The 56,811-nt window shown below is 70.1% G+C and carries 54 protein-coding genes and 1 pseudogene (2 of these 55 only partly in view); 32 read left to right on the top strand and 23 right to left on the bottom strand.

Annotation, left to right across the window (positions count from 1 at the left end):
- The 3 genes from glyA to OG349_RS13640 form a co-directional block, all read left to right on the top strand.
- Positions 1 to 692, top strand: partial view of a serine hydroxymethyltransferase gene (gene glyA, locus OG349_RS13650; RefSeq protein ID WP_327234873.1) — the 3' portion only. Its footprint begins 577 nt before the window's first position; 692 of the gene's 1,269 nt are visible here — the last part of the coding sequence; its start codon lies off the left edge, out of view; the stop codon is at positions 690 to 692.
- 132 nt (positions 693 to 824) lie between these two features.
- Positions 825 to 1,838: a tryptophan--tRNA ligase gene (gene trpS, locus OG349_RS13645; RefSeq protein WP_327234872.1), complete on the top strand. Its 1,014-nt coding sequence runs from the start codon at positions 825 to 827 to the stop codon at positions 1,836 to 1,838.
- A 208-nt stretch (positions 1,839 to 2,046) separates the two neighbouring features.
- Entirely contained in the window at positions 2,047 to 2,640 is a 594-nt protein-coding gene (locus OG349_RS13640) for a 2'-5' RNA ligase family protein (RefSeq protein WP_161310161.1), read from the top strand.
- A gap of 68 nt (positions 2,641 to 2,708) precedes the next feature.
- On the opposite strand, the gene OG349_RS13635 is transcribed toward OG349_RS13640, so the two are convergent.
- A complete protein-coding gene (locus OG349_RS13635) occupies positions 2,709 to 3,464 on the bottom strand; it encodes a decaprenylphospho-beta-D-erythro-pentofuranosid-2-ulose 2-reductase (protein WP_327234871.1) in 756 nt (251 codons plus the stop codon).
- Positions 3,465 to 3,520: 56 nt separating this feature from the next.
- Complete coding sequence (locus OG349_RS13630) at positions 3,521 to 4,879, bottom strand: FAD-binding oxidoreductase (RefSeq protein WP_327234870.1); 1,359 nt, start codon at positions 4,877 to 4,879, stop codon at positions 3,521 to 3,523.
- Between the two features lie 182 nt (positions 4,880 to 5,061).
- Between OG349_RS13630 and OG349_RS13625 the strand changes: the two genes are divergently transcribed.
- Complete coding sequence (locus OG349_RS13625) at positions 5,062 to 6,015, top strand: YihY/virulence factor BrkB family protein (RefSeq protein WP_327234869.1); 954 nt, start codon at positions 5,062 to 5,064, stop codon at positions 6,013 to 6,015.
- Here OG349_RS13625 and OG349_RS13620 read toward each other — a convergent pair.
- Positions 5,972 to 7,258 (bottom strand): D-alanyl-D-alanine carboxypeptidase family protein, encoded by a 1,287-nt coding sequence (locus OG349_RS13620; RefSeq protein WP_327238567.1) that lies wholly within the window; start codon positions 7,256 to 7,258, stop codon positions 5,972 to 5,974. The genes OG349_RS13625 and OG349_RS13620 overlap by 44 nt on opposite strands.
- 166 nt (positions 7,259 to 7,424) lie before the next feature.
- Between OG349_RS13620 and OG349_RS13615 the strand changes: the two genes are divergently transcribed.
- Together OG349_RS13615 and OG349_RS13610 are read left to right on the top strand one after the other, a co-directional pair.
- Positions 7,425 to 7,700, top strand: a complete 276-nt coding sequence (locus tag OG349_RS13615) for an SCO4848 family membrane protein (protein WP_161310156.1) — start codon at positions 7,425 to 7,427, stop codon at positions 7,698 to 7,700.
- Positions 7,701 to 7,879: 179 nt separating this feature from the next.
- Positions 7,880 to 9,217, top strand: a complete 1,338-nt coding sequence (locus OG349_RS13610; RefSeq protein WP_327234868.1) for a metallophosphoesterase — start codon at positions 7,880 to 7,882, stop codon at positions 9,215 to 9,217.
- A gap of 53 nt (positions 9,218 to 9,270) precedes the next feature.
- Here the strand turns inward: OG349_RS13610 and OG349_RS13605 are convergent, their stop codons facing one another.
- Genes OG349_RS13605 through OG349_RS13595 form a run of 3 tightly spaced genes read right to left on the bottom strand, consistent with a single transcriptional unit; the run spans position 9,271 to position 10,895 of the window.
- Complete coding sequence (locus tag OG349_RS13605) at positions 9,271 to 10,008, bottom strand: TetR/AcrR family transcriptional regulator (RefSeq protein ID WP_327234867.1); 738 nt, start codon at positions 10,006 to 10,008, stop codon at positions 9,271 to 9,273.
- Between the two features lie 11 nt (positions 10,009 to 10,019).
- On the bottom strand, positions 10,020 to 10,439 hold the full coding sequence (locus tag OG349_RS13600) for a thiol-disulfide oxidoreductase DCC family protein (RefSeq protein WP_327234866.1): 420 nt from the start codon (positions 10,437 to 10,439) through the stop codon (positions 10,020 to 10,022).
- Positions 10,440 to 10,445: 6 nt separating this feature from the next.
- Positions 10,446 to 10,895 (bottom strand): hypothetical protein, encoded by a 450-nt coding sequence (locus tag OG349_RS13595; protein WP_327234865.1) that lies wholly within the window; start codon positions 10,893 to 10,895, stop codon positions 10,446 to 10,448.
- 213 nt (positions 10,896 to 11,108) lie between these two features.
- Between OG349_RS13595 and OG349_RS13590 the strand changes: the two are divergent.
- Positions 11,109 to 11,843, top strand: a pseudogene (locus tag OG349_RS13590) (vWA domain-containing protein); the annotation flags it as partial.
- Between the two features lie 44 nt (positions 11,844 to 11,887).
- On the opposite strand, the gene OG349_RS13585 reads toward OG349_RS13590, so the two are convergent.
- The 6 genes from OG349_RS13585 to OG349_RS13560 all read right to left on the bottom strand — a co-directional run bounded on the left by OG349_RS13585 (position 11,888) and on the right by OG349_RS13560 (position 16,750).
- A complete protein-coding gene (locus OG349_RS13585) occupies positions 11,888 to 12,451 on the bottom strand; it encodes a hypothetical protein (RefSeq protein WP_327234864.1) in 564 nt (187 codons plus the stop codon).
- Positions 12,452 to 12,607: 156 nt separating this feature from the next.
- Positions 12,608 to 13,384, bottom strand: coding sequence for a succinate dehydrogenase iron-sulfur subunit (locus OG349_RS13580; protein ID WP_327234863.1), 777 nt, complete (start codon positions 13,382 to 13,384; stop codon positions 12,608 to 12,610).
- On the bottom strand, positions 13,384 to 15,138 hold the full coding sequence (gene sdhA / locus OG349_RS13575; protein WP_327234862.1) for a succinate dehydrogenase flavoprotein subunit: 1,755 nt from the start codon (positions 15,136 to 15,138) through the stop codon (positions 13,384 to 13,386). Before sdhA ends, OG349_RS13580 begins: the two co-directional genes overlap by 1 nt.
- Positions 15,139 to 15,159: 21 nt before the next feature.
- Complete coding sequence (locus tag OG349_RS13570; protein WP_327234861.1) at positions 15,160 to 15,636, bottom strand: succinate dehydrogenase hydrophobic membrane anchor subunit; 477 nt, start codon at positions 15,634 to 15,636, stop codon at positions 15,160 to 15,162.
- Positions 15,626 to 16,021, bottom strand: a complete 396-nt coding sequence (gene sdhC, locus OG349_RS13565) for a succinate dehydrogenase, cytochrome b556 subunit (RefSeq protein WP_161310142.1) — start codon at positions 16,019 to 16,021, stop codon at positions 15,626 to 15,628. The genes OG349_RS13570 and sdhC overlap by 11 nt, the downstream gene beginning before the upstream one ends.
- Positions 16,022 to 16,189: 168 nt before the next feature.
- The gene (locus OG349_RS13560; RefSeq protein ID WP_327238566.1) at positions 16,190 to 16,750 is read right to left on the bottom strand and encodes a 2-oxo-4-hydroxy-4-carboxy-5-ureidoimidazoline decarboxylase; all 561 of its coding nucleotides are present in this window, start codon (positions 16,748 to 16,750) and stop codon (positions 16,190 to 16,192) included.
- Between the two features lie 330 nt (positions 16,751 to 17,080).
- Between OG349_RS13560 and OG349_RS13555 the strand changes: the two genes are divergently transcribed.
- From OG349_RS13555 to OG349_RS13540, 4 genes are all read left to right on the top strand, one after another.
- Positions 17,081 to 18,751, top strand: a complete 1,671-nt coding sequence (locus OG349_RS13555) for a beta-N-acetylhexosaminidase (RefSeq protein WP_327234860.1) — start codon at positions 17,081 to 17,083, stop codon at positions 18,749 to 18,751.
- A 218-nt stretch (positions 18,752 to 18,969) separates the two neighbouring features.
- Complete coding sequence (locus OG349_RS13550) at positions 18,970 to 19,581, top strand: hypothetical protein (RefSeq protein WP_327234859.1); 612 nt, start codon at positions 18,970 to 18,972, stop codon at positions 19,579 to 19,581.
- Between the two features lie 325 nt (positions 19,582 to 19,906).
- A complete protein-coding gene (locus OG349_RS13545) occupies positions 19,907 to 20,767 on the top strand; it encodes an RNA polymerase sigma factor (protein WP_327238565.1) in 861 nt (286 codons plus the stop codon).
- Positions 20,767 to 22,017: a hypothetical protein gene (locus OG349_RS13540; RefSeq protein ID WP_327234858.1), complete on the top strand. Its 1,251-nt coding sequence runs from the start codon at positions 20,767 to 20,769 to the stop codon at positions 22,015 to 22,017. The genes OG349_RS13545 and OG349_RS13540 overlap by 1 nt, the downstream gene beginning before the upstream one ends.
- Before the next feature lie 294 nt (positions 22,018 to 22,311).
- Here OG349_RS13540 and OG349_RS13535 read toward each other — a convergent pair whose 3' ends face one another.
- Positions 22,312 to 23,280, bottom strand: coding sequence for a L,D-transpeptidase family protein (locus OG349_RS13535; RefSeq protein ID WP_327234857.1), 969 nt, complete (start codon positions 23,278 to 23,280; stop codon positions 22,312 to 22,314).
- 186 nt (positions 23,281 to 23,466) lie between these two features.
- Between OG349_RS13535 and OG349_RS13530 the strand changes: the two genes are divergently transcribed.
- Positions 23,467 to 25,068, top strand: a complete 1,602-nt coding sequence (locus OG349_RS13530) for an acyl-CoA mutase large subunit family protein (protein WP_327234856.1) — start codon at positions 23,467 to 23,469, stop codon at positions 25,066 to 25,068.
- 66 nt (positions 25,069 to 25,134) lie between these two features.
- Complete coding sequence (leuE, locus tag OG349_RS13525; protein WP_327234855.1) at positions 25,135 to 25,806, top strand: leucine efflux protein LeuE; 672 nt, start codon at positions 25,135 to 25,137, stop codon at positions 25,804 to 25,806.
- 9 nt (positions 25,807 to 25,815) lie between these two features.
- Here leuE and OG349_RS13520 read toward each other — a convergent pair whose 3' ends face one another.
- Positions 25,816 to 26,403 carry an HAAS signaling domain-containing protein gene (locus OG349_RS13520; RefSeq protein WP_327234854.1) on the bottom strand — a complete coding sequence of 196 codons (588 nt, stop codon included), beginning with the start codon at positions 26,401 to 26,403 and terminating at the stop codon, positions 25,816 to 25,818.
- Complete coding sequence (locus OG349_RS13515; protein ID WP_327234853.1) at positions 26,400 to 26,756, bottom strand: PadR family transcriptional regulator; 357 nt, start codon at positions 26,754 to 26,756, stop codon at positions 26,400 to 26,402. Before OG349_RS13515 ends, OG349_RS13520 begins: the two co-directional genes overlap by 4 nt.
- A gap of 206 nt (positions 26,757 to 26,962) precedes the next feature.
- On the opposite strand from OG349_RS13515, the gene OG349_RS13510 reads away from it, so the two are divergent.
- Together OG349_RS13510 and OG349_RS13505 are read left to right on the top strand one after the other, a co-directional pair.
- Positions 26,963 to 28,489 (top strand): hypothetical protein, encoded by a 1,527-nt coding sequence (locus OG349_RS13510; protein WP_327234852.1) that lies wholly within the window; start codon positions 26,963 to 26,965, stop codon positions 28,487 to 28,489.
- Positions 28,486 to 30,810, top strand: coding sequence for a glycosyltransferase (locus OG349_RS13505; RefSeq protein ID WP_327234851.1), 2,325 nt, complete (start codon positions 28,486 to 28,488; stop codon positions 30,808 to 30,810). Before OG349_RS13510 ends, OG349_RS13505 begins: the two co-directional genes overlap by 4 nt.
- A gap of 72 nt (positions 30,811 to 30,882) precedes the next feature.
- Here OG349_RS13505 and OG349_RS13500 read toward each other — a convergent pair whose 3' ends face one another.
- Complete coding sequence (locus OG349_RS13500; protein WP_327234850.1) at positions 30,883 to 32,241, bottom strand: polysialyltransferase family glycosyltransferase; 1,359 nt, start codon at positions 32,239 to 32,241, stop codon at positions 30,883 to 30,885.
- Complete coding sequence (locus OG349_RS13495; RefSeq protein ID WP_327234849.1) at positions 32,241 to 33,221, bottom strand: glycosyltransferase family 2 protein; 981 nt, start codon at positions 33,219 to 33,221, stop codon at positions 32,241 to 32,243. The genes OG349_RS13500 and OG349_RS13495 overlap by 1 nt, the downstream gene beginning before the upstream one ends.
- A gap of 187 nt (positions 33,222 to 33,408) precedes the next feature.
- Here OG349_RS13495 and OG349_RS13490 point away from each other — a divergent pair, with 187 nt between their 5' ends.
- The 4 genes from OG349_RS13490 to OG349_RS13475 all read left to right on the top strand — a co-directional run bounded on the left by OG349_RS13490 (position 33,409) and on the right by OG349_RS13475 (position 38,182).
- On the top strand, positions 33,409 to 34,731 hold the full coding sequence (locus tag OG349_RS13490) for a DUF6716 putative glycosyltransferase (protein WP_327234848.1): 1,323 nt from the start codon (positions 33,409 to 33,411) through the stop codon (positions 34,729 to 34,731).
- Between the two features lie 122 nt (positions 34,732 to 34,853).
- On the top strand, positions 34,854 to 36,119 hold the full coding sequence (locus OG349_RS13485; protein ID WP_327234847.1) for an acylneuraminate cytidylyltransferase: 1,266 nt from the start codon (positions 34,854 to 34,856) through the stop codon (positions 36,117 to 36,119).
- A 9-nt stretch (positions 36,120 to 36,128) separates the two neighbouring features.
- Entirely contained in the window at positions 36,129 to 37,055 is a 927-nt protein-coding gene (locus OG349_RS13480; RefSeq protein WP_327234846.1) for an N-acetylneuraminate synthase family protein, read from the top strand.
- A gap of 5 nt (positions 37,056 to 37,060) precedes the next feature.
- Complete coding sequence (locus OG349_RS13475; protein ID WP_327234845.1) at positions 37,061 to 38,182, top strand: hypothetical protein; 1,122 nt, start codon at positions 37,061 to 37,063, stop codon at positions 38,180 to 38,182.
- 282 nt (positions 38,183 to 38,464) lie between these two features.
- On the opposite strand, the gene OG349_RS13470 is transcribed toward OG349_RS13475, so the two are convergent.
- Positions 38,465 to 38,899 (bottom strand): hypothetical protein, encoded by a 435-nt coding sequence (locus OG349_RS13470; RefSeq protein WP_327234844.1) that lies wholly within the window; start codon positions 38,897 to 38,899, stop codon positions 38,465 to 38,467.
- Between the two features lie 280 nt (positions 38,900 to 39,179).
- Positions 39,180 to 39,812 (bottom strand): hypothetical protein, encoded by a 633-nt coding sequence (locus tag OG349_RS13465; protein ID WP_327234843.1) that lies wholly within the window; start codon positions 39,810 to 39,812, stop codon positions 39,180 to 39,182.
- Between the two features lie 161 nt (positions 39,813 to 39,973).
- Here OG349_RS13465 and OG349_RS13460 point away from each other — a divergent pair, with 161 nt between their 5' ends.
- From OG349_RS13460 to OG349_RS13445, 4 genes are all read left to right on the top strand, one after another.
- Positions 39,974 to 40,834, top strand: a complete 861-nt coding sequence (locus OG349_RS13460; RefSeq protein WP_327234842.1) for a helix-turn-helix domain-containing protein — start codon at positions 39,974 to 39,976, stop codon at positions 40,832 to 40,834.
- Between the two features lie 6 nt (positions 40,835 to 40,840).
- Positions 40,841 to 41,053: a DUF397 domain-containing protein gene (locus OG349_RS13455; RefSeq protein WP_327234841.1), complete on the top strand. Its 213-nt coding sequence runs from the start codon at positions 40,841 to 40,843 to the stop codon at positions 41,051 to 41,053.
- Between the two features lie 572 nt (positions 41,054 to 41,625).
- Positions 41,626 to 41,763: a hypothetical protein gene (locus OG349_RS13450; protein ID WP_327234840.1), complete on the top strand. Its 138-nt coding sequence runs from the start codon at positions 41,626 to 41,628 to the stop codon at positions 41,761 to 41,763.
- Positions 41,764 to 41,777: 14 nt separating this feature from the next.
- Complete coding sequence (locus tag OG349_RS13445; protein ID WP_327234839.1) at positions 41,778 to 42,110, top strand: hypothetical protein; 333 nt, start codon at positions 41,778 to 41,780, stop codon at positions 42,108 to 42,110.
- Positions 42,111 to 42,487: 377 nt separating this feature from the next.
- On the opposite strand, the gene OG349_RS13440 is transcribed toward OG349_RS13445, so the two are convergent.
- Positions 42,488 to 43,867: an IS1380 family transposase gene (locus OG349_RS13440; protein ID WP_327234838.1), complete on the bottom strand. Its 1,380-nt coding sequence runs from the start codon at positions 43,865 to 43,867 to the stop codon at positions 42,488 to 42,490.
- 921 nt (positions 43,868 to 44,788) lie between these two features.
- Here OG349_RS13440 and OG349_RS13435 point away from each other — a divergent pair.
- The 9 genes from OG349_RS13435 (at position 44,789) to OG349_RS13395 (ending at position 54,503) form a co-directional block, all read left to right on the top strand.
- On the top strand, positions 44,789 to 46,036 hold the full coding sequence (locus OG349_RS13435; RefSeq protein ID WP_442806247.1) for an amidohydrolase: 1,248 nt from the start codon (positions 44,789 to 44,791) through the stop codon (positions 46,034 to 46,036).
- Positions 46,037 to 46,272: 236 nt separating this feature from the next.
- The gene (locus tag OG349_RS13430) at positions 46,273 to 47,340 is read left to right on the top strand and encodes a BMP family lipoprotein (protein ID WP_327234836.1); all 1,068 of its coding nucleotides are present in this window, start codon (positions 46,273 to 46,275) and stop codon (positions 47,338 to 47,340) included.
- 212 nt (positions 47,341 to 47,552) lie between these two features.
- Positions 47,553 to 49,169 (top strand): ABC transporter ATP-binding protein, encoded by a 1,617-nt coding sequence (locus OG349_RS13425; protein WP_327238564.1) that lies wholly within the window; start codon positions 47,553 to 47,555, stop codon positions 49,167 to 49,169.
- Positions 49,166 to 50,293, top strand: coding sequence for an ABC transporter permease (locus tag OG349_RS13420; RefSeq protein ID WP_327234835.1), 1,128 nt, complete (start codon positions 49,166 to 49,168; stop codon positions 50,291 to 50,293). Before OG349_RS13425 ends, OG349_RS13420 begins: the two co-directional genes overlap by 4 nt.
- Positions 50,290 to 51,585 (top strand): ABC transporter permease, encoded by a 1,296-nt coding sequence (locus tag OG349_RS13415; protein ID WP_327234834.1) that lies wholly within the window; start codon positions 50,290 to 50,292, stop codon positions 51,583 to 51,585. Before OG349_RS13420 ends, OG349_RS13415 begins: the two co-directional genes overlap by 4 nt.
- Positions 51,582 to 52,010, top strand: coding sequence for a cytidine deaminase (locus OG349_RS13410; RefSeq protein ID WP_442806246.1), 429 nt, complete (start codon positions 51,582 to 51,584; stop codon positions 52,008 to 52,010). Before OG349_RS13415 ends, OG349_RS13410 begins: the two co-directional genes overlap by 4 nt.
- A gap of 169 nt (positions 52,011 to 52,179) precedes the next feature.
- Positions 52,180 to 53,457, top strand: a complete 1,278-nt coding sequence (locus OG349_RS13405; RefSeq protein WP_327234833.1) for a thymidine phosphorylase — start codon at positions 52,180 to 52,182, stop codon at positions 53,455 to 53,457.
- A 94-nt stretch (positions 53,458 to 53,551) separates the two neighbouring features.
- Entirely contained in the window at positions 53,552 to 54,124 is a 573-nt protein-coding gene (locus OG349_RS13400; protein WP_327234832.1) for a Uma2 family endonuclease, read from the top strand.
- 67 nt (positions 54,125 to 54,191) lie between these two features.
- Positions 54,192 to 54,503 (top strand): STAS domain-containing protein, encoded by a 312-nt coding sequence (locus tag OG349_RS13395; RefSeq protein ID WP_327234831.1) that lies wholly within the window; start codon positions 54,192 to 54,194, stop codon positions 54,501 to 54,503.
- Between the two features lie 61 nt (positions 54,504 to 54,564).
- On the opposite strand, the gene OG349_RS13390 is transcribed toward OG349_RS13395, so the two are convergent.
- The 3 genes from OG349_RS13390 to OG349_RS13380 form a co-directional block, all read right to left on the bottom strand.
- A complete protein-coding gene (locus OG349_RS13390) occupies positions 54,565 to 55,548 on the bottom strand; it encodes a sigma-70 family RNA polymerase sigma factor (RefSeq protein ID WP_327234830.1) in 984 nt (327 codons plus the stop codon).
- Between the two features lie 67 nt (positions 55,549 to 55,615).
- Positions 55,616 to 56,311 (bottom strand): L,D-transpeptidase family protein, encoded by a 696-nt coding sequence (locus OG349_RS13385; protein WP_327234829.1) that lies wholly within the window; start codon positions 56,309 to 56,311, stop codon positions 55,616 to 55,618.
- Positions 56,312 to 56,466: 155 nt separating this feature from the next.
- Positions 56,467 to 56,811, bottom strand: the 3' portion of a protein-coding gene (locus OG349_RS13380; protein WP_327234828.1) for an MFS transporter. 939 nt of this gene lie beyond the right edge of the window; the window shows 345 of its 1,284 coding nt (coding positions 940-1,284); its start codon lies beyond the right edge, outside the window; the stop codon is at positions 56,467 to 56,469.

Raw genomic sequence — 56,811 nt, 5'->3', positions numbered from 1 at the left:
CCCGGGAGTCCGGCGCGCTGCTCGTCGCCGACGTCTCCCACATCGCCGGCCTGATCGCGGGCGGCGCCCACCCCTCACCGGTCCCGTACGCCGACGTCATCTCCACGACCACCCACAAGACCCTGCGCGGCCCGCGCGGGGCGATGCTCCTGTCCCGGGAGGAGCACGCGAAGGCCATCGACAAGGCGGTCTTCCCCGGCCTCCAGGGCGGCCCCCACAACCAGACCACCGCCGCCATCGCGGTCGCCCTCCACGAGGCGGCCCGCCCCTCCTTCCGCGACTACGCGCACGCGGTCGTGGCCAACGCCCGCGCCCTCGCGGACGAGCTGCTCGCCCGCGGCTTCGACCTGGTCTCGGGCGGTACGGACAACCACCTGGTCCTGATCGACCTCACCCCCAAGGAGGTCCCCGGCAAGATCGCCGCGAAGGCGCTCGACCGCGCGGGGATCGTGGTCAACCACAACACCGTGCCGTACGACACCAGGAAGCCCTTCGACCCCTCGGGCATCCGCGTCGGCACCCCCTCCCTCACCTCCCGTGGCCTGTCCACCGACCACATGGCGACGATCGCCGACTGGATCGACCGAGCGGTCACAGCGGCGTCCAAGGACGACGAACCGACCCTGACGGCGATCCGCGCGGAAGTGGCAACCCTGATGTCCGCCTTCCCGGCCCCTGGCCTGCCGACCTGAGCCAGGCCGCTGGTCCCTCCGGGCGCCGGGGCGGCACACGCCCCGGCGCCCGGACGCCCCCGGAAGATCGATTCGAGGGCCCGTCGGAGATCCGTTGCGGAGCTGTCGGTGGCACCTGAGAGAATAATGAGCATGGCTTCTGACCGTCCCCGCGCACTCTCCGGTATCCAGCCCACCGCCGGTTCGTTCCACCTCGGGAATTACCTCGGTGCCGTCCGCCAGTACGTCGCCCTCCAGGAGACCCACGACGCGTTCTACATGGTCGTGGACCTGCACGCGATCACGGTTCCCCAGGACCCCGCCGAGCTGCGCGCCAACACCCGCCTCGCGGCCGCGCAGCTCCTCGCGGCCGGGCTCGACCCGCAGCGGTGCACGCTCTTCGTCCAGAGCCATGTGCCCGAGCACGCCCAGCTCGCCTGGGTCATGAACTGCATCACCGGCTTCGGCGAGGCCTCCCGGATGACGCAGTTCAAGGACAAGTCCGCCAAGCAGGGCACGGACCGCGCGACCGTCGGGCTGTTCACGTACCCGATCCTCCAGGTCGCCGACATCCTGCTCTACCAGGCCGACGCCGTCCCCGTCGGCGAGGACCAGCGGCAGCACGTGGAGCTGACCCGCGACCTGGCCGAGCGCTTCAACTCGCGCTTCGGCCCGACCTTCACGGTCCCGGCGCCGCACATCGTCAAGGAGGTCGCGAAGATCTACGACCTCCAGGACCCCACGATCAAGATGAGCAAGTCGGCGTCCACGCCCAAGGGCCTGATCAATCTGCTCGACGAGCCCAAGGCGACCGCGAAGAAGATCAAGAGCGCGGTCACCGACACCGGCAGCGAGATCGTCTTCGACACCGCCGCCAAGCCGGGCGTGAGCAATCTGCTCACCATCTACTCCACGCTGACCGGCGTCACGATCGCGGATCTGGAGCAGAAGTACGAGGGCAAGGGCTACGGCGCGCTGAAGACGGACCTCGCCGACGTCATGGTCGACTTCGTCACACCGTTCCGGACGCGCACCCAGGAATACCTGGACGACCCGGAGACGCTGGACTCGATCCTGGCCGAAGGCGCCGAGAAGGCCCGTACGGTTGCTGCGGAGACCCTCGCCCAGACGTACGACAGAGTGGGTTTCCTGCCCGCCAAGCACTGACGCGGAGAGCCGGGCCGGTCGCTCCGCGCGACGGCCGGCCCGGCGCCCCGCCCAGGCGCCCGGCGCCGCCCGAAGTCGTGACATCCCGACCTCGGGGGGTGCTGGTCAGCCGGGCGGTACGACCGTCACACTGACGGGCGGTACCGCCCTCGCGCGACCCGCGCGAACCCGCACCACCACCCGACACACACGGACTGAGGAGAACGACGTGGGGACCGTAACGCTCGGCGTTTCGATCGCGGTCCCGGAGCCGTACGGCAGCCTGCTCCAGGAGCGGCGTGCGGCCTTCGGCGACACGGCCGCGCCCGGCATCCCCACCCACGTCACCCTCCTTCCCCCGACCGAGGTCGACGCGGCGGGACTGCCCGCGATCGAGGCACACCTCGCCGCCGTCGCGGCGGCCAGCCGCCCGTTCCCGATGCGGCTGTCCGGTACGGGGACGTTCCGCCCGCTCTCCCCGGTCGTCTTCGTCCAGGTCGTCGAGGGCGCCTCGGCCTGCACGTGGCTCCAGAAGCGGGTACGGGACTCCTCGGGCCCGCTCGTACGGGAACTCCAGTTCCCGTACCACCCCCATGTCACCGTGGCCCACGGCATCGCCGAGGAGGCGATGGACCGCGCCTACGAGGAGCTGGCCGACTACGGGGCGCACTGGAGCTGCACCTCCTTCGCGCTGTACGAGCAGGGCGCGGACCTGGTCTGGCGCAAGCTGCACGAGTACGCGTTCGGCGGGGGCGGGGAGATCTCGGGGGTGCCCTCGCAGAGCACCCCCGTGGACCGGCACGCGCGCTCTTTGCGGCCCTGAGAGTCGCAAGGACGCTCCAGACGCTCTAGAAAGTGCCCAGACGCTCTAGAACGAGCCGCACGGACGGTCTAGACCGGCAGCCGCCGGAACAGCGGCCTCGGCAGGTGCCGCAGCGCCGACATCACCACCCGCATCGCCCCGGGCACCCACACCGCCTCCGAGCGCCGCCGCAGCCCCAGCTCGATCGCCAGCGCGACCGCCTCCGGCGTGGTCGCCAGCGGCGTCTCCTCCAGGCCCGCCGTCATCTTCGACCGTACGAACCCGGGCCGCACGATCATGACCTGCACCCCCGTGCCGTGCATCGCGTCGCCCAGCCCCTGGGCGAACGAGTCCAGGCCGGCCTTGCTCGACCCGTAGATGAAGTTCGCGCGCCGCGCCCGCTCCCCGGCCACCGACGAGAGCACCACCAGCGAGCCGTGCCCCTGCGTCTGGAGCGCGCCCGCGCACACCAGCCCCGCCGAGATCGCGCCGGTGTAGTTGGTCTGCGCGACGCGCACCGCCGCGAGCGGCGCGGCCTCGTCGTGCGCCTGGTCGCCGAGGACCCCGAACGCCAGCAGCACCATGTCGATGTCGCCCTCCGCGAAGACCTTCCCCAGGGTCTCCTCGTGCGAGGCCGGGTCCAGGGCGTCGAAGTCGACCGTACGGACGTCCGCACCGAGCGTGCGCAGCCCGTCGGCGGCGGTCTCCAGGGCGGGGGAGGGGCGGCCGGCCAGCCAGACCGTACGGGTCCGCCGGGCGATCATCCGGCGGGCGGTGGCCAGGCCGATCTCGGACGTGCCTCCGAGGATGAGCAAGGACTGCGGGATACCGAAGGCGTCCTTCATCGGGGGATCTCCTTAAGAGGTGCTCAAGAGGTGAGAGAGAAACGGGTGAGGGAGCGTCAGAGACCCAGCCGCCGTGCCAGGTCGGAGGTGAAGACGGACCGCGGGTCCAGCCCGGCCCGCAGGGCCCGGAAGTCCTCCAGGCGCGGATACATCGCGGTCACCAGGTCGGGCCGCAGCCGCGCGTCCTTCGCGAGATAGACCCGGCCGCCCGCCGTCGCGACCTCCTCGTCCAGCTCGTCCAGGAACGAGCCGAGGCCGCTCAGCCCGACGGGGATGTCCAGCGCCAGCGTCCAGCCGGCCATCGGGAACGACAGCCACCCGGGATCGCCCTCGCCGAAGCGCTTGAGCACGGCGAGGAAGGACGGACAGCCGCGCCGCGCGATGCTGCGCACGATCCGCCGCAGCGTCTCCTCCTGCCCGTACCCGACGACGAACTGGTACTGGACGAAGCCGTCGCGTCCGTAGACGCGGTTCCAGTGCGGCACGCCGTCGAGCGGGTGGAAGAACGACGACAGGCGCTGGAGTTCCCCGGTCCGCCGGCGGGGGGCCCGGCGGTACCACAGTTCGTTGAAGACGCCGACCGTGGTGCGTCCCAGGAGTCCTGACGGTACGTGGGAGGGCGCGGCGGGCAGCTGCGCGGGCCGGAACGTGAGCGGGCGCCGCCGCGCGCGTGCCGGGAGCGCGTCCAGCGGCGCGTGCTCCCCGCGCGTCAGTACGGCGCGCCCCAGCGCCGCCCCCCGCCCCCGCGCGAGCAGATCGATCCAGGCGACCGAGTACCGGTAGCGGTGGTCGGTCGCCGTGAGCCGCGCCAGCAGGTCGTCCAGGTCCGTGGCGCGTTCCGTGTCGACGGACATCAGCGAGGTCGCGACCGGAAGGAGCTGGACGGTCGCCGAGAGGATCACGCCCGTGAGCCCCATCCCGCCCGCCGTCGCGTCGAAGAGCGGGGTGCCGGGGAGGACCGTACGGATCTCGCCGTCCGCCGTCAGCAGGTCCAGGGACCGTACGTGGCGGGCGAACGAGCCCGAGACGTGGTGGTTCTTGCCGTGGATGTCGGCGCTGACCGCCCCGCCGACCGTCACATAACGGGTCCCGGGGGTGACCGGCACGAACCACCCCAGCGGCAGCAGCACCTTCATCAGCCGGTGCAGGCTGGTCCCCGCGTCGCAGACGACCACCCCCGCCTCCGCGTCGATCGTGCGGACGCGGTCCAGGGCCGTCATGTCGAGGACCGAACCGCCCGCGTTCTGCGCCGCGTCGCCGTAGGCCCGGCCGAGCCCCCGGGCGATCGAACCGCGGCGCCCGCAGTCGCGTACGGCCGCGGCGGCCTCCTCGTAGGAGCGGGGTCGTACCAGCAGGGCGGTGGTGGGGGCGGTACGGCCCCAGCCGGTCATGGAGACGGCGGTATCGACAGACATATGGGTGACCGTATCGCCCCATACCTCATTCTTTGTCGCCTTTGGTGCAATGCCTGAGGGAACTCGTATGAATGGGTGGTCGGGGGAGCGTTTTAGGACGGCGAACCGAGATCACCCCTGATCCCTCCGCGCTTCCGGGGGACCCGGACGCTGGTTTCCCGATCCGGGGGTACATCTCCTCCATGGACTGGCTGAAAAATCTCCCCGTCATCGGCCCGTTCGTCGCCCGTTTCCTGCGTACGCACGCCTGGCGCTCGTACGAGACGCTCGAACGGGTGCACTGGACACGGCTGGCGGCGGCGATCACGTTCATCAGCTTCGTGGCGCTCTTCCCGCTGCTCACCGTGGCCGCCGCGATCGGCGCCGCGCTGCTCAGCGACAGCCAGCTCCACCGCGTCGAGCGCAGCCTCACCGACCAGGTGCCCGGCATCTCCAAGCAGCTCGACATCAACAACCTGGTGGCCAACGCGGGGACGGTCGGCGTGGTCGCCGGTCTGCTGCTCCTGTTCACCGGCGTCAGCTGGATCACCGCCATGCGGGACTGCCTGCGGGCCGTCTGGGAGAAGGACCACCTCGACCAGGGCAACCCGTTCGTGGTCAGGGCCAAGGACGGCGTGGTCCTCATCGGCCTCAGCGCGGTCGGGCTCGTCTCGCTCGGCGCCTCGGGATTCGGCTCCACCGCCATCGGCTGGACGGCCCGTCACCTGGGCATCTCCCAGGACGGGGCGGGCGGCATACTGCTCCAGGCCGCTGCCGTCCTGACGGCCGCCGTCGCCGACTTCCTGATCCTCCTGTACGTGCTGACGCTGCTGCCGCACGTGAACCCGCCCCGCCGCCGGCTCTTCGTCGCCGCCGCGATCGGAGCCGTCGGCTTCGAACTGCTCAAGCTGCTGCTCGGCGGCTATCTGACGGGGGTGGCGGGGAAGACGATGTACGGCGCGTTCGGCGTACCGATCGCGCTGCTGCTGTGGATCAACTTCACGGCGAAGCTGCTGCTGTTCTGCGCGGCGTGGACGGCGACGGGGAGCAAGCGGGACCTGAGGAGGGAGAGGGCGGAGGCCGCCTGGGCCGAGTACGGGGAGGGCCGCCCCCTCAGGAACGGGGAGGGCGGGGGATCGACGGCCAGCGGCGGTTGACCAGGTACCCGGCGCCCGCCAGCAGCACCACCACTCCGCCCACCACGGCCAGCGCGATGCCCATCCCGCCCGACCCGTCCTCCGAGGCGCTCACGGCCGCCGCGGGCGCGGGAGTGTCCGTGGCCCCCGGGGCCGGCGTGGGGCTGCCGCTCGGCTGCGAGGCGGTCGTACGCGCCGACTTCGGCGGCACCAGCTCCCCGACCGGCGTGACCTTGCCGCTCGCCGCGAAGCCCCAGTCCAGCAGGCGCGCGGACTCCTGGTAGACGGCCTGGCTCTCCTCCGAGGACGGGTTCATGACGGTGACCAGCAGCACCTTGCCGTTGCGCTCGGCCACCCCGGTGAAGGTCGAGCCGGCGTGCGAGGTGTAACCGTTCTTCACCCCCGCGAGACCCTTGTACGAGGAGACTCCGTTGGCGCCCGTGAGCAGCCGGTTGGTGTTCTGGATCTCGAAGGTGTCGCGCTTCGGCTGGCCCTTGGCGTCCTTCTCCGGCTTCTTGCCCTTCTTGACCTTCGTGAGGTCGCCGGGGAACTTCGCCGACTGGGTGGCGCAGTACTCCCGGAAGTCCTTCTTCTGGAGCCCGGAGCGGGCGAACAGGGTGAGGTCGTACGCGCTGGAGACCTGGCCCTTCTCGTCGTACCCGTCGGGTGTCACGACGGTCGTGTCGAGCGCCTGGAGCTCCTCGGCGTGCCGCTGCATGTCCTGGACGGTCTTCTTCACGCCGTTGTTCATGGCGGACAGCACGTGCACGGCGTCGTTGCCCGAGCGCAGGAAGACGCCCAGCCACAGGTCGTGGACGCTGTAGGTCAGGTTCTCCTTCACGCCGACCAGGCTGCTGCCGTCGCCCATCCCGGCGAGGTCGGCGGCCACCACCTTGTGCTCCTGGTCCTTGGGCAGCCGGGGCAGCAGCGTGTCCGCGAAGAGCATCTTGAGCGTGGAGGCGGGCGGCAGCCGCCAGTGCGCGTTGTGCGCGGCGAGGACGGCGCCCGTCTCGGCGTCGGCGACGATCCACGACCGGCCGCTGAGCTTCTTGGGCAGGACGGGGGCGCCGGGCCCGAGAGCCACCTGGGTGCCCGCCTGGCCCAGCCTGGCCCCGCCGACCGTGGACATCACGGCCGGGGGCGTGGGCGACTTGCTGGCACTCGGCCCCTTGGACGCGCTGTCCGCCGACGCGGGCACGACGGTCAGAACGGGCAGCAAAGTGGCGGTGAAGACCGTCAACGCGGTCTTTTTCAGAGCGGGCACGACCGAGAACGTACAGGGCGTGTCTGTGTCCCGTGAATCCGCCACCGACGGGGTGAACCACGCGGCCGTCCGGCCCTCCGTACCCGGCAGCCGGGCCTCCGTACCGCGCGGGCCGCCCTCCGTACCCCGCCGCTGTCCCCGGAACAGCGGCGACGATACTGAATCCATGAAGCTCAGCCGCCGCGTGTCCTGGTTCCTGCTCGCGTTCGGGGTGTGGAGCTGGTTCATCTGGATCACTTTCGTCAAAAATCTGTGGCAGGACGGCAGCGGTCTGGCGTTCGACGACGCGGGGGACCCGACCGCCTACTTCTGGGTGCACCTGGTGCTCGCGATTACGTCCTTTCTCCTGGGGACGGCCGTGGGGACGATCGGGTTCCGGGGCGTGCGCGCCGTACGACGGGAAACGGCCACGGCCGCGCCGGAGGCCCGTATCCCCAGCTGACCAGGGTGCTAGGCATCCTTCGACCCGTCAGTCGACCCGTCAGTTGATCATTCTCCACTGACCGGCCCCGGCCCGCACGCCCGCGCGCACGCCCGGCAGACTGTCGCCCAGGGCCGCGTGGCCCGGCCGCCCCGAGGGCGGACGCAGGAAGTGCGGACAACAGAAGGTGGGGGCCGTCCGTGGTCGTCGTGGTCGTTCTGGTGGTGCTGGTGGTCGTCGCCCTGGTGGTGGCGGCGCACTGGTATGTGTGGCGGCGGCTCGTGCGGGACACCGCGCGGGAGGGCGGCGTGGCCCGCCGGGTCGGGACCGTCGCCGCGTTCGTCCTGCCGGTACTGGCCGTGGGCGCGGCGACGGTGGGCCGGGTCGGGGCGCCGTTCTGGCTCCAGCGGCTCGTCGCCTGGCCGGGATATCTGTGGCTCGCGGTGCTGATGTACCTGCTGCTGGCACTGCTGGTGGGCGAGGCGGTACGGCCGCTCCTGCGGCGGTACGTGGACGGGCGCGCGCAAGCCGTGGACGCCGAGGGGGGCGCGCGGGCGGGCGCTCGCGCCGAGAGTGACGTACAGCCGCAGACGCGGACCACGGCCACGGAGCCGGTGGAGCAGCCGGTCACGGCGTCGGCCGGTTCCGCTGGTTCCGGCGGTGCACAGACAGGTGCCGTCATCACCGGCCAGGCCCCTCCCGCCGCCACCGTCCCCTCCCGCCGCCTGTTCGTCTCGCGCGTCGTCGCCGGGGCCGCCGCGACCGTGGCCGCCGGGACCGTCGGATACGGCACGTACGGCGTCCTGCGCGGCCCCCGCGTCAAGCGGATCACCGTCCCGCTCGCCAAGCTGCCGCGCGCCGCGCACGGGTACCGTATCGCCGTCGTCAGCGACATCCACCTCGGCCCGATCCTGGGCCGCGCCCACACCCAGCGCATCGTCGACACCATCAACTCCACCCGCCCCGACCTCATCGCCGTCGTGGGCGACCTCGTGGACGGCACCGTCGAGGATCTCGGCCCGGCCGCCGTGCCGCTCGCGGGTCTGGACGCGCCGCACGGGGCGTTCTTCGTGACCGGGAACCACGAGTACTTCTCCGGCGCGCGGGAGTGGGTGGACCACGTCAGGGAGCTGGGGCTGCGGCCGCTGGTGAACGAGCGTGTGGAGATCGCGGGCTTCGACCTCGCCGGGGTCAACGACATCGCGGGCGAGAGCGAGGGCGACGGCCCGGACTTCGCGAAGGCCCTCGGCGACCGCGACCGGGCCAGGGCGTCCGTACTCCTCGCGCATCAGCCGGTCGTGATCCACGACGCCGTACGGCACGGGGTCGATCTCCAGCTCTCCGGGCACACGCACGGCGGCCAGCTCTGGCCGGGCAACTACCTCGCGGAGCTGGCCAATCCGACCGTGGCGGGTCTGGAGCGGTACGGCGACACGCAGTTGTACGTGACGCGGGGCGCGGGCGCCTGGGGACCGCCGGTCCGGGTCGGGGCGCCGTCGGACATCACGGTCGTGGAGCTGGCTTCGCGCCAGGCCTGACCGGCTTGGAGGCTGTCGTACGACCCCGCTCGGCGGTCAGCCCCGCTGGGCGGTCAGCTCCGCTTCCGCGCGGACGCCGCCTCCGCCATGCCCGGCAGGAAGTCCGTGAACAGCTCGTGCACCTCACGGACCAGGGGCCGCAGTACCCGGAAGCGGGAGAGCGAGACGCCCCGGGTGGTGAGCCGGGCACCGCGCTCGGCCAGCCGGCGGCTGCGCTCGCTGCCCTCCGAGCGGTCGAACACCCAGTACAGGACCAGTCCCATCTGGGAGAGCCACATCAACTCGGGGAGTATGCCGACCAGTTCGTCGGCGACCTTCGCCTTGGACCCGGCGAGGACCTCGCGGTGGACGGAGATCGCGGCGTCGCGGGCGGGCTCCGACTCGGGGGAGAAAGGGCTGAGCGGACTCTCGGGGTCGGCGGCGTTCTTGAAGAACTGCGCCGCGAACTCGTGGTACGGGGCGGCGATGTCGAGCCACGCCAGCAGCACCCCGGTGAGCCTTACCTGAAGGTCGGTCTCGGTGTCGAGCACCGGCCGGACCGCCGCGCGGTGTTCGGCGGCGATCCGGTCGTAGAAGCCCTGGACGAGGTGTTCCTTGGACGAGAAGTAGTAGTACGCGTTGCCCACGGAGACCCCGGCCTCCTGCGCGATGGCCCGCATCGTCGTCTTGTCGTACCCACGCTCCTGGAACAGGCGCAGCGCGGTTTCGAGGATGAGCGTGCGGGTCTGCTCGCTCTTGGGCGCCTTGGCGTCCTTCTCGTCCTTCTTTTCGTCCTTCTTCTCGTCCTTCACAGTGACCGAGCCTAGTGCGACGCGGGGGGCGCTTCGCACCCCGAGGCGGCGTCGCAGGGAGCGGCGGTCAGTCGCCGGTACTTCGCCGCCGCCAGGACCGTGACCCGGGCGAAGGGAGCGCCGGACGGGGTGGCGAGCCAGTGCGCCTTCGCGCGGTGTTCGGCCAGCGCCCAGAGGCAGACGATCCAGGCGGCGGTGGACCGGTAGACCTGGCCGCCGTCCCCGATCACGGTGATCTCGTCCAGGGTGCCGGCGTGGTCGAGACCGGGGAACCGCCGCCGCGCCTCGGGCGAGGCGGCGGGGACCAGGTCGAGTGGTACGAGTGCGCGCTGGCGCAGCAGCCAGTGGCGCAGGTGGACACAGAGCGGGCAGTTCGCGTCGTACAGCACGGTCAACCCCCGTACGGCCGTGTGTGCGTGAGAGGTGCCCATGGCCGGTCAGGCCCCGGCCGGCGGGGGTGTCGGCGCGGTCCACGGGCCGGGTCCGGCGACCGGCGCGCCGGTCCAGCCCTGCGGGGGCACCGGCGGGATCTGGTCACGTTCCATGACGCCGCGCCGCCTGATCCGGTTGAGTACGTAGACGTTGGCGAGGTGCATCCCGCCGAGCACCAGCAGGACGACGCCGACCTTCACGGACAGCGCCTCGAACAGCTCACGTGTGTTGCCGATGTTGTCGCCTCCCTTGAGATAGAGCGCGACGAAGCCGAGGTTGACCAGGTAGAAGCCCACCACCAGAAGGTGGTTGACGGCTTCGGCGAGCTTCTCGTTGCCGTGCAGCACATCGGCGAGGAACACCTTTCCGGCCCGGCTCAGTGTCCAGGCGACCCAGACGGTCAGCGCTCCGCTGATCGCCAGGTAGACCACATACGCGACCACAGTGAGGTCCATGCCCCACCCTCCTCTTGAACGTGTTCAAAAGCTCTTGTCGTGGACTGTAGTCCCAATTTTGAACATGTTCAAGACGAACCGATCCAGCCGTTCGCGGCGAGTGTTGACATCGGTGTCACGGCGGCGCGGCAACAGGAGCAGACTGGAGCGATGGCATCCGTATCCCGCGACCGGGAGGGGCACGTGGAGGACGAGGAACAGCACTCCGGGCACTTGCGCAAGCGCCTCTCCCTCCGCATGGCGCAGGTCGACCTGACCCTCCACCACTACGGCGTGGCCGGCGTGAGCGCGCGGGTGGTCCTCGTCCTGGACGCGTCGGGCTCGATGGCCGGGCTCTACAGCCGGGGCGCGGTCGCCGACCTGGTGGAACGCGTGGCCGCCGTCGCGGCGCGCCTGGACGAGAAGGGCGGGATGCGGGCCTGGGCGTTCGCGTCGAACCCGGCGAGGCTCCCGGACGTCGACCTGGCCGGGCTGCCCGAGTGGCTGCGACTCCACGTACGGGTCGGCCAGTTCCGCCTCTTCGGCCGCCCCAGGAGACCGCGTCGCGGGCTGCTGCCCGGTCAGACGGACATGCGGGCCGTCGGCATCCGGAACGAGGAGCACAAGGCGATCGCGGCGATACGCGCGTACGTACGGGAGAACCCGGCCCCGGTCCCCACCCTGGTCCTCTTCTTCTCCGACGGCGGCATCCACCGCAACCGCGAGATCGAGGCGGAACTGCGCGCGTCCGTGGAGGAGCCGGTCTTCTGGCAGTTCGTCGGCCTGGGCCACTCCGACTACGGAGTCCTGACCCGCCTGACCACCCTCCCCGGCCGCCCGGTCGACAACGCGGCGTTCTTCACGGTGGACGACATCACCCGCACCTCGGACGCGGAACTGTACGACCGCCTGCTCAGCACCTTCCCCACCTGGCTGACGGCGGCCAACCGCGCGGGCATCCTCGACTGAGCCCGATGCCCGCGCCCGGTACGGGAACCGCTACCGGCGATTCGTCACATCGCGCTGATCGAGCGCGCGTACGCGATCTGGCCCATGACCGCCTGGAACGCGTGGGGGTTGTTCGCCGGGATCATCGTCGAGTGGTGGATTCCGCCGCTCGTCACCGTCACCTGGATGAAGCCCGTCGTCGTGCGCTCCTTCATCAGGAGGAAGAGCAGGCCGACCAGGCAGAGGAGGAAGAAAACGATCGCCAAGACGATGGCGTGGGCCGGGATTTTCTCCTCTGTGCGGGACAGGTCCGTCGCGTTCCAGACCGCGCCGCGCAGCGGCAGCGTTCCCGACGGGGTCACGATCGAGTCGCCGATGACCGTGATGTCGCCGATCGTCACCAGCGGGGTGCCGCCGTGGGCCGGGGTGGGGGACGGGCCCAGGGCCGCACCCGGGTGAGGGTAGCCGTACGGGGGAGTGCCCTGGGGGTAGCCGTAGCCCGGGGCGGGCGGGGGCGGGATCTGGCCGTCGGCGAGGGTCGGCTGGGGGAAGTCGTACTCCGGTGTGCCGGGCGGCTGGCCCGGGCCCCACTTGTACTCCCCGTCCGCGTACGGATTCGGCTCGGTCATCTCGCTCCCCGTTTCCCCTGGCCCAGTTCGACGTCGGCCGTGTCGGTCGGTCTCTGATCCTGCTCTGATCCTGGCACAGAAGAGGCCCGCTTCTGTACGGACTACGTACGGAAACGGGCCTCTTGAAGCCGTATCGCAACGACCGTCGTGACGACGTCAGAAGCGGCGCGTGATCAGCGCCCGCTTGACCTCCTGGATCGCCTTCGTGACCTCGATCCCGCGCGGGCACGCGTCCGTGCAGTTGAACGTCGTACGGCAACGCCACACGCCGTCCTTGTCGTTGAGGATCTCCAGCCGCTGCTCGCCGGCCTCGTCGCGCGAGTCGAAGATGAAGCGGTGGGCGTTCACGATGGCCGCCGGGCCGAAGTACTGGCCGTCGTTCCAGAACACCGGGCACGACGACGTGCACGCCGCGCACAGGATGCACTTGGTGGTGTCGTCGAAGCGCTCGCGGTCCTCCGCGGACTGGTACCGCTCACGCGTCGGCTCGTTGCCGGTCGTGACCAGGAACGGCATCACGTCGCGGTACGCCTGGAAGAACGGGTCCATGTCCACGATCAGGTCCTTGAGGACCGTCAGGCCCTTTATGGCCTCGACCGTGATCGGCTTGGACACACCCTCCTTGTTGGGCGAGATGATGTCCTTGATCAGCGTCTTGCACGCCAGCCGGTTCTTGCCGTTGATCCGCATCGCGTCCGAGCCGCAGATGCCGTGCGCGCACGAGCGGCGGAAGGTGAGCGACCCGTCCAGTTCCCACTTGATCTTGTGGAGACCGTCGAGCACCCGCTCCTTGGGGTCGATGTCGATCTGGAAGTCCTGCCAGGTCGCCTCGGCCGAGATCTCCGGGTTGAAGCGGCGGATGCGGAAGGTGACCGTGATGAGGTGCGAGGCGGCGGAGGCCGCCTCGACCCGGTCCATGGTGGCTGTGGACATCAGTACTTACGCTCCATCGGCTGGTAGCGGGTCTGGACGACCGGCTTGTAGTCGAGACGGATCGACTCGTTGCCGTCGTCGCCGACCTCGCGGTACGCCATGGTGTGGCGCATGAAGTTCACGTCGTCGCGGTTGGGGTAGTCCTCGCGGTAGTGACCGCCGCGGGACTCCTTGCGGGCGAGCGCGGAGACCGCCATCACCTCGGCCAGGTCGAGCAGGTTGCCCAGCTCGATGGCCTCCAGCAGGTCCGTGTTGAAGCGCTTGCCCTTGTCCTGGATGGACACGTTCAGGTACCGCTCGCGCAGCTCGCCGATCTTCTCGACCGCCGTCTTGATCGTCTGCTCCGTACGGAACACCATGACGTTCGCGTCCATGGTCTCCTGGAGCTCCAGGCGCAGCGCGGCGACCCGCTCCTTGCCGGTGGAGTTACGGAGGTGCTCGACCCGGTTCGCGACGAACTCCGCCGGGTTGTCGGGCAGGTCGACGAAGTCGTGCTTCGCGGCGTACTCCGCGGCGGCGATGCCCGACCGCTTGCCGAACACGTTGATGTCCAGCAGGGAGTTGGTGCCCAGGCGGTTCGCGCCGTGCACCGACACACACGCGACCTCGCCGGCCGCGTACAGGCCGGGAACGACCGTCGTGTTGTCGGCGAGCACCTCGCCCTGGACGTTGGTCGGGATGCCGCCCATGGCGTAGTGCGCGGTCGGCTGGATCGGGATCGGGTCCGTGTACGGCTCGATGCCCAGGTACGTACGGGCGAACTCGGTGATGTCGGGCAGCTTGGCGTCCAGCTGCTCCGGCGGCAGGTGCGTGAGGTCGAGGTAGACGTGGTCGCCCTCGGGCCCGCAGCCGCGCCCCTCGCGGATCTCCGTGTAGATGGAGCGCGAGACCACGTCGCGCGAGGCGAGGTCCTTCATGACGGGCGCGTACTTCTCCATGAAGCGCTCGCCGTCCTTGTTGCGCAGGATGCCGCCCTCACCGCGGGCGCCCTCCGTGAGCAGGATCCCCATGCGCCAGATGCCCGTCGGGTGGAACTGGAAGAACTCCATGTCCTCCAGGGGCAGTCCGCGCCGGTAGCACGCGGCTTGGCCGTCACCGGTCAGGGTGTGCGCGTTGGACGTCACCTTGAAGAACTTGCCGGTGCCGCCGGACGCGTAGATGACCGACTTGGCCTGGAAGATGTGGATCTCGCCGGTGGCCAGCTCGAAGGCGACCACCCCGGCGGACACCTTCACGCCGTCGATCTCGGCCATCAGCTGGTCGAGGACGTAGAACTCGTTGAAGAACTCCACACCCTCCTTGACGCAGTTCTGGTAGAGGGTCTGGAGGATCATGTGGCCCGTACGGTCCGCGGCGTAACAGGACCGGCGCACCGGCGCCTCGCCGTGGTTGCGGGAGTGCCCGCCGAACCGGCGCTGGTCGATGGTGCCGTCGGGCGTCCGGTTGAACGGCAGGCCCATCTTCTCCAGGTCGAGGACCGCGTCGATGGCCTCCTTCGCCAGGATCTCGGCGGCGTCCTGGTCGACCAGGTAGTCGCCGCCCTTGATCGTGTCGAAGGTGTGCCACTCCCAGTTGTCCTCCTCCACGTTGGCGAGCGCGGCGGCCATGCCGCCCTGCGCCGCGCCCGTGTGGGAGCGGGTGGGGTAGAGCTTCGTCAGCACGGCGGTACGGCTGCGCTTGGTCGACTCGATGGCCGCGCGCATACCGGCGCCACCGGCGCCGACGATGACGGTGTCGTACTTATGGATCTTCATGAGAGTCTCGTCAGCCCCGGTTTAACGGATGTTCGGGTCGAAGGTGAAGATCACCAGCGAGCCGAGGAAGATGGTGAACACCGTCGCGGTGTACAGGAGGCCCTTGAGCCACAGGCGCGTGGTCGTGCGCTCCGCGTAGTCGTTGATGACGGTGCGCAGGCCGTTCCCGCCGTGCAGCATCGCCAGCCACAGCATCAGCAGGTCCCAGATCTGCCAGAACGGGGACGCCCAGCGGCCGGCGACGAACGCGAAGCCGATCTTGGTCACCCCGCCGTCCAGGACGAGCTGGATGATCAGGTGGCCGATGACCAGGACGACCAGCACGACGCCGGACAGCCGCATGAAGAGCCACGCGGCCATCTCGAAGTTGCCGCGGGTCGACTTCGGGGTCTTCCCGGTGCGCTTGCGCGGGGCCTCGATGAGCGGCGCCGGGTTGTCGGCGTCGTACAGGCTCGCGCCCTCGACGGGACTGATCGAGGTGGTGGTGTCAGCTGACATGGGTGGCACTCCCGAAGACTTCGCGTACGGCATGGCCGAGCACGGGATAGAGGGCGCCCACCATCAGGACCACCCAGATGCCGACGGCGGTCCAGAGCATCTGCTTCTGGTAACGGGGGCCCTTGGACCAGAAGTCCACGGCGATGACGCGCAGGCCGTTGAGCGCGTGGAAGAGAATGGCGGCCACGAGGCCGTACTCGAGCAGCGCGACGACCGGGTTCTTATAGGTGGCCACGACGTCGTCGTACGCCTCCGGGGAGACGCGGACGAGCGAGGTGTCCAGCACGTGTACGAACAGGAAGAAGAAGATGAGGACGCCGGTGACTCGATGAGCCACCCAGGACCACATTCCTTCCCGGCCGCGGTACAGCGTTCCAGCCGGCACGGAAAAACCCTCCGGGAGCAAGGATCGGGGCCGGCCGCCATCTTCTACTCAATCAAGCACAGTGGTGTCGGTCGTACCCGGCCGGGTACGGTCCACCGGCCCCGGCCATCGTAGCGACGTATTTTCCTTGTCCTCGCCCGGGGTCCGCAGGTGTGATCAAACACCCATTCAAACCGCCACGGACGGGCTATCGGGGCAGTCGGATTTATTGGATACTGTATGCACATTCTCGCTGGATTCCCGGGGCCGGGCGATCAGTGCGGCAATTCGGGACCGTACGAGCCGGCGCAATTCATCGGCCGACACGGCCCGTTCGTGGTCGGGGTCGTGGGACAGGCGCGTACGGATCCCGCTCAGCACCTGGTCGAGCCGCTCCTCGGGGGCGTAACCGTCGAGGCTGATGACAAACGCGTGCCCGAAGCTGCTCTCGTACGCGGCGTGTGCGGCGCGCAGGGCGGTGCGGGCGGCCGGGGGCGCGCTGTGGAGCGGGCCGGGCGACGACTCGGCGGCGAGCGCCTCTGTCAGGTCGGCGTGCGAGAGGTCGTAACTGGCCTCGTCGGCCGCCGCGAACAGGGCGTCGAGGTCCGGGTAGGGGCGGTGGGCGGCGAGCCGCTGGGCCCACCGGCGGTTTCCGCAGCAGGTGAGCAGGGCGGCTTCGGCGTCACCGGCCGGGGCGGCGTTGAACCGGTGGAGGTCGTCGCGGGGGCCGGCGTGGGATGCGCTGGACAGCGTGGGCTCCTCGAACGCGGCCTGGAGGCGGGCGGCCTGACGGCATACGTATGAGCAGAGGCAAGGGCGGGTGGGGGGAGGCGGCTCGGGGGACGGCTGGGGAGACGGCTCTGGAGAAACGGGTCGTAGAGAGAGACGTACGAAAGGGCGCGGTGGTTGTGCGGGAGGGGCGTGAAGCAGAAGTGGGGATGTGCCCCCACGCTATCGACGGCCGGTGCGAAGAGTGGGACGGATGCGCGATTTTCACTCGGAAGGAAGAGTTTCGACGCGCGTGATGGACGCCGCCGTGCGACCTTCGGCTTAGATCCGGCCAAAGCGGGAGGTTTTCGGATGATACGGATAGCGCGCAGGAGGAAAAGGCGCAGCGCCCTTGTCGCCGGCGTGGCGGTCTCGGTCGCCGCCGTCACCGTGGCGGGCTGCGGTTCCGGAAGCTCGGGCTCCGGGTCGTCGTCCGGGGCCCGTACGCCGTCGGCGTCGGCGCCCTCCCCGTCCGCCGCCTCCTCTTCCTCCTCCGTGGAACGCACCTCCGCCAGCTCCACGCCCCCGCCCTGCCCCTCCCGTACCTTCGCGCTCTCCTCGGCGCCCCGCGTCATCCCCTCCGTACGGACGCACGAAGCGGCCCGCGGCCCCGGCTGGCGGCCCGGCGCGAAGAGCGGGGTGGTCATCGCCACCGGCCGCGCGAGCGCCGGACTGGCCGACGAGGGCCGCCTGATCGCCCAGGAACTCAAGATCGGCTACCGGGGCGCGGTCGCCGCCCGCTCCGGCGACGTCGTCCTCGCGGTGTCCGGCAAGGGTGCGGCGGAGTCGTACACCGCGACCGTACGGAACAACCAGGTCCGGATCGCCGGCCCCGGCCAGGCCGGCGTCTTCTACGGCACCCGCACCCTCAAGCAGTCGGTCCGCGCGAGCGGCGCGATGCCGGAAGGGGTCGTACGGGACCGGCCCGACCGCGCCCAGCGCGGGCTGAACGTCGACATCGCGCGGAAGTTCTACACCGTGGACTGGATCGAGGACCGGCTGCGCGAGATGGCCGACCTCAAGCTCAACCAGCTGGGCCTGCACTTCTCGGACGACCAGGGCTTCCGGATCGCCTCCACCACGCACCCCGAGATCGTCTCCGCGCAGCACCTGACCAAGGGCCAGGTCCAGCGGATCCTCGACCTCGCGGCCCGGCTGCACATCACCGTCGTCCCGGAGATCGACAACCCGGGCCACCTCGGCGCGGTGATCGCCCCGCATCCCTCGCTCCAGCTGCGCAACGTCAACGGCTCGGCGCCGCGCGGGGCCATCGACATCGCGCAGACCGCGTCCGCGCGGATCATCGACGACCTGCTGCGGGAGTACGCCGGGCTCTTCAAGGGGAAGATCTGGAACCTCGGCGCCGACGAATACCCGGCGCTGATGGTCTCGAACCCCCAGGCGTCGTTCCCGAATCTGGCCGCCGCCGCCCGGAAGCGGTTCGGCGCGAAGGCGCGCGTCCAGGACCTGACCACCGGCTGGACCAACGACCGGGCCGCCGTGATGGCCCCCTTCAAGCGCACCCTGCGGGTGTGGAACGACGGCATCTTCAGCGGCGGAGTCGTCCAGGCGGACCCGGATCTGGAGGTCCAGTACTGGACGGGCCGCGAGACCGGGGCGCGCCCGCCGCTGGACTACCTGAACGCCGGGCGCAAGCTCGTCAACTTCAACGACGAATACCTCTACTACGTGCTGGGCCAGCCGAACAACTTCATCTACCCGACGGGGCAGCGGATCTACGAGGAGTGGACCCCGTTCGTCCTGCGGGGCACGACGGCGGTGCCGGCGCGGTTCTCGAAGCAGATCCTCGGCGGACTGCTCGCGATCTGGGGCGACTTCCCCAACGCGCAGACGCAGGACCAGGTGGCGCGGGGCATCAGGCTGCCGCTGAACGCGGTCGCGCAGAAGGTGTGGAACCCGGTGCGGCCGAAGCTGAGCTGGACCGGTTTCAAGGCCTTGGCGGGCCGGGTGGGCACGGGCTGAGGGAGCGGCCGGGTCCGGCGGCGGCCGGGCCCGGCTGGATTCGTACGGCGCCGAATCGTTCCTCCGTCCGAACGCCCCGTCAAGAGGCGTGGACATAACGGAACTTAGCGCGATATCAACCCAGCTCCCCAGGCGATGGGGTGACGTATTTCAGCCGTACGGCGCAGTACTGTACTGGGCAGCAGTGGTCAGTACCGCGTCCACAACGGGAGACGTACATGAGCCTGGTGAAGCTGATCGCACAAGCCGATGAGCGCGGCCTGGCCGCGAGCGGGCTCGCCTGTCTCGACCGGTGTCTCCCCCTGCTCGCCGAGGAACCCGACACCCTGCGACCGCTGTGGGCGGGCATCGTGAGCGGCGAGGGGGACTGGTCCACGCGGCTGGCCGAGACCAGGGATGTCCTGGACCAGGCCCTCGACGCCGGGGCCACGCCGAACGTCGCCACCGTTCTCGTACGGACCATGCTCGGTTCCGCGCCCTCGGACTGGGGGATCGAGTCGCTGCGCGCCTGGGCCGACACCTGCTCCGTGGTCGCACTGGAGATCCACCAGCGCTTCGACGTGGTGGGCGAGAACGTGAGCGCCGCCGCCGAGGAACGCCTGGCCCGCTGCCGCGAGGACGGCACAGGCGCCGACGGCGAGGGCACGGACCCGGCCGTCGACGGCGTGGGCCCCCTGGTCGCGGGCGAACTGCGCCGCCAGATCCGCATCCTGGAAATCCTCGCCGACACCAAGGACCCGGCGGCCCTGCGCCACGTCATGGACCTGTCGACAGAGGGCCAGCGCGTGCTACGCGCGGTGGTCTCCCGCCGGGCGCGGTCGCGCGGCTGATCCCGCCGAGCCGGGCGCGGGTGTCGATCCGGCCACGGAGGCCTTCCGCTGTTCACATCCCGCTGGTCGGAGCAGTGTGCACCGGAACGACGACCGGGGCCGCCACCCCCCACAGGAGAGGCCCCGGCCGTCGTCCGCGGAGCCGCAGCACGGCCCCGTACTCCTACCAGCGCCGTGGGTGCGTTTTCTGTCACACCGCATATCGCCAGGAAGTTGTTGCAGGTTGTACAAGTTATGGACGTGGGCCCCGGGCAGGCCGTAGCGTGCCGCACAGCGTGGGTCGACGCGGTGATGACCGGCCGCGATTTCAGGACAGGTTGTGGGAGTGCTGGGGGACGACGCGGAGCTGACCACCGCGGTGCTCGCGGCACAGGACGGGGACGAGAACGCGTTCCGTACTGTGTACCGCGCCGTGCACCCGCGGTTGCTGGGCTACATACGCACGCTCGTCGGCGATCTCGACGCCGAGGACGTGACCTCCGAGGCCTGGCTCCAGATCGCCCGCGACCTCGACCGATTCGACGGTGACGCCGACCGTTTCCGTGGCTGGGCCGCCAGGATCGCCCGCAACCGCGCCCTCGACCACATCCGGATGCGCGGCCGCCGGCCCGCCGTCGGCGGGGACGAGACGGAGCTGACCGGGCAGGCCGCCGAGTCGGACACCGCGGACGAGGCGATGGAAGCCCTGTCCACCGGGCGGACGATGGCCCTCATCGCCCAGCTTCCCCAGGACCAGGCCGAGGCCGTGGTGTTGCGGGTGGTGGTCGGGCTCGACGCGAAGAGCGCCGCCCTGACCCTCGGCAAGCGGCCCGGAGCCGTACGGACCGCCGCGCACCGCGGGCTCAAGCGGCTCGCCGAGCTGCTGGGCGCCGAGGAGGCCGACAGCATCGACGAGTTGGTGGGACACGGCCGGGGCCGGGGGGAGGGGAGTGGTGGGGGTGGGGGGAGTGCGGTGAGTGGTGCGGTCGGCCGGCGGCCTTTCGAATCCGTCGCAGAAAACGCTTACCCCCTGAGCGGTGGCGCGGCCGACGGCGCGATCGGTGCCGCCACCCGTACGACCGGGCGCGGCGCCCCAGGTCAGAGCGCGGGGCTCGGCACCGTCCCGCCGCAGCGCGGCAAACGGACGGGAGCTGCGGCGTCCGCGGGTGTGACGCATTCGCGCCTGCGGACGCTGAAAGACATGTGATGGCCGACGGGCGTGACCAGTGGCTCGACAAGGACGTGGCGGAAAGACTCCTGCGCGGTGAGCGGGTCGAGGCGGTCGACGGCCTCGACGGGGTCAGAGCGAAACGGCTTTCCGACACCCTCCGGGACATGGCGGACGTCACGTACGCAAACGATGCCGAACTCCCCGGCGAGGCGGCGGCGCTGGCCGCGTTCCGCCGGGCCGCCGCCGCGCGAGCGGGCCGCGCCGACGCGGCGGCGCCGTCTGTCGGCCCGCCGGGGCCGCGTGCCGGTTCGCGCCCCGGCCCCGGTCGGCCCTCCGGCCCCGTTCCGGCCCTCGGGGCCGAGACGTCCCCCGGGGCCGAGGCGTGCCTCGGAAGCGCGGCGGTTCAGGATCTGCCGGGGCCGACGGTACGGCTGGCTCCCGCGTCCGGCCCCGTACGCGCGGCGCGCTACGGCGGCCCCCTGCGGATGAGCCTCGTCGCGACCCTCGCCGCCTGCGCCCTGGGCGGGATGGCCCTGGTGGACGGCGGGGGCGTACCGCACGCCGGTCCCGGCAGCGGTCAGTACTGGGACCAGGCGGAAGCGGAAGCGGAGTCGGCGGAGTCGCCCCACCCGCTCACCTCCGGCCGGCCCGACGGCGCCGGCACCATGGGCGGCGGCTCCGGCCCGGCCACCCCCGACGCCTCGAAGTCCCCGGGCGCCGCCACCGCCGAGGCGGAGGGCGAGAGCACCCACAGCGGCGACGGCGCGGACGAACCGATCGGCCCGGTGGGCAAGCATCACGACTGGTCCGCGGGAGCCCCTCCCGTCAAGGGCTCCACCTGGTACAGCCGGACGGTGGCCGCCTGCCTCGCCTACCGCGACGGCGAGATCGACCAGGCGCGGAAGGAAGAACTCGACCGGGCCGCCAAGAACCCCGCCCAGGCCCGGCGCTTCTGCGACTGGCTGCTGGACGTCAAGGCCACCAGGGACGGCGGAGGCGGCACGGGGACGGGCGGGGGCAAGAGCGGGAACGGTACGGGAGGAGGGGGCGGCAACGGAGGCGGAGCCGGAAATGGGAGCGGCGGCGGTCCCGTCGACGGCACGCCCGGCGAGCCCACCGTCCAGCCGTACGAACCTCACATCCCCCCGCACCCACCGACGTTGAGCCCCGGGCCGCCCACCCCGCCGTCCGAGCCCCCCGCGACACCTGCCGACCCGCCCGCCGGGCCTACCCCCACCCCGACCCCCACTCCCTCGGAGACGCCGGACCCTTCCGAACAGCTCTGACCTGCGCGTTCTCCTGATCAGCGATCAGGTGTGACGTTTTCGCGCGCCCCGGCGCAGTACTAGGTGAGCCGACTGGTCATCGGCCGCGCAACGAGCCGGGGTTCCCCCCGTACCTTCGGCTCAGCGCATCGGCGCGGGCGGGACACGTTCCCCCGGTCCCGCCCGCGCCACCCTCTTTGCGCCTAAGCCGGCGGGGCCCCTTTGCGCCTAAACCGGCGCCGCTTTCGCGGATGTGGTGCTGTGGGTGGGGGTTGCTCAATTGATGGTGCTGTCAATGCCGGAATGTGGGTGGGACTACCAGTAGATGACTACCTTGTCGCCTGTTTTGACCTCGGCGAAGAGCTTTGCGATTTTTGGCTCGTCCCGTACGTTGACGCAGCCGTGTGACGCTCCGCTGTAGCCCCTGGCCGCGAAGTCCGCCGAGTAGTGGACGGCCTGGCCGCCGCTGAAGAACATCGCGTACGGCATCGGGGTGTCGTACAGCGTCGAGACGTGGTGCCGGGACTTCCAGTACACCGTGAACGTGCCCTCGCGCGTGGGCGTGTACTCCGAACCGAAACGCACATCCATCGAGGACACGCGTGTGCCGTCGACCATCCACGACAGGGTGCGGCTGTTCTTGCTGATGCACAGCACCCGCCCCTTGAGGCACCGGGGATCGGGCGCCGCTACCGGCCGTTCCGTCGGCGGCCACAGTTCGTCGCGGGTCGGCTTCTTCGTCATCCCGAGCAGTTTCTGCCACGTGACGCTGTCCGTCGTGCCCGTACGGGACAGTCCGCGCTTGCCCTGGAAGGACGAGACGGCCGTGGCGGTGACCGTGCCGTAGTAACCCGTCGGCGTGCGGTCGAAGTGGCCGATCTGCCGCAGCCTCGCCTGGAGTTCGCGCACCTGGTCGCTCTCGGCTCCACTCGCCATCACCGTCCTCGGCTTCGCCGCGCCGGGCGAAGGGGGAGGGGCGGAGGACGGTGTGCGGGCGGAAGTGGAAGTGGAAGTGGAAGTGGAAGTGGAAGTGGAAGGCAATACGGAAGGGGGCGGCGCCGCGGTCGGCCGGGCGGCGGGGTTCTTCGACGGCCTCGGCGGCGCGGAGGGCGACGGCGTACCGGACGCGGCCCCGGGCGTGGCAACCGCCGCCGTGCCGCCGCTCCCCGGCTTGCCGTCAGCCCCGGCCGGCCGGCCGTCGCTCGGCCGCACCGTACAGCCGACACCCACGGCCAGCACGGCCGCCGTCGCGAGCCCTCTGCGCAGTGCGGAGGTCCTGAGCATCTTCGCTCCCCTTTTTCTCCCTCTGAGTCATGAATTCCAGTGGCAACTCCCCGGAAAGAAACCGCTTCACACCCGGCGCACCCTCCGGCCTCCGGAAGATCTCGGGCATGGCGGGCCCCGGTGTTTCCCTCTCGGCGCCGATCATGGGCGCGGACAGCACTCATACGGACACAGAGGCCCTGGACCATGGCACCCGACCCCCACACCCCCCGCTTCACCGAGAGCGGTCTCCCCATCCACCCCGTCTACGGCCCCGCCGCCCTCGACGGCTGGGACCCCGATGGCAAGCTCGGCGCGCCCGGCTCGTACCCCTTCACCCGGGGCATCCGCCCGACGATGTACACCGGCCGCCCCTGGACGATGCGCCAGTACGCCGGGTTCGGCACCGCAGCCGAGTCCAACGCGCGCTACCGGCAGCTCATCGCGCACGGTACGACCGGCCTGTCCGTCGCCTTCGACCTGCCGACCCAGATGGGCCACGACAGCGACGCGCCGCTGGCGAGCGGTGAGGTCGGGAAGGTCGGGGTCGCCGTCGACTCCGTGGACGACATGCGGGTGCTGTTCGACGGCATTCCCCTCGACCAGGTCTCCACCTCGATGACGATCAACGCACCCGCCGCGCTGTTGCTGCTGATGTACCAGCTCGTCGCCGCGGAGAAGGGAGTTCCGGGAAGCGCCCTGACAGGCACGATCCAGAACGACGTGCTGAAGGAATACATCGCCCGCGGCACCTACATCTTTCCGCCGGAACCCTCCCTGCGGCTGGTCGCGGACATCTTCACGTACTGCCGTACGGAAATGCCGCGCTGGAACACCATCTCGATCTCCGGCTACCACATGGCGGAGGCCGGCGCCTCGCCCGTGCAGGAGATCGCGTTCACCCTCGCCGACGGCATCGCGTACGTACGGACCGCTCTCGCCGCCGGGATGGACATCGACGAGGTCGCGCCCCGGCTCTCGTTCTTCTTCGTCTCGCGGACGACGCTGCTCGAAGAGGTCGCCAAGTTCCGGGCCGCCCGGCGGATCTGGGCGCGGATCATGCGTGACGAGTTCGGCGCCAAGGACCCCAAGTCGCAGATGCTCCGCTTCCACACCCAGACGGCAGGGGTCCAACTGACCGCGCAGCAGCCGGAGATCAATCTGGTACGGGTCACCGTCCAGGGCCTGGCGGCGGTCCTCGGCGGCACCCAGTCCCTGCACACGAACTCCTACGACGAGGCCATCGGCCTCCCCACCGAGCGCGCCGCGCGCCTCGCGCTCCGTACCCAGCAGGTGCTGGCGTACGAGACGGACCTCACCGCGACCGTCGATCCCTTCGCCGGCTCGTACGCCGTGGAGGCGATGACGGACGAGGTGGAGGCGGCGGCGGTGGCGCTGATGGCCCGGGTCGAGGACCTGGGCGGGGCGGTCGGGGCCGTCGAACGCGGCTTCCAGAAGGCGGAGATCGAGCGCAGCGCGTACGACGTGGCCCGGCGGACCGAGAGCGGCGAGCGGGTTGTGGTGGGGGTCAACCGCCACACACTGGACGCGGACGAGGCGCCGTACGAACCCCTGCGCGTCGACCCGGAGATCGAGGCCCGGCAGGCGGCGCGGCTGGCGCGGCTGCGCCGGGAACGCGACAGCGCGGCCGTGGCGGTGGCGCTCGCGGACCTGCGGCGCGCGGCGGCCGGCCCGGACAACGTGCTGTACCCGATGAAGGAGGCCCTCAAGGCGCGCGCGACGGTGGGTGAGGTGTGCGGGGTGCTGCGGGAGGTGTGGGGGACGTACGTGCCGACCGACGCCTTCTGACCCGGAAGGCGCGGACGCCGCGAACCCGGATGCGTAGTTACGAACAGGTCTGCGAGACTCGCGCCCATGTTGGGTGTCACGGATCTGCCGACCTATCTCGTCGGCCTTGTGCTGATCGTCCTGCTGCCAGGACCGAATTCGCTGTACGTCCTCTCCGTCGCGGCCCGGCGCGGGGTCCGCGTCGGGTACCGGGCGGCCATGGGGGTCTGGTGCGGCGACACCGTGCTCATGGTGCTGTCGGCGGCGGGGGTCGCCTCGCTGCTCCAGGGCAACCCGCTGCTCTTCGGGATCGTGAAGTACGCGGGCGCCGGGTATCTGGCGTGGCTGGCGGTCGGGATGCTGCGCGCGGCCCGGTCGCTGTGGAAGAGCCGCCACGAGCGGGCCGGCGAGGGAGGGGCGGACGGGACGAGCGCTGAGGGTACGGCCCCGGAGGTGGTGGAGCGTCCGTACCGCCGGGCCCTGCTGATAAGCCTGTTCAACCCCAAGGCGATCCTCTTCTTCATCTCCTTCTTCGTGCAGTTCGTCGACCCGCACTACGCGCACCCGGCCCTGTCGTTCGTCCTGCTGGGCGTCCTCGCGAATGTCGCCAGCGCGCTCTATCTCTCCGCCCTGATCTTCGGCGGCACGCGGCTCGCCGCCGCCTTCCGCCGCCGCAAGCGCCTCTCGGCGGGCGCGACGACCGTGGCGGGCGCCCTGTTCCTGGGCTTCGCCGTGAAGCTGTCGGTGAGCAGCGTGTAGGTCCGTCCGTCAGGGCCGGGTCGCGGTGGGGGAGAGGGGCGGCGGGAAGTCCGACGGCGGGGAGTCGGCCCCGGCGGGCGTCCCGGGGACCGACGGGGTCGAGGTCGGGCCGCTCGGGACCGACGGGGCGGGGCCGGACTCCTGGCTGACCGTGCCGAACACGCCGAACGCGCCGAAGACGACAACAACGGCCGCCGCCACGCCGCCGAGCAGCAGCGTCCCGCGGCCGGATCTCCGTGCCTCCGCCTTCCGCGTTTCCTCCACCGGAACCGGAACCGAGGCCGGAACCGAGGCCGGAACCGGGGCCGGAACCGGGGCCGGAACTGGGGCCGGACCGGCCTCCTCCACCACCGGGATCGGGATCGGGCTCGTCCTGGTCCCCAGCTCCGCCGCGACGATCTCCGCAGGCGGCCCCAACCGCGCCAGGATGCCCCGTACCGCCTCCGCGTCGAGGGTCTCCACCTCGTCCATGGCCGCGTCGATGTGCTCCCGGATCTCCTGCCTCAGCTCCGTGCGCCGGTCCTCCGGCAGGAACGTCGACGCGGTGTCGAGGCGCCGCATGTACTCCGCGATGAGCTGATTCCGTACCGACGTCATCCGTGCTTCTCCCCGGTCTCCAGCAGTTGGTCCACGGCGCTCCGGAAGGGCGCCCACTCGGCGGCGAAATCCGCCAGCGCCTGGTGGCCGGTGGAGGTCAGCGTGTAGTAGCGGCGCGGCGGCCCTGTCCCGGACTCGCGCCAGGAGGTGCTCACCAGCTCTTCCTTGCGGAGGCGGGAGAGGAGCGGATAGATCGTGCCTTCGCTGGTGACCAGCCCATGGGCGTCACACAACTCCCTGACCAGCTCGAAGGCGTACTTCTCACGGTCGCGGAGCAGTGCGAGGACGCAGAACTGGAGGACACCGCGCCGGAGTTGGCTGACTCCGGGGCGCGTCCCGCCGACAGGTACCATGCAGTGCAAGGTACCTGTCGGTCTCCAGGAGGGCAACCTCCCGCCCCCCCCGGCCGACCGGCCCGTACGCGCGGCTATTTCCACTCCGGATCGTCTCGTTTCCCCCGTCGACGGCCCCAGTTCACCCAAGGGTCGTCCGCGTTTCCTAACGTGACGCCGACCCGCCATCTGTCAGCGGGACAGCAGACGCTTGGAGCAGGATGACAATGGCCCGCAACAGATGGCCGAGGGTGCGCAGCTCGGAGACCCCGGTCGTCGCACCCGACGGCACCGCAGACCAGGCCCGGATCAGGCCGACCGAGCTGGACGAGTGCCTCCGTGCCTGCGCCGTCCACAGCGGCAAGCTGGTCGCCGGCCTCGACCGGCGGCGTGTGGAGCTCGCCGAGAAGCTCCGGCACGCGCTCGCCACCCACGCCCTCGCGGAGTCCGGCGGCACGCCCGCCCGTGCCTCGTCGGCCGGCAGCGCCGCCGCCGCCCTGCTCCGCCGGGGCACCAGCGCCGTCGGCGTCTCGGGCCCTGCCCTCGGCGGGGACCTGCTCGACGCGCTGCTCGCCGTCGGCAACAAGGCGCTGGAGTGCAAGTACGACGACGAGCTGAAGCTCGCCCTCCTCATCAGCGACACCGTGCTGACCCAGCGCAAGAACTCCCGCGCCGGATGGCGCCTGCGCGCCAGGACGCTGGAGGCGTTCGGCAACGAGTCCGCCGCCATCGAGGCGTACGACCGCTACCTCGCGCTCACCGACGAGGACGGGTTCGGCGTCGCGACCAGGACCGCGGGCCTGCGCGCCGGCCGCCAGTACCAGGCGGAGCTCCTGGCGCAGCTGAAGAGCGAGCGCCCCAGGTCCGCGCTGTACTCGCACGGCCAGCCCACCGACACCTGGGCCGAGGGCCTGGTCCTGCACGACCGCGGCGACTGGGAGCAGGCCGAGCTGCGGCTGATCGGCGCCCTGCTCACCATGGCCGGCGACGGCACCCCGGTGCCCGACCTCCAGGACGCCATCGCCCACTACCTCGACCTGCGGATCTCCGTGAACGGCGGGGACGCCTCCGAGCTGCGCGACCTCGTCGGCCTCTACGCCGAACAGCGAAGGAACCGCATGCGCGGCCCGGTCGCCGACCCCACCTACGGCGGCGTCGAGTGGCTCAGCCTCGGCGAGTTCCGCAACCAGATCGCCGGCAAGTCCATCTGCCTGATCGCCAACTCCCAGAGTGTAGGACGCGGTTCGATCGGCCGGGAGATCGACGACTACGACCTGGTCGTCCGCTTCAACTCGTACAAGATCGACGCCCCGGCCACCGGCAAGCGCACCGACATCCACGTCTCGATCCACAAGCACAGCTTCAACTGGGACCAGAAGGTCACCACACGGCTGATCTTCGGCGGGATCTCGGGCGACTGGAAGCACTCCGTGCGCAACCGCCTGGTCCCCGGCGCGCAGACCTACCTGGGCGACGAGTCGCTGCGCTGGCCGCTGCGCAACATCGGCCAGATCGGCGCGAGCGTCTGGCCGTCCATCCCCACCAGCGGCTTCAACATGCTCTGGCTGCTGGACTTCCTGGACGTCAGCCCGCGCCTGGACCTGATCGGCTTCGACTTCTACGAGAGCGGGGCGTACCGGCTCCAGGAGGCGATGCGCATGCCCATCACCTCCGTGCACGAATACACCACCGAGAAGGCGTGGGTCATGGAGCGTGCCCAGAGCGTGAACGACACGAGGATATCCCTGCGATGACCACCACCACCTTCTCCGGCGTGGCCCCGGCCGACACCTCCACCAACGCGCTGACCGGCAAGCGGCGTATCGCCTTCGCCAGCTTCGTGGACGAGAACTACCTGCCCGGCTTCCTGGTGCTGCTGCGCAGCCTCGCGCTCTCCAACCCGGGCGTCTGCGAGGACTTCATCGTCCTGCACGACGGGCTGCGCCCCGCCTCGGTCGCCAAGATCCGCGCGCTGCACCCGCGGATCGACCTGCGCCGCGTCGACGCCGAGCGGTACGAGTCGTACGCCAAGGGCGACCAGGACAACTACCTGGTGCGCAAGGCGTATTTCATCCTCGACGTGTTCCGTATCCGGGACTACGACACCGTGATCACCCTGGACACCGACATGGTGGTCCTCGGTGAGCTGGGCGACCTGCTGAAGCTCCGCGAGGGGCTCGCCGCCGTCCCGCAGTTCTTCTACGGGCAGCACAAGCTCAACAGTGGCCTCCTGGTGATCCAGAAGGAGTACCTGAGCGACGAGTTCTGCGCCCGGATCGACGCCACGGGCCGCTCGGGCGACTACGAGCTGGACAAGCACGACCAGGGCATCCTCAACGCCGTCCTGGACGGGGACTTCGTCCAGCTCGACGCCCGCTTCAACTTCGTGAAGCGCCGGCTCTCGGGCGACAAGGAAGTGCCGGAGGACACCGCGATCCTGCACTTCACGGGCCGGCACAAGCCCTGGCAGGGCGGCGAGGCGGGCTACAGCAAGGGCGAGGACCGCTGGCGCGAATACGTCATGTCCGACGCCGAGTTCCACGCGGCGTACATGTCCGGCGGCGGCACCACCCACCACGACCTGCTCGTGCACTACGGCACCCCGCACGTCGCCCGCACCGGCGACGTGGAGAGCGCCCGCCGGGTCGCCCTCGCGCACATCGGCGCGGGCGAGTTCGAGGACGCGGTGCGGGTGCTGTCCTCCGTCCACATCCCCGTCGACTCGTCCTGGCCGCACGAGGTCTACGGCCACGCGCTGATGAGCGTGTCCCGGTACGAGGAGGCCGAGGCGCAGCTGCTGCTGGCCAGCTCCGCCCCCAACCGGGCGGCGACCGCCTTCTCCCGGCTGGCCCAGATCGCCTGGATCCACAACGACGACACCACCGCGGGCGACTACGCGATGGAGGGGCTGCGGGTCGACCCGACCCACCGGGCGAACCGGCTGATGCGGATCCGTACGTCCGCGGTGCCCGCCCAGCGCGAGGGCGCGCCCGAGGACCAACTGGCCCACGTGGCGTTCTACATGCCCCAGCAGGGCAACGCGGGCGACAAGCTGCTGCCCGAGTCGGTACGGCTCACCTTCGGCGAGGACACCGGCAACCGCCGCTGGCACTCGGTCCACGCCCACCGGCTCTTCGACGAGGAGGCGCTGGAGCGGGTCAACGCCCGGCGCGGGCTGGTCATCGGCGGCGGCGGCCTGTTCATCCCGGACACCGCGCCCAACGGCAACAGCGGCTGGCAGTGGAACGTACCGGACGAGCGCCTGAACCGGATCGACGTACCGATCGTGGTGTACGCGGTCGGCTTCAACGCCTTCGACGGCCAGTCCTACCGGGCCGCGCGCTTCCACTCCAGCGTGCGCCAGCTCGTCGAGCGCTCGGCCTTCTTCGGGCTCCGCAACCACGGATCGATCGAGAAGGTCAGGGCGCTGCTGCCGCCCGAGCTCCAGGACAAGGTGCGCTTCCAGCCCTGCCCGACCACGGTCACCCGCCAGCTGGTCCAGGGCTGGACCGACCCCGCCGTGCGCGAGAACACGATCCTGATCAACGCCGCGTACGACCGGGCGGGGCTGCGCTTCGGCCACGACTACGCGCACTTCCTGGCGGAGATGGCGAAGGCGATCAAGGCGCTGGGCGCGCACGCCGAGGTCCAGTGTGTGGCGCACTCGCTGGACGACGAGAAGATCGCGTTCGACCTGCGGCGCCAGCACGGCATCTCGCTGCCGGTGATCCCGATGTACGACTTCGAGAACGACGAGATCAGGGACCTGTACGCCCGTACGAAGCTGGTCATCGGGATGCGCGGCCACGCGGGCATGATCCCGTTCGGCTGCGGGACGCCGATCATCAGCCTGATCTCGCACCCGAAGATGACGTACTTCCTGTCGGACATCGGGCGGCCCGAGTGGGGCGTGTCCGTGCACGACAAGAACCTCGGCGCGGTGCTGACCGAGCGGGCCGTGGGGCTGCTGGACGACCACGCCGCGTCCGTGGCGGATGTGCACGCCCGGCAGCAGGAGCTGTGGAAGATCACCCAGGCGAACGCGTCCGACCTGCGGGTCATCCTGGGGGCATGACGGCGGGCGCCGGGCGGGCCGTGTGAACGGCCCGCCCGGCGCCCGGAGTTGTTCCTCGCACGATCCCGGGGCTCAGTCCCCGCGCAGGACCGTCCTGCGCAGCTTCTTCGCCCGGCGCACCATCCGCCGGGCCGTCGCGTTGCGGGGCAGCCGCGCCAGCTGGGCCGGCACCCCGCCCGGCAGGCCGAGCCCGGTCAGCCGGCGCCGCTTGAAGTAGCGCCACGTCCGCTCGTCCAGGTGCCGGGAGAGGTACGCCTCCGCCTCGCCCCGCAGCTCCGGGTATATCTGCGGCTGCATCGCGAAGCCCACGGCCGCCAGCAGTCCCGGCAGGTGGGGGTCAGGGCGGTGCGTGCCCCGGTCGTCCAGCGGCGGCAGCAGCGCGTCCACGATGGTGATCGGCACCCGGTTGCTGTTCTGGTACGGGGCCAGCCGGTCCAGCAGGATGTCGGTGCCGACCCGCGCCACCGGCAGGCCGTAGAACGCGGACGCCGTGAACAGGGCGGTGGAGAAGCACCCCACCACCAGCGCCGGCTTGATCCGCCGGAACAGCACCTCGGCCAGTACGGGGGAGTCGAGGACGGTCAGTTCGACCCCGGCGCTCTCCGCCTCGCTCTCCAGCAGCCGCGACCAGACCGCGGGCGCGGCCGGATGCGGCTTGAAGATCACCCGGGTGTGCCCGAGGGCCGCCGCGCCCTTCACCATCCGTACGTGCAGCTCCTCCTCCTCGCGCTCGGTGAGGATGCCGAGCGCCGAGAGGTACTGGCCCAGGAGGAGGGCGGGAGCCACCGCCGGAGTCTCGAACTGCTCCTCCGCGTCGGCGAGTTCGTCCAGCACGTGGACGAACGCGTCCGTCGGCACCAGCTCCGGCTCGACGCCGAACTCGGTGAGGAGCCGGGGGGTGAGCCCCGGCACGAGGTCGAGGTGCAGCAGCCTGCGCACCCGCCCGCCGATCAGCGGGTCGATCTTGGAGCGGGTGGGGCCGTAACTCATCAGCCCGTCCGCGTACACCTCCATCGAGGCGCCGCCGAGGATCTGCGCGATGGCCTGCGCGGGGTTGACCTGGATCGACTCCACGATCAGCTGGAGGTCGTCGTCACCGAGCCCCCACGCGAGCCGCAGGTGGCGCTCCCAGAGGGGCAGGTCGTCGGGGCGGGGCTCCCAGACGGCCGGGTGGAAGGGCGCGATGGTCTCGTTCCACGACACCAGGTCGTCGAAGCGGCGGCGCAGTCGCGCGAAGCCCGGCATGTCGCTGACGGACGGGGTGAGTTCGGGCGTACCGGCGTTGTTGCTGACGACCAGCAGCCGACGCCCGGCCGGCCGGTAGAGCCCCGCGTCGATCGCGGCGGCCAGCGTCGCGGCCCCGTACAGCGTGGACACGCAGAAGATCTGCGTCGTCTCCCGCGCACCGGTCACAAAAGGCGAGGTCACCATCACGCGGCCGCCTTCGCGGCCGACATGGATCGCTTGCCCAGGCGGCGCAGCCGCTCCGAGCGCTCGAAGTCCATCGAATCCAGTGCTTCTTTCAAAATGTCCTGGGGAAGCCGTTTCAGGGCGGCGGCGCTCAGGGAACGCAGCTTTTTCGCCACCGCCGGTTCGAACCGTTCTTTCGCCCCCAGGTGGTGGGCGATGATCGCGCAATAGGTGCGCACGGCCTTGGACAGGAACCGGTCGGCGTCGGCGTCCTTCGCCGTCTCCTCGATCACCTCGTCGAAGGCCCGGATGAAGTCGAGCTGGCGTACGTCCCCGATCTGGGTCAGCGACGACGCCACCCCGCGCCGGTAGAACACCCCGAGCAGCCCGACGGCCGCGAAGGACTCCGCCTCGCGGTGCAGCCGCCAGATCCACGGCCGGTCCTCGGCGGTGCGCAGCCCGTGCGTGAAGTGCACCAGGCCCCGGTCGACGATGCGGCGGTGGTAGATCCCCGCCCACGCGTAGGCGTAGTCGACGGACGTGGTGCGGTGGGCGGGCAGGATCGCGTCGCGGGGGTTCAGGACCTCGCCGTGCCGGCCGACCGGGACCCGGTGGACCGTACGGGCCCTGCCGGTGAACTGGACATGATCCGTACGGACGAAGTCACAGCCCAGGGCCTCGGCGGCGGTCACCAGCTGGGAGTAGTAGCCGGGCGCCGCCCAGTCGTCCCCGTCCAGGAACGTCACGTACTCGCCGCGGGCCGCGTCGATGCCCGTGTTGCGCGCGGTGGCCAGACCGCCGTTCTTCTCATGTCTGAGGAGCACCGCTCCCGGAAGATCACGCTCCGCCCGTTCGAGTATTTCGGGAGTTCCGTCGGACGAACAGTCGTCCACGAGGAGGAACTCGAAGTCCTCACGGGCGTTGGCCCGCAGGCTTCTCAGTGTTTCGAGGGCATATGTCTGCACGTTGTAGAACGGCACGACAACAGAGAGCTTGACCACCCGCGTCACGCTAGAGGGCGCCTGATCTTCCACGCTGACATTCGGGCGCACGGAAGGTGAACGACGAGTGGCGGAATGATGAATCCAGTCGCTTCCGCCCCCCTGCCCCCATTCGTAGACGTGCTGTTAACCCTTTATTGCCGTTGAGTTGGGCTGACGAAGGGAATCACTTCCTAACGTCCAGGGCGTGCCATCACGTACCAGTCCAGCGGTCCGGGTCGCGGTGCTCGCCGACTCCGACACCCGGTGGAAATGGGGCGCGCTGACCGCGCGCCGCATCGCCCCGGAAGACCGCTCCGTCGAGCTCAGCGGGTTCCTGCTGCGCGGCCGAGCCACGCCCACCGCCCGACAGCTCGCCGAGGTCGGGGCGGACGCCGATGCCCTGCGCGAGATGACCGGTACCGCCTTCCTGAAGACCCTGCGCGAGGAGCCGTACGACATCGTCGTCCTGGCCCTCGTCGGCGGAGCCGTCCAGGCCATGCTCCACGGCATAGCGGCCCTCGGCCTGCCGGACCGGCCCCTGGTCGTCACCGGCTACGTCGGGGTCGTCTACGAGAAGCTCGCCGACGGACTGCTGCTGCGCCACGGCGCCGACGTCGTCCTCGCCAACTCCCGCTACGACGCCAAGCGCTTCCGCGAGGTGTACGAAGGGGTCGGCGCCGACGCCTCCTCCGTCACCGAAGCGGCCCTGCCCTTCCTCGCCGGCGAGCGGTACGTCCCCGAGGAGGGCCGCGACACCGTCGTCTTCGCCGCGCAGCCGTCCGTACCGGTGAGCCGCGCCGACCGTACGTACGTGCTCAAGCGCCTCGTCGAGCACGCCCGGCTGCACCCCCGCCGCGAGGTGCTCCTCAAGCTGCGCAGCAAGCCCGGCGAGCAGACGACGCACATCGAGGAGTTCCCGTACCAGAAGCTCGCCGAGCGCCTGCCCGGCGGCCTGCCGCCCAACTTCCAGCTCGTGTACGGGCACATGGGCGAGGTCCTGGACCGTACGGACCTCCTGGTCACCGTCTCCTCGACGGCCGCGCTCGAATCGCTGCACCGGCGCATCCCCACCGCGATCCTCACCGACCTCGGCATCCGTGAGCCGCTGGGCAACCACCACTTCATCGGCTCCGGCTGCCTCGCGTCCTGGGACCAGCTGGACGGCGGATACCGCCCGAAGGCCGACGTCGTCTGGGCGGACCGGCAGGGTGTCGCCGCCGACGGCGCGTACGAATCGGCCTTCGACCAGGCCCGCGCGCACGTCGCGCAGCTGCTCGCCGAGCCCGGACTGCCGCCGCTGCGCCCGTACTACACGGCCACCACCGCACCCGGCTACCTGCCGCCCCTGCTCGCCCGCTACCACCTGGCGGCCGACGGGACACCCCTCCCGGGCACCAGGGCCGAGTCGAGCGACGACTCCCGGATGCGGCGCGCGGTGCGCGAAGCCGTACGGGGAGCGGCGCGCGGCGCGTACCGGCACGGCGTGCAGCGCGTGGCCCCCGTCATCCGCCGCATGGGCGAGCTGTGACCGGCCCGGCCGCGCACGCGGCCGACCACACGACGCAACGACCCACGGACCGCCCGGTGGCCCGCCCTCCGGACCCGTCCACGGACCGGTCCCCGGGCCGGTCTCCGGACCAAGGAGCACAGATGAACGCCGTCCTCGCCGTGATCCCCGCCCGAGGGGGATCCAAGGGCGTGCCCGCCAAGAACCTCGCCCCCGTCGGCGGAGTCCCGCTGGTCGTCCGCGCGGTCCGCGCCTGCCTCGCCGCCCGGCACGTCACCGACGTCGTCGTCTCCACGGACGACGCGGCGATCGCCGACGTCGCCAGGACCGCCGGCGCCGAGGTCGTGCTGCGCCCCGCCGCGATCGCGGGGGACACCGCGACCAGCGAGGCGGCGGTCCTGCACGCGATGGACGCGTACCACGCGATGCGCGGAGTCACCGCCGAGGTCGTGCTGCTGGTGCAGTGCACCAGCCCGTTCATCACGGCGGAAGACCTCGACGGCGTCGTGACGGCCCTCACCGAGGACGGCGCCGACTCCGCCCTGACCGTCGCGCCCACCCACGGCTTCATCTGGCGCGACGACCGCACGGGCAGCACCGAGCGCGACGGCTACGGCGTCAACCACGACAAGGCCAACCGCCCCCGCCGCCAGGACCGGCCCCAGGAATACCTGGAGACCGGCGCCGCCTACGCGATGCGCGCCGCCGGATTCCGCGCGGCCCAGCACCGCTTCTTCGGCCGCACCGCGCTCGTCACCACCGACCCCGCCCGGGTCCTGGAGATCGACGACCCGCACGACCTGGCACGCGCCCGCGCCCTCGCGCCGCTCCTCGACCCGGCCGCGCTGCCCGTCCACGACGACATCGACGCCGTCGTCCTCGACTTCGACGGGACCCAGACCGACGACAAGGTCCTCATCGACTCCGACGGCCGCGAAATGGTCGCCGTACACCGGGGCGACGGCCTCGGCATCGCCGCGCTGCGCCGCTCCGGGCTGGAACTGCTCATCCTCTCCACCGAGCAGAACCCCGTCGTCGCGGCCCGCGCCCGCAAACTCCAGGTCCCCGTCCTGCACGGCATCGACCGCAAGGACCTGGCGCTCAAGCAGTGGTGCGACGAGCACGGCATCGCGCCCGAGCGCGTGCTGTACGTCGGCAACGACGTCAACGACCTCGGCTGCTTCGGCCTCGTCGGCTGGCCGGTGGCCGTCGCGAGCGCCCATGACGCCGTACGCGCCGCGGCGCGTGCCGTCACCACGACTCCGGGCGGCGAAGGGGCGATCCGTGAGATCGCCGCCTGGTTGCTGGGACCGGGACTCCACGTCCCGTCCCCGCAGGAGAAGACCCCCACGTCTCACGCTCTCCGCCCGAACGACACCCCCCACACGATCAACGCCCACGACAAGTAAGGACCTCTCATGAGCACCGACGCCACCTCCCGCCTGCGCACCCTCGGCACGCGGACCGCCGGCCCCGGTCGCCCCGTCTATGTCACGGGTGAGATCGGCATCAACCACAACGGCGAGCTGGACAACGCCCTCGCCCTGATCGACGTCGCCGCCGACGCGGGCTGCGACGCGGTCAAGTTCCAGAAGCGCACCCCGGAGATCTGCACCCCGCGCGACCAGTGGGACATCGAGCGCGACACCCCCTGGGGCCGGATGACGTACATCGACTACCGCCACCGCGTCGAGTTCGGCGAGGACGAGTACCGCACGATCGACGAGCACTGCAAGAAGCGCGGCATCGACTGGTTCGCCTCCCCGTGGGACACCGAGGCCGTCGCCTTCCTGGAGAAGTTCGACGTCCCCGCCCACAAGGTCGCCTCCGCGTCCCTCACCGACGACGAGCTGCTGCGCGCCCTGCGCGCCACCGGCCGTACGGTCATCCTCTCCACCGGCATGTCGACGCCGAAGCAGATCCGCCACGCGGTCGAGGTCCTCGGCAGCGACAACATCCTGCTCTGCCACGCCACGTCGACGTACCCGGCCAAGGCCGAGGAGCTGAACCTCCGCGTCATCAACACCCTCCAGGCGGAGTACCCGAACGTCCCGATCGGCTACAGCGGCCACGAGACCGGTCTCCAGACCACCCTCGCCGCCGTCGCCCTCGGCGCCGCGTTCGTCGAGCGCCACATCACCCTCGACCGCGCGATGTGGGGCTCCGACCAGGCCGCCTCCGTCGAGCCGCAGGGCCTCCAGCGCCTCGTCCGTGACATCCGCACGATCGAGGCGTCCCTCGGTGACGGTGTCAAGAAGGTGTACGAGTCGGAGCTCGGCCCGATGAAGAAGCTCCGCCGTGTTGCGGGCGTCGTCGCCGAGTCCACCGAGCCGGTCTCGGTCTGACGACCATGCCGACCCCCAGCGCGGGCAGCGCCCCGCACTCGCAAGCGATCGCGTTCGTCGAGAGCCCGGTCCAGCTGCTGAACGTGCTGGAGTGGGCCAGGACGGCCGTCGTACTGGACGGTGACGCGGATCCCCGTACCGGCGCCTCCCGCGCCGGCCGGGCCGACGCGCTCACCGTCGTCGTCCTGTCCCCGACCGACCCCATGTCGCGCGGCCAGCTCAGGCGGATGGCCGACCTGGCCCGCGACGAGGGGTTCACCGTGCGCTGGGAAGAGGCGCGGAGCGGGGCGGGGGCGCCGCTGCGGACCGTACGGCAGCTGACCCCGCTGCTGCGCAGGGCGGACCGGATCGTGATCGGCGATCCGTTCTCCCGGTACGTACAGCTCCTGCTCACGCTCGTCGGCGGCAAGCGGCTGACGGTCGTGGACGACGGCACGGCGACCATGGAGTTCATCGGCCAGGTCGCCCGCGGAGAGCGCCTGGTGCGCTGGCACCGGCGCGGCAGCGGACGCGGGCCGCGCGAGCTGGTCCTGGCCCCGGTCACCGCGGCGGCCCGGCGGCGGCTCACGCCGTCCGCCGACCGCCCGGTGGAGGTCTTCACCTCGATGCCGGTGGACGAGGTGCCGGAGGGCATCGAGGTCACACCGAACACCTTCGAGTGGACGAAGGCCACCTTCGGCCCGCCGTCGATCACGGAGACGGCGGACATGGTGGGCACCTCGCTGGTCGAAACAGGCGTGGTGGACGTGGACCAGTACATCGCGGCGGTCATCTCCCTGGCCCGTACGCACAACGCGGCCCGCTACTTCGCGCACCGCCGCGAGAGCGTGGAGAAACTCCACCGCCTCCACGGGGACACGGGCCTGGAGATCGTCCGCCCGGACCTCCCCCTGGAACTGATCGCCCGCCGCGGCCCCATCGGCAGCACGGTCCTCAGCTTCCCGTCCACGGTGGTCCACACCCTGCCCCTGGCCCTGGCGGGCACGGGCGTAAGGATCGCGGTCTGCGACATCGCCCCGGAATGGCTCAAGTCCTCGGCGTCCCCCCGGGCCCAGGGCTTCCTCTCAGGCGTCACCACCACCGCCAGAGACGTCCACCGCCTGTCCCGCATCCCGTCCCCGGCCTGACCGGCCGCACCGCACACAACGAAGGCCCGCGTCGCCTGCATCCCTCAGGCGTCACGGGCCTTGTCGTGTCCGAAGCGGTGCGGCTGCCCGGGGCGCGGCGGAAGACCCCCCAAGGCAGCGGACGGCTAGTCGTCGTCCGAGCCCCAGCCGCCGTCCTTGTCCTGCGTGTACTGGATACCCCCACCCATATTCGCGAAGCGATGGACACGCACGCGGGCGCCGCGCCAGGGGCGGGCCGAGGGAACGATTCACCATCCGACAGGGCCCGATGTCCGGCCAGGGTCAGACCACGATCATGGTGAAGGCCTGATTCTTGCGGGCGGGGCCCTTGGCGGTGCGCACCAGTACAGAGCTGGCACTGCTCCCACACACGGACTGCTTGGAACGCGCGACCTCGATGATGGAGTTCCGGTCGGCGCTCAGGTTCGGCGACACCAGGATCACCGCGGTGGTGACGTTGAACCCGGAGGCCGAGACGTTCACGCAGTACTCGCCCACACCCTTGCGCTGGACCGAGGTGACGCCCTTTCCCCGGATGAGCTTGCCCGCCGCGTCGACGACCGCCGCGGCCCGCGCGTACGGAGCCACCGCGACCGGAGCCGCGGCCGGGGCGGCGGGCGCCCTGTCCGGCACCGCGACCGCGACCGCACCCGCGGCGAGCACAACCGCCGCACCGGCCGCCACGGCGACAACACGCGATTTCCTGAAGACCGTCATGAGGAACCTCCCTTGCACACCTGACACTTGACTACCCACAGTGCCGAACGACTCCTATGGGTGACCAGACCGCAGGGGCACGTTCACTCGTACGAGAAACTCCGCCACCGGCGACCTCACCACCGCGCAACGTCGCAGCCGGTCGCACAGCGCCATAGCAGACTCCGCCCCTTCGCGGCGGGTCTCCGCCGCCCCGCCCACACCCTGACCCCACCCCGTCCCGCTCCGACCCGGATGGGTCCGTACCTATGCCGGCACCTCCGGCACCTCCGCCCCCACCTCACGCCCCACCGAGACCGAGCGCGTCCCCGAGTGGCACCAACGTGCAGCCGTGCAGCCCCATGACCAGCTGCGCGGCCACGACCCAGCGGACATCGGGGTCGGTGTAGGCGCGGGTGACCCCCTCAACGGCCCTGGGAAGCGGCCCACTTGGTACGTAACGGGCCCCGTGCACCCCACTGACCCGAGGCTCCCGCACACGCACGGCGACAAATGCGCCGCGCAGGTAGGGGCAGGCGCGAATGGACTTCGCGGCGCAGGGCAGACACACCGGCGGATGTGTCGCTGCCATGTCCTCCGGCCACCCGGGCCAGTCGCCACGCGCGTCCCTGAACAGCCAGAGCACCCCTAACTCGTCGCGGTCGGCGGGCCCCGCGCACACCTGGCACAACAGCTTCCGCATGGCCCGACGCTGCCGCAGCGGGTGAACCCCACCGAACTCGGGCCGTCCTTGGCCCTGTTTGAGCGGAGCACGTCTCCACAGGACGCCTTCCTGGTCGCGGTCCTGAAGGATCTCGTCGGGATACGCGACGCCGCCGCGCCGGGCTGTCACGAGGGGCGGAGCTGTGCGCTCCGCACTCCAGACGGTGATGTAGGGCACGACAGCGGGTCGACGCGGCGCGTCGTCGTTCATGTCATCTCCTCGGATTGGGTACGGACACCCTCCTATGGGTAGTCTGCATGCCGGGCCACCTAAAGTGTCAAGTACCCACTTGAGTGAGTGGCTAGGCTGTTGCCCGCACCGCCACGGGGCGGCAGACTTGTCGCGACAAGACGCAGGAAGGTGGGGCAAGCGTGCCCATCAACAGCAACCCGACGATCCGTCAGCGCCGCCTGGCGCGCCGACTGCGCGATCTCAGGACCGCTGCCGGTCTGACGCACGCCGACGCGTCACTCGTGCTCGGATCGGCCGAGTCCAAGGTGGGGCGCATCGAGAACGCTCAGTCGGGCGTGCGGCTGCCGGATCTTCGTGCCCTGATGGATGCCTATGGGGTGACTGACCCTGATGAGCGGTCTGCCATCGAGGAGTTGGCGCGTGAGGCCAAGCGAAAAGGCTGGTGGTCGCGGTACGTCAACACGGTTGATTCCGCATATGCGGCTTACGTCGCCATCGAGTGGGACGCGGCGGAAATCTACAATGTGGAAACCCAGTTGATCCCAGGGCTGCTGCAAACCCCCGCGTACGTCAAGGCGGTGATCGAACTGCAAGAGCCCCATTCCACGCCGGAGGCGGTGGACGTGCAGATCGAAGTGCGCCAGGAGCGCGCGAAGATCCTGACGCGCGACAACCCGCTTCAGCTGTGGGTCATCATCGCGGAGAGCGTCCTCCATCAACGTGTCGGCGGCAAATCGGTGATGAAGGAGCAGCTGGAATCTCTGATCGAGGCGAGTCACCGGTCGAATGTGCAGTTGCAGGTACTGCCGAGGGAAGACCCCATGAACGCCTGCCTGTTCGGTCCGTTCGTCATCATGAACTTCCCGGCCCCGACGGAGACCGACATTGCTTATACCGAGGCGCTCACCAGCGCGCTGTACTACGAAGAGGATTCCGAACTGGAAAGCTATGCAACGCTTTTCAGGCGGCTCAATATCGCGGCGGCAAACGCCGGCAGGTCACAGGAACTCATCTTGAACGCCCTCAAGGAAATGGTGTAGATCGTGATGTCACATGTCGTACCCGGTCAGATCTCCGCGCCGGAGTGGATGAAGTCCTCCCACTCCGGAAACAACGGCAACTGCCTGGAGGTCGCAGTCCTGCCCCACGGTAGCCGCGCGGTGCGCGACAGCAAGATCCCCGGGAGCCCCACACTGTTGTTCACCCCCACCCAGTTCACCGCCTTCGTGCGCGGCATCGCACATGGTCAGATCGGCTGACCCTCGATCGTGGATGAGCCGATAAGGAAAGCAGGCGGCGACCCATTCGTCACGGCCTGGGGCCATTTCGAGGAATGGCTACGCCAAAACGCCCCCGAAAACCACGAGACGCTGCGCCCGCCGGCAGAGGCCCATGACGTAGACAAGATCGGGAGCGGTCTTTTCCCTCTCCGTGGTGACCTGCGGAAACTCCTGATGCTTCACAACGGGTACGACACCATGGAGCATTGATGAGGGCGACAGCCAGTACGTCATAGGCTGCTCGGCGCATCAACAATGGATACCTTTCGCGCGATCCTCCGCCGGCGACGAACTGATGCTGGACCATCGCGACCAGGCTCACGGCGCCGTGCTCGCCTTCGATCACGGCACTGGCGGATACGAGATTGCGTGGACTTCCCTGACCGCGATGGTGACCGAAATGAATGAAGCGGTCCGAGGGCGGGGCGCTGCCGGTCCCTATCGTTGTCGGTTGCGCCCAGATTCGCGCACGATTGAGTGGTATCACCCGAGTTTTATCTGACCGGCGGATCAGTACAAATCCGTAGAGGGTCGGCAGATCGACCAGGAGCATGTCGGACCGCCCCGCCGCCACCCGCAGCAGATCCTGGTGGAAGTCCGCCAAGGGGCGGATCGCCGCCCCGGGCTCCAGCCGGTGGTTCTGGAAACCAGGAGTGGTCCCCATGGCCACCAACCGGCCTGATCAGTGAAGAGGATCCACGCAATGCTCAATCGATTGAATCCTGGGACCAGACTCGGTCTCACCGTCGCAGAAACGGTTGTCACGGCTTTCTTCGCCTTCTGCTGGCTTCTGCTCTCCTTCGCTATGTACGCGGAATCATATGATCTCGACCCGAGCGTCAAGGATCGCCCGGAAGGGCGTGAAACCATCGCCACGATGGCTTACTTGGCGATCGGCTCGCTATTGATCACTTGGATTTTCCGAGGGAACAAACGAGATGTGCTGCGCAACATTGTGGACAGCACCATTGTGCTGCGCTTTCTCGCGGTGGCCGCACTTTCCATTTTGATGTTCATCGACCTGGTCAATGGATGACGGGGGCCGCACCCTGACTTCCTCCCGGGCGCCATATCATCCCGCTGTGTCCGTCATGGTGATGTGGTCGGCTGCGGTAGTGCTGCCCGCGTTGCCCGGCCGCGGTAGCCTCGCCACCGGCGCCCGGACCTGGCCGACCCGTGGTCTCGGATGCCACCGTGGACCGCACACTTCGGGCCTGACGCCACTTTGCGGACCCGCCCTAGCCTCGATCGTTCATGAGTCCTCGTCGGTGTGCTGACGGGGGTTCTGTGTTTGCGGGGTGCGGTTTTTTCGGGGGTTGGGGCACGTTGACGGCCCGGTTGTCGCGTCGGGTGGGCGCCGGGTTCCACTTTCCGGTGGGTGGTGCCGATCGTTGGGGCGGTCGATGTGGCGGGTCAGCCGGGGCTCGGCAAGGCATTGAGTCGGTCGATTGCCTGGGTGATCTCGTCGGTCCAGGGCCACCGGGTGGTGAAGCGGAGCCAGCGGCTGCGGCCGGTGGTGACGAGTTGGGCGGCGGCGGAGAACAGCCGCAGGCGGAGTTTCTTGGGTTCCCAGCGGCGGGTTTCCGCGGTCAGGGCGAGCATCGGCATCCAGGCGAGGAGGTCGAGGGCGAGGGAGACGATCTCCAGCCAGATCCGGTTCTGTGCGGTGTCGTGCAGGGGCAGGTTGCGCAGGCCCGTGGCGCGGGCGTTGCGGATGCGGTCCTCGCAGCGGGCCCGTCTGCGGTGGCGGAGTTCGAGGTCGGCGAGCTGGCCGCCGGTGGTGTTGGTGGCGAAGCAGGTGAGCCGCAGTCCGTCGAGGTCGGTGAAGCGGAGCTGGGCGCCGGGGTGGGGTCGTTCCCTGCGGACGATCAGCCGCAAGCCCTTCGGCCAGGTGCTCAGGTCGGGTATGTCGGTGATCTCCGCGACCCAGGCGCCGGGCCGCTCGATGCCGTCGGCGTCGTAGGCCGGCGTCCACCCCTTCTCCGGGATCTTCAGCACGGCCTGGTGGATGGCGTCGGTGATGGTCATACCGACGGAATACGACAGCCACCGGCCGCGACGGGTGAGCCAGTCGAGGAAGGCGTGGGTGCCGCCGACGGAATCGGTGCGGATAAGTGTCTTGCGCCCCCGCCGCAGGTGTCTGGGCAGTTGTGCCAGGGCGAGTTGCGTGGTGGTGATGTGATCACTCGCGGTGTTGGAGCCGGCGTTGCCGGGCCGCAGCAGCGCGGCCACCGGCTCGCCAGACCCGGCTTGGCCGTGGTCGACGAACGCGACGAGCGGATGGTGGCCGAAGGTCCTCTTCCAGGTCGCGGTCGCGTCCTGCTTCTCGGAGTGCGCGAGGACCAGCACTCCGTCGATGTCCACGATCACCTGGCCGTCGGCGGCCGGACCGTCCTCGCCGGCCAACTCCCAGACCCGACTGCGGGTTTCGGCTCGCGCCGTTCGGATCGCGGTCAGGGCTTTCGACCCGGCCGCAGCCAGGGCATCGACCAGCCGGGAGACCGTCGGATCGGAGGCCACCAGCCCGAACACACCCGGTTCCGCCCGCAGCATCCCGACATCAGCCAAGCAGTCCCCACCCATGGCCGTCGCAAGTGCGACATCCAACAGGACCTTCCCCGGATTGTGCACCGCCCGCGGCTTGCGCCACGGCCCCAACGCCGTTGATATAGCCCGGTCCAGACCAGACTTGCGGATCGTCTCGACCAGCAGCACCGCTCCGGCTTGCGAGACCACCGAACGGCCACCGTCCCCCACGCGGACGTGTGGGTAGGACCCGGTATTCTTCTTCACCTGGGAAGTGCCTCCGACAGTGGCAGGAACAAGGACCTCGACAATCCTCATTCTTGCTGGTCAGAGGCACTTTTCGTAGAGCGGATCACCTGCTGGACAGCCGACTCGCGTGACTCTCAGCAGTCCAGCCAACGCACTCGATCTGCCTGACGGTGATGAGGCAAACGACCCTGTCCGCACCCCGGGTCCCGTTCTTTACCGTGCGGGCGACCTCATCGCTGCGAGCGTATCTCGTCCTGAGCAGCCACTTGCGCGACTTCCTATACTCCGCTTCACCTACGAAGTGCTCGAATCCTCGCGTCCGGCGGGACCCTCCGCGAATCCCAGCCTCGCACGTCAGCGGCACTTCCGACGCTAGGAATCAAGCGTTGCGCAGCCCAAGTGGTGAAAGTCCGAGGCTAGTGGAAGCCGGCCAGGGAGAACAGGGCCAGGACCGCGTTCTCCGTGTCGTATCCCTGCGCGGAGAGTAGTGCGCGGATGTGCTCCAGGCGGGCCAGATCGTGGGGGCCCGGCGCTCGATCGTCGCCTTGGCTTCCCCGAGCGGCCGGATTTTCGCCCCGGGCTCCGGGCCGGGCAGCACCTCGGCGAGATGGTTTTCCGTCCGCGCGGCCCGCCCGCGGAGCGGCTGCGTGCCCGACAGCGGTTCGTGCATGACACTCATGGCCGAACCGCACAGGATGAGCCGGCCACGGACCGTACGGCCGACTCCGGACCGGGAGTCATCGTACGCGGAGCGCTACGAGAGGCGGCGGCGATGGGGTGCGGGAGGGCAGGTGAGGCTGGAGCGCGGGGTGGGGAACGCCCGCTCTACCCACCCCGCCGTCTCACCATGCGGGCCGCTCGCCCAATTTTCGGCTGTGTGGCTGAAATTTTTGTTGATCGCTGGGTAGTTGACCTAGGAAGAGGCCTAATCTTCAGAAGGTGAACCACTTGACGTCCCGTGAGTCCGATGTTCCCCCGGCCGGCGAAGCAGCGTTGCCCGGTGCGCTTCCCGAAGGGTTGCGCGCCGAGCTGATCGCGTTCCGCCGGGACATGCACATGCACCCTGAGCTGGGCAATCAGGAGTTCCGCGCCACCGCCGCGATCAAGCGGCGGCTGGAGCTGGCGGGGCTGGAGCCCCGGGTGCTGGGCAGTGGGACCGGGCTCATCTGTGACATCGGGGAGATCGGGGAGGCGGGCGGGGTGTCCGCGCAGGGCGTGCGGCCCGTGCTGGCGATCCGTGGCGATATCGACGCGTTGCCCATTCCGGACACCAAGGTGGGCGTGGAGTACCGCTCCACCATCCCCGACCGCGCCCACGCGTGCGGCCACGACGTGCACACCACCGCCGTCCTCGGCGCCGGACTGGTCCTCGCCGACCTCCACCGCCGGGGCCTCCTGCCGAACCCGGTGCGGCTGATCTTCCAGCCCGCCGAGGAGGTCATGCCCGGCGGCGCTCTCGCCGCCATCGACTCCGGGGCCCTCGTCGGCGTCGGCCGGATCATCGCCGTCCACTGCGACCCCAAGGTGGACGCCGGCCTCATCGCACTGCGGGCCGGGCCCATCACCTCCGCCTGCGACCGCCTGGAGGTCTCCCTCGACGGCCCGGGCGGCCACACCGCGCGCCCGCACCTCACCACCGACCTGATCACCGCCATCGCCAAGGTGGCCGCCGAGGTGCCCGCGCTGCTCGCCCGCCGGGTCGACGCCCGTTCCGGGCTCGTCCTGACCTGGGGCCGTATCGAATCGGGCCACGCGGCCAACGTCATCCCGCAGCACGCGGAGCTGTCCGGCACGGTCCGCTGCCTGGAGCTCTCCGCCTGGCACGACGCCCCCGACCTGATCCACGCGGCCGTCGACGAGATCGCCGCGCTGCATCACGCCAAGACCGAGGTGACGTACGTACGGGGCGTCCCGCCGGTCGTCAACGACGTCGTCGTCACCGAACTGCTCCGGGACGCGCAGACCGCCCGCCGCGGGTTGTATGCGATCGAGGACACCGAGCAGAGCCTCGGCGGCGAGGATTTCTCCTGGTACCTGGAGCAGGTCCCCGGCGCGATGGCCCGCCTCGGCGTCCGGCCGCCCGGCGACAGCACGCGCTACGACCTCCACCGCGGCGATTTCGACGTGGACGAACAGGCGATCGCGGTGGCCGTGGAGCTGTTCACCGCCGCCGCGATGCTGGCCTGAGCAGGGGGTGTACGGATGTGGGGGGAGCGGCCGCACGACCCCCGGGACGGACGGCGCACGGCCCCGGGGAGCGCACGACTCCCCGGGGTGTCCGGACGGTCACCCGGGGTGCCCGCGCGGGTTCGAAGACGATCCGATAACGACTGGTGAACGTGTCTTTAACTGACATCTACGCGCGTTACGATCGGCGCGAAACCAGCGCCAACGGAGGCGCTTCCAGTGAAAGGGCCCCCCTCGTGCGCCGGGTATCCAAGATCGCTGTAGCGGGCATAGCCTCAGCTGCACTCGCCCTCACCGCCACCGCGTGTGGCAGTACATCCGCGGACAAGGCCAAGGATGACGCGGCCCCGTCGGGCTCGTCCTCCGCGAAGTCAGGTGTCAAGGTCGGCGTCGCCTACGACGTGGGCGGCCGTGGTGACCACTCCTTCAACGACTCCGCCGCGCGCGGCGTCGACAAGGCCAAGGCCGAGTTCGGCGGCGAGGCCAAGGAGCTGACGGCCAAGACCACCGACACCGAGGCCGACCGCGTCGACCGCCTGACGCAGCTCGCCGAGGCGGGCTACAACCCCGTCGTCGGCATCGGCTACGCGTACGCCAACTCGATGAAGTCGGTGGCCGCGAAGTTCCCCGCCGTCACCTTCGGCATCGTCGACTCGGTCGTCGACGCCCCGAACGTAGACAACATCGTCTTCACCGAGGAGCAGGGCTCCTACCTCGGTGGCGTCGCCGCGGCGCTCAAGACCAAGAAGGACCGCGTCGGCTTCATCGGCGGGGTCGACGTCCCGCTCATCAAGAAGTTCGAGGCGGGTTACGTCCAGGGTGTCCACGACACCAACCCGAAGATCAAGGTCGACGTCCAGTACCTGTCGCACGGCTCCGACACCTCCGGGTTCGCCAGCCCCGACAAGGGCAAGGCCGCCGCCCAGGGCATGCTCGACAACGGCGCCGACGTGATCTACAGCGCCGCCGGCTCCTCCGGCTCCGGCGCGATCGAGGCCGTCAACGGCTCCAAGGGCGCCTGGGCCATCGGCGTCGACTCGGACCAGTACAACCAGGTCTCCCTCGCCAAGTACAAGAGCTCGATCCTGACCTCGGTCGTCAAGAACGTCGACATCGGCGTCTACGACCTGATCAAGTCGATCAACGACAAGAAGCCGCTGGTCGGCACCAACGCCTACTCGCTCGCCAAGGACGGTGTGTCGCTCTCCACGAGCGGTGGCTTCATCGAGGACATCCAGCCCAAGATCGACGCAGCCAAGGCCAAGATCGTGGACGGCTCGATCAAGGTCAAGACCACCCCGTGACCTGCTCCGGCGCCCGGTTCTCCACCGGGCGCCGGTTCTGTGTACGGGCCCGGTGAAGGTGCTCCGCCCCACTTGCCGGGCCCATAACGATGTACCAACTCTACGCGCGTAGGCGTGAGTTGACACGCTAGCGTCACCGAACGCCCCCCGCCCCAACGCTCCTTCTCCGAGGAGAGTGCGCCATCAACGCGTCCAGCCCTCCCGCCGTCGAACTGCGCGGCATCACCAAACGCTTCCCCGGTGTCGTCGCCAACAGCGATATCGACATCACCGTTCGCAGAGGGACCGTGCATGCCCTCTGCGGTGAGAACGGTGCCGGCAAGTCGACCCTGATGAAGATCCTCTACGGCATGCAGAAGCCCGACGAGGGGACCATCACCGTCGACGGCGCGCAGGTCAGCTTCGGCAGCCCCGCGGACGCCATAGCCCGCGGCATCGGCATGGTGCACCAGCACTTCATGCTCGCCGACAACCTCACCGTCCTGGAGAACGTCGTCCTGGGCGGCGAGAAGCTCCACGGCATCGGCTCCCGGGCCCGCAAGAAGATCCAGGAGATCTCGGACGCGTACGGCCTCGGGATCCGCCCGGACGTCCTCGTCGAGGAACTGGGCGTCGCCGACCGCCAGCGCGTGGAGATTCTCAAGGTCCTCTACCGGGGCGCCCGCACGCTCATCCTGGACGAGCCCACCGCGGTCCTCGTGCCGCAGGAGGTCGAAGCCCTCTTCGACAACCTGCGCGACCTGAAGTCCGAGGGCCTGACCGTCATCTTCATCTCCCACAAGCTGGGCGAGGTGCTGTCGGTCGCCGACGAGATCACGGTGGTCCGGCGGGGTACGACGGTGGGCAGCGCCGACCCCCGTACCACCACCTCCAAGCAGCTCGCCGAGCTGATGGTGGGCAGCGAACTGCCCTCCCCGGAGACCCGCGAGTCGACCGTCACCGACGTGCCCACGCTGAAGGTCGAGGACCTGAGGCTCACCGCGACCGACACCGACGGAGTCGTACGCGACGTCCTCGCCGACATCCGGTTCACCATCCACCAGGGTGAGATCCTCGGCATCGCCGGGGTCGAGGGCAACGGCCAGGCGGAACTGGTCGAGGCGATCATGGGTCTGCGCGACCCCGACGGCGGAGTCATCACCCTCGACGGTACGGACATCTCCCACGCGCCCACCCGTATCCGGCGCGAGAGTGGCATCGGCTACATCCCCGAGGACCGCCAGCGCCACGGCCTCCTGCTGGAGGCCCCGCTCTGGGAGAACCGCATCCTCGGCCACGTCACCGAGGAGCCCAACTCCCGGCGCGGTCTCATCGACGGCAAGGCCGCCCGCCTCGACACCGAACGGATCGTGCGCGAGTACGACGTACGGACCCCCGGCATCGAGGTCACGGCCGGCTCCCTGTCCGGCGGCAACCAGCAGAAGCTGATCGTCGGCCGGGAGATGAGCCACCACCCCAAGCTGCTGATCGCCGCGCACCCCACCCGGGGCGTGGACGTCGGCGCCCAGGCCCAGATCTGGGACCAGATCAAGGACGCCCGCCGCGACGGCCTCGCCGTCCTGCTCATCTCCGCCGACCTGGACGAACTGATCGGCCTGTCCGACACCCTGCGGGTGATGTACCGCGGCCGCCTGGTCGCCGACGCCGACCCCGCCACCATCACCCCCGAGGAACTGGGCTCCGCCATGACGGGTGCCGCCACCGGCCACCTGGCGCACGCCGTGCCCCCGCAGCGCGACGGCGGAACAAGCCACACAGCGCGCGACGGCGGCCCGGACGAGTCCGCGCCCGACAGCGAAACAGGCGAAACCGCGGGAGAGGCCCGATGAAGAAGCTCACCTCCCGGCTGGACAAGGAGCGGCTGATCCTCGCGGTCGGCGCCCCCCTGCTGGCCCTGGTCGCGGCGCTCGTCGTCACCGCGCTGGTCATCCTCGCCACGGGCAAGAACCCGTTCGAGGCGTTCAACGACATGCTGTCGTACGGCTCCGCCAGCGACAGCCAGATCTACATCCTCAACAAGGGGACGACGTACTACCTCGCGGGTGTCGCGGTCGCCATCGGCTTCCGGATGAACCTGTTCAACATCGGGGTCGACGGCCAATACCGCATGGCGGCCTTCGCCGCGGCCGTCGTCGGCGGCGCGCTGCACCTGCCGGCCCTCGTCCAGATCCCGGTCATCATCATCGTCGCCATGCTGGTCGGCGCCATGTGGGCCGGCATCGCGGGCATCCTCAAGACCTCACGCGGGGTCAGCGAGGTCATCTCGACGATCATGCTGAACTCCATCGCCACCGCGATCATCGGCTATCTGATCCAGCCCGAACGGCTCGGCCAGCTGGACGACGCGGGCACCCTGGTCTCCACCAAGCCGCTGCCGGAGTCGTCCTTCTTCTTCACCCTGGACATGGGCCCGGCCGGCCAGCTGTGGGGATTCATCGTCATCGCCGCGCTCGCGGGCCTCGCCTACTGGTTCGTCCTCGGCCGTACCCGCTTCGGCTTCGACCTGCGGGCCGTCGGCCAGTCCGAGTCGGCCGCCGCCGCGAGCGGCGTCAGCGTCAAGAAGATGATCTTCACCAGCATGATCCTCTCGGGCGCCATGGCCGGTCTCATCGGCATGCCGACGCTGCTCAACGAGAGCCACATGTACAGCAACGACTTCCCGCTGGGCATCGGCTTCACCGGCATCGCGATCGCGCTGCTCGGACGCAACCACCCCATCGGCATCGCCCTCGCGGCCCTCCTCTGGGCCTACCTGGAGCGCACCACCAACCACCTCGAAGTGATCGGCTACGACAAGGAGATCCTCGGCGTGATCCAGGGCGTCATCGTCCTCTGCGTCGTCATCGCCTACGAGATCGTCCGCCGGTACGGCCTGAAACGCCAGCAGCAGCGGGTCGGCGCCGAACTCGCCGCCCAGGCGGCCACGACCCAGAAGCTGGAGGTGGCCCGATGACCGCCACGACGACCGACACCCCGCCTCCCTCTCCCACGACGCCGAAGGCCCCGGGCGCCAAGCCCGCCCGGCGCAAGCTGACCCTCGCCCGGGTCCTGCTGATCGTCGCGGGCGGACTGATCCTGCTCTCCCTCGTACGGATCCTCACCGGCGCCGACCAGCTCACTTCGGCGGGCCAGATCAGCGCCTCGCTCGGCCTCGCCGTACCGATCGGCCTCGCGGGCCTGGCCGGCCTGTGGTCGGAACGCGCCGGAGTGGTCAACATCGGCCTCGAAGGCATGATGATCCTCGGCACCTTCGGGGCCGGCTGGATCGGCTGGCAGACCAACCCCTGGCTCGGCATCGCGGCCGGCGTCGCCTTCGGTGTCCTCGGCGGCCTCCTCCACGCCGTGGTGACCGTGACGTTCGGGGTCGACCACATCGTCTCCGGTGTGGCCATCAACCTCCTCGCGCTCGGCGTCACCCAGTACCTCGCCAAGATCTTCTTCAACGCCGGTGAGGCGCAGACCCTGGGCGGCAACCCCAAGCAGTCCCCACCCGTCGACTCCGTCCCCGACATCACGATCCCGGGCCTCTCCGACGGACTCACGTCGCTGGCGGGCCACCACTGGTTCCTGATCTCCGACCTCGCGGGCATCCTCGGCGGCGCGATCACCAACCTCTCCGTGCTGACGATCTTCGCCGCCGTCCTCTTCGTGGGCAGCTGGTGGGTGCTCTGGCGGACCCCGTTCGGGCTGCGCCTGCGCTCCTGCGGCGAGAACCCGGTCGCCGCCGAGTCGCTGGGCGTCAACGTCTACTCGTACAAGTACATGGCGGTCGCGATCTCCGGCGGCCTCGCCGGACTCGGCGGCGCGTTCCTCGCCACCGTGCCCTCGCACATCTACCTGGAGGGCCAGACCGGCGGCCGGGGATACATCGGTCTCGCCGCGATGATCTTCGGCAACTGGCGGCCCGGCGGGCTCGCCATGGGCGCCGGCCTGTTCGGCTTCTCCGACGCGCTCCAGCTGCGCAACGGCGGCGAGACCGTGCACGCGCTGCTGCTCCTGCTCGTGGTGCTGCTGGTCCTGCTCGCCGCGTGGAAGGCGTACCGGAAGGCGCGCTTCCAGGCGATCCTGAGCGGGGTCACGGCGCTGCTCATCCTGGTCTGGTACCTGGTCACCGACACCGTCCCCTCGGACTTCGTCGGCGCGACGCCGTACGTCGTGACGCTTCTGGTGCTGTCGTTGTCGGCCCAGCGGCTGCGGATGCCCAAAGCTGACGGCATGCGCTATCGAAGAGGACAAGGAAAGTGACGGCCGGCGGCGCGGCGGGAGCCGCGGGCACGCCGGAGGCCGACATCGACTGGACGGAGCTGCGGTCCGTCGCGCGGGACGCGATGTCCCGGGCGTACGTCCCGTACTCCGGCTATCCGGTCGGCGCGGCGGCCCTGGTGGACGACGGCCGTACGATCAGCGGCTGCAACGTCGAGAACGCGTCGTACGGCCTGTCGCTGTGCGCCGAGTGCGGACTGGTCTCCGCCCTGCACCTGACGGGCGGCGGCCGGCTCACCCACTTCACCTGCGTCGACGGCGCGGGGGAGGTGCTGGTGCCGTGCGGGCGGTGCAGACAGCTGCTGTACGAGTTCGGCGGCCCCGAGCTGGTGATGGAGACCCCGGCGGGCATCCGCACGCTGGACGACATGCTGCCGCAGGCGTTCGGCCCCGGGCACCTGGCCTGACCTCCGTCGGAGCGGGCCGCCCGCCCGCCCCACCCCCTGACCCGGCCCCGCCGCCGCCGCGACCCGGCGGCGCCGGGGCCGTACAACTGCGTACGACCGGTGTGCTGCCGCACACCCCACCGCTCCACCCCGCCCTCGCACACCTGTTGTGCCGAAAGGAACGCACGCCATGGACGTCATCTCCGTCATCCGCACCAAGCGGGACCGGGGCGAACTGAGCCCCGAGCAGATCGACTGGGTGATCGACGCCTACACCCGGGGCGAGGTCGCCGACGAACAGATGTCGGCGCTGGCCATGGCGATCCTCCTCAACGGCATGAACCGCACCGAGATCGCCCGCTGGACCGCCGCCATGATCGCCTCCGGCGAGCGCATGGACTTCTCCGGGCTGTCCCGTCCGACGGCGGACAAGCACTCCACGGGTGGTGTCGGCGACAAGATCACCCTGCCGCTCGCCCCGCTGGTGGCGGCGTGCGGCGCGGCCGTCCCGCAGCTCAGCGGGCGCGGCCTCGGCCACACCGGCGGCACGCTCGACAAGCTGGAGTCCATCCCCGGCTGGCGGGCGCTGCTCTCCAACGCCGAGATGCTGCACGTCCTGGAGAGCACCGGTGCGGTGATCTGCGCGGCGGGCGACGGTCTTGCCCCCGCCGACAAGAAGCTGTACGCGCTGCGCGATGTCACCGGCACCGTCGAGGCCATCCCGCTGATCGCGTCCTCGATCATGTCGAAGAAGATCGCCGAGGGTACGGGCTCGCTGGTCCTGGACGTCAAGGTCGGCTCCGGCGCCTTCATGAAGACCGTCGAGGACGCCCGTGAGCTGGCGGCGACGATGGTGGGCCTCGGCAACGACCACGGCGTCCTGACGGTCGCGCTGCTGACCGACATGGCGACCCCGCTGGGCCTCACCGCGGGCAACGCGCTGGAGGTCAGGGAGTCCGTCGAGGTCCTCGCGGGCGGCGGCCCGGCGGACGTGGTCGAGCTGACCCTGGCCCTGGCGCGCGAGATGCTCGACGCGGCGGGCCTGCGGGACGCCGACCCGGCGAAGGCGCTGGCCGACGGCTCGGCGATGGACGTCTGGCGCCGGATGATCACGGCCCAGGGCGGCGACCCGGACGCGGCCCTCCCGGTGGCCCGCGAGCACCAGGTGATCACGGCCCCGTCCTCGGGCGTCCTGACCCGCCTGGACGCGTACGGCGTAGGCGTAGCCGCCTGGCGCCTGGGCGCGGGCCGCGCCCGCAAGGAGGACCCGGTCCAGGCAGGAGCGGGCATCGAACTCCACGCGAAGCCGGGCGACCACGTGACAGCGGGCCAGCCGCTCCTCACGCTCCACACGGACACCCCGGAAAAGTTCGCATACGCCCAGGAGGCTCTGACCTCCACGTACGACATCGCCCCAACAGGCACCGCCTACGAACCGACTCCGGTTGTGCTGGAACGTATCGCCTGACCTGCGGTTTCCCCATTCGGGTGAACGGGACCGGTGGACCCCCACCGGTCCCGTCCGCCGTGCTGGGATCGGTGGCGGAACCAAGGAGGCCACCATGACCACACACCTGGACGACCAAGCCTGGGACTACCTTGTCCGTGTCTGGGAAGGCACGGGTGCGCCCGAGGGCTGCAAGGTGGAGATCGTCGAGGGCATCATCACCGTGTCACCCGGGCCGTCGAAGGAAGACACCTTCAGCGTTTCGCGACTCCATCGTCGTTTGGCCGGCGTTGTTCCCGAGGACTGGGAGATCACCCAGACGCAGGTAGTCGCCATCCCCGGTGTTGGTGGGCTCTACATGCCCGATCTCATGGTCATTCCTGCGCAGTCCATGACCGGGCCGGGCAACACTGTTCCGGCGGGCGAAGCACTACTCGTGGTTGAAATCACCTCTCGTGGAAACGCGAACCACGACCGAATCACGAAGGCGCACGGTTACGCCAAGGCTGAGGCCCCGCTCTACTTGCTTCTCGACCGTTGGCACACGGGGCGTCCGACCGCAACGCTCTACGGGGAGCCCGAGGCGGGTACGTACCGCGTCCTGGCATCCGTGGAGTACGGCGAGAAGCTGACCCTCCCCGAGCCGTTCGGCCTGACCATCGACACGGGTGAGTCTCCCGTCAACTGACAGCCCACCGCACAACACCCCGAGACCGCCGCGATGAGTTCCGGCTCCCGCGGCGGTCTCTCTGGTTGTGGATGCCACGAAACCGATCGTTCTTGTCGTCTCGGGCCGGCTCGGGCCCGGTGACGTGCCCCGGTTGTGTGACGAGCTGGTCGCTCGGCTGCGGGGGAGTGGGGCTACCGAGGCGGTCTGCGATGTCCGAGGTCTGGAGCGGCCCGGACTTGTCGCTGTCAACGCGCTCGCGCGGTTACAGCTCACCGCCCGGAGGCGCGACGTCCGGCTGCGGGTGCGGGGGGCCGATCGGGAACTGCGGCTGTTGGTGGACCTGGTGGGACTCGCCGACGTGGTGGGGCCGTACGGGGACCTGGACGACGATCCGTAGGGGGTGGGGGAGGAGTCGTACCGCGTGGGCCGGGCCGGACGGAACGGCCCACGCGGCAGCGCTACTCCTTCTCCAGCCTCGCCGGCAGGTCGAACAGCGGGAACCACCGCTCCGTGTCCAGGAACGAGTTGATGCCCGAGATCCGGCCGTCCACGATCTCGATGACCATCAGCGCCCACGGCGTATGCCCGTTGCCGTCCTCGGCCGGGTGGTAGTGCGCGAACGCCGGCGTGCCGTTGGCCACCGTCGGGATGAGGCGCGAGCCCCGGCAGACGGAGCCCACTCCGAGCATCCAGCCCACGATGTCGTCGTGGCCTTGCAGCCACAGGTCGTACGGCGGCATGGACAGCGTCGCGTCCTCGTGCAGGAGCGTCGTCAGCGCCTTCATGTCATAGCCCTCGAAGGCCGTGACATAGCGCTCCAGCAGCTCCTTCTGCTCGTCGTCCAGCGGATCCGCCGCGTCCGTCGACGCCGGCTCCGACTCGGCGATCGTCGCCCGCGCCCGCTGGAGCGCGCTGTTCACCGAAGCCACCGTCGTGCCCAGCAGCTCCGCCACCTCGCTCGCCTTCCACGCCAGCACCTCGCGCAGAATCAGCACGGCCCGCTGCTTGGGCGGCAGATGCTGGAGCGCCGCCATGAACGCCAACCGGATCGTCTCCCGCTCCACCGCCCGGTCGGCCGGGTCCGCCACCGAGGGCAGCACCCGGCCGTCCGGCACCGGCTCCAGCCACGTCACCTCGGGCCGCGCGTTGAGCTGCGCCTGGGCCACCGGCGTCGCGGCGGACAGGTCCATCGGCCGCGCCCTGCGGTTGCCCGCGTTCAGCATGTCCAGGCACACGTTCGTCGCGATGCGGTACAGCCACGACCTGAGCGAGGACCTGCCCTCGAACTTGTCGAAGCTGCGCCACGCCCGCACCATCGTGTCCTGCACGGCATCCTCGGCCTCGAAGGCCGAACCGAGCATCCGGTAGCAGTACCCCGTCAGCTCCGTCCGGTGTTTCTCCAGCCGGGAATCAAGATCCTCTGTTGTCGCGAGATCACTCATCGGGTCACCCCAGTCGCCCCCTTGGAACCAGTCCTTCGGAAGCTACCGCACCCCACTGACAATCGGCTCAGGTTCCCGGCTTACGGCCGTACACGAAGACGTCGTCACCGGTCTTGAGCAGCGACCAGTACTTCGAAGCCGCCGCCGTCGTCATGTTCACGCAGCCGTGCGAACCCGGCGGGTTCCACATGCTCACGCCCACCGAGTGGAACGCCTGGCCACCGTCGAAGAACTGGCTGTACGGCATGGGCACGTCGTAGATCGACGACACGTGGTTCTTGTCGCGCCAGCCGATCTTCTTGAGGCCGGTCCTGGTCTCGTACTTGTCGCGGCCGGTGCGCACCGGGACCGGTCCGTACACCAGTTTCTTGCCGTCCTGGATCCAGCTCAGCTGACGCGTCAGGTCGACACAGGCGATCCGGCCCTTGTTCGTCGGGCACTTGCCGGCCTTGTTGGGCGTCTTGCCCGCGGCCTTCTGCTTGTTCATGAGGTCCATCACGCCCCAGGTGACGGGCCCGGCGTAGCCGATCGTCGGCGTGATGCCGTGCTTCGACTGGAAGGCGCGGATGGCCTTGCAGTCGGCGGCCGACTGCTTGCCGTCCACCGGCCGGCCGAGGAACTTCTCGACCTGCTTCTGGTTCGGCCCCGTACTGGTCGTACAACTCGCCGCCTGCGCGGGGGTGCCGCCCAGTGCCACGGTCAACGGCACCACCAGCGCGGCGATCCCCGCCGCGACGGCCCCTCTGCGTCCGATACTTCCCATGGTCCCGCCCCGTCCGTCCTCGTACCTGCTCCGACATGGCTGTGTGCCGCGCCTTGTTGTAGCGCGTGTCAGGGAGATAGACGGACGAACGGTACGCGCAGTTGCACGCCCCTGTACGCCGATTCGGTAACAGGGACTCTTGGTCCCCAGGGGCCTCAGTGGCCCGCGAGCACCCGGCGCCGCTCCACCCGCGCGCAGCGCGACCCGTACAGCGTGATCGACACGACGCCCAGCACCGCCAGCAGCCCGAGCGCGACGGTCGCCGCCCAGCCCCCGGCGTGGAAGGCGATCGCGCCCAGCGTGCCGCCCGCGCTGCTGCCCAGGTAGTACGAGGACTGGTAGAGCGCCGACGCCTGCGCGCGGCCCGACTTGGCCGTACGGCTCACGGACGACGACGCGACCGCGTGGCCGGCGAAGAAGCCCGCTGTGATCAGTACGAGGCCGAGCAGGACCGCGGCGAGCGTGTCGGCGAGGGAGAGCAGCAGGCCCGCCGTCGTCGT

Origin of the sequence: Streptomyces sp. NBC_01317 (assembly GCF_035961655.1) — a bacterium.
Lineage (GTDB): Bacteria > Actinomycetota > Actinomycetes > Streptomycetales > Streptomycetaceae > Streptomyces.
Note: the sequence above shows the minus strand (reverse complement) of the source record. Positions and strands in the feature narration are given on the sequence as shown.

Bases quoted from the DNA above. Each gene is read 5' to 3' on its own strand.
- trpS (WP_327234872.1), top strand. From the start codon at position 825: ATGGCTTCTGACCGTCCCCGCGCACTCTCCGGTATCCAGCCCACCGCC.
- OG349_RS13635 (WP_327234871.1), bottom strand. From the start codon at position 3,464: ATGAAGGACGCCTTCGGTATCCCGCAGTCCTTGCTCATCCTCGGAGGC.
- OG349_RS13630 (WP_327234870.1), bottom strand. From the start codon at position 4,879: ATGTCTGTCGATACCGCCGTCTCCATGACCGGCTGGGGCCGTACCGCC.
- OG349_RS13625 (WP_327234869.1), top strand. From the start codon at position 5,062: ATGGACTGGCTGAAAAATCTCCCCGTCATCGGCCCGTTCGTCGCCCGT.
- OG349_RS13615 (WP_161310156.1), top strand. From the start codon at position 7,425: ATGAAGCTCAGCCGCCGCGTGTCCTGGTTCCTGCTCGCGTTCGGGGTG.
- OG349_RS13600 (WP_327234866.1), bottom strand. From the start codon at position 10,439: ATGGGCACCTCTCACGCACACACGGCCGTACGGGGGTTGACCGTGCTG.
- OG349_RS13595 (WP_327234865.1), bottom strand. From the start codon at position 10,895: ATGGACCTCACTGTGGTCGCGTATGTGGTCTACCTGGCGATCAGCGGA.
- OG349_RS13585 (WP_327234864.1), bottom strand. From the start codon at position 12,451: ATGACCGAGCCGAATCCGTACGCGGACGGGGAGTACAAGTGGGGCCCG.
- OG349_RS13580 (WP_327234863.1), bottom strand. From the start codon at position 13,384: ATGTCCACAGCCACCATGGACCGGGTCGAGGCGGCCTCCGCCGCCTCG.
- sdhA (WP_327234862.1), bottom strand. From the start codon at position 15,138: ATGAAGATCCATAAGTACGACACCGTCATCGTCGGCGCCGGTGGCGCC.
- OG349_RS13570 (WP_327234861.1), bottom strand. From the start codon at position 15,636: ATGTCAGCTGACACCACCACCTCGATCAGTCCCGTCGAGGGCGCGAGC.
- OG349_RS13555 (WP_327234860.1), top strand. From the start codon at position 17,081: ATGATACGGATAGCGCGCAGGAGGAAAAGGCGCAGCGCCCTTGTCGCC.
- OG349_RS13550 (WP_327234859.1), top strand. From the start codon at position 18,970: ATGAGCCTGGTGAAGCTGATCGCACAAGCCGATGAGCGCGGCCTGGCC.
- OG349_RS13540 (WP_327234858.1), top strand. From the start codon at position 20,767: ATGGCCGACGGGCGTGACCAGTGGCTCGACAAGGACGTGGCGGAAAGA.
- OG349_RS13535 (WP_327234857.1), bottom strand. From the start codon at position 23,280: ATGCTCAGGACCTCCGCACTGCGCAGAGGGCTCGCGACGGCGGCCGTG.
- OG349_RS13530 (WP_327234856.1), top strand. From the start codon at position 23,467: ATGGCACCCGACCCCCACACCCCCCGCTTCACCGAGAGCGGTCTCCCC.
- leuE (WP_327234855.1), top strand. From the start codon at position 25,135: ATGTTGGGTGTCACGGATCTGCCGACCTATCTCGTCGGCCTTGTGCTG.
- OG349_RS13520 (WP_327234854.1), bottom strand. From the start codon at position 26,403: ATGACGTCGGTACGGAATCAGCTCATCGCGGAGTACATGCGGCGCCTC.
- OG349_RS13515 (WP_327234853.1), bottom strand. From the start codon at position 26,756: ATGGTACCTGTCGGCGGGACGCGCCCCGGAGTCAGCCAACTCCGGCGC.
- OG349_RS13510 (WP_327234852.1), top strand. From the start codon at position 26,963: ATGGCCCGCAACAGATGGCCGAGGGTGCGCAGCTCGGAGACCCCGGTC.
- OG349_RS13505 (WP_327234851.1), top strand. From the start codon at position 28,486: ATGACCACCACCACCTTCTCCGGCGTGGCCCCGGCCGACACCTCCACC.
- OG349_RS13500 (WP_327234850.1), bottom strand. From the start codon at position 32,241: ATGGTGACCTCGCCTTTTGTGACCGGTGCGCGGGAGACGACGCAGATC.
- OG349_RS13485 (WP_327234847.1), top strand. From the start codon at position 34,854: ATGAACGCCGTCCTCGCCGTGATCCCCGCCCGAGGGGGATCCAAGGGC.
- OG349_RS13480 (WP_327234846.1), top strand. From the start codon at position 36,129: ATGAGCACCGACGCCACCTCCCGCCTGCGCACCCTCGGCACGCGGACC.
- OG349_RS13475 (WP_327234845.1), top strand. From the start codon at position 37,061: ATGCCGACCCCCAGCGCGGGCAGCGCCCCGCACTCGCAAGCGATCGCG.
- OG349_RS13470 (WP_327234844.1), bottom strand. From the start codon at position 38,899: ATGACGGTCTTCAGGAAATCGCGTGTTGTCGCCGTGGCGGCCGGTGCG.
- OG349_RS13465 (WP_327234843.1), bottom strand. From the start codon at position 39,812: ATGAACGACGACGCGCCGCGTCGACCCGCTGTCGTGCCCTACATCACC.
- OG349_RS13455 (WP_327234841.1), top strand. From the start codon at position 40,841: ATGTCACATGTCGTACCCGGTCAGATCTCCGCGCCGGAGTGGATGAAG.
- OG349_RS13450 (WP_327234840.1), top strand. From the start codon at position 41,626: ATGTCGGACCGCCCCGCCGCCACCCGCAGCAGATCCTGGTGGAAGTCC.
- OG349_RS13445 (WP_327234839.1), top strand. From the start codon at position 41,778: ATGCTCAATCGATTGAATCCTGGGACCAGACTCGGTCTCACCGTCGCA.
- OG349_RS13420 (WP_327234835.1), top strand. From the start codon at position 49,166: ATGAAGAAGCTCACCTCCCGGCTGGACAAGGAGCGGCTGATCCTCGCG.
- OG349_RS13415 (WP_327234834.1), top strand. From the start codon at position 50,290: ATGACCGCCACGACGACCGACACCCCGCCTCCCTCTCCCACGACGCCG.
- OG349_RS13405 (WP_327234833.1), top strand. From the start codon at position 52,180: ATGGACGTCATCTCCGTCATCCGCACCAAGCGGGACCGGGGCGAACTG.
- OG349_RS13400 (WP_327234832.1), top strand. From the start codon at position 53,552: ATGACCACACACCTGGACGACCAAGCCTGGGACTACCTTGTCCGTGTC.
- OG349_RS13390 (WP_327234830.1), bottom strand. From the start codon at position 55,548: ATGAGTGATCTCGCGACAACAGAGGATCTTGATTCCCGGCTGGAGAAA.
- OG349_RS13385 (WP_327234829.1), bottom strand. From the start codon at position 56,311: ATGGGAAGTATCGGACGCAGAGGGGCCGTCGCGGCGGGGATCGCCGCG.